This window comes from Acidovorax sacchari, assembly GCF_042847045.1.
GTDB lineage: Bacteria > Pseudomonadota > Gammaproteobacteria > Burkholderiales > Burkholderiaceae_C > Paracidovorax > Paracidovorax sacchari.
In genome coordinates, this window is the sequence record NZ_AP035783.1 from 1,229,427 (window position 1) to 1,286,243 (window position 56,817).

Consider the following 56,817-nt stretch of genomic DNA (forward strand, 5'->3'; position numbering starts at 1 on the left):
CACAGCACGTTGTTGACCTGGTTCGGGTAGTCCGACCGGCCCGTGGCGATGATGCAGTCCGGGCGCACGGCCTTGGCCAGTTCGGGACGGATCTCGGGCTCCGGGTTGGCCAGCGCCAGGATGATGGGCTTGTCCGCCATGGTCTTGACCATGTCCGCCGTGAGCGTGCCGGCGGTGGAGCAGCCCAGGAACACGTCGGCGCCGTTCACCACGTCGGCCAGGGTGCGTGCCTCGGTCTTCTGCGCGTAGCGGGCCTTGGATTCGTCCAGCGGGCCGCGGCCCTCGTAGATCACGCCCTTGGAGTCGCACACGAAGATGTTCTCGCGCTTGACACCCAGGCCGACCATGACGTCCAGGCAGGCGATGGCGGCGGCGCCGGCGCCGGAGACGGCCACCTTCACGGCGCCGATCTCCTTGCCCACCAGCTCCAGACCGTTCAGCAGGGCGGCGCTGGAGATGATGGCCGTGCCGTGCTGGTCGTCATGGAACACCGGGATGTTCATGCGCTTGGAGAGTTCGCGTTCGATGTAGAAGCACTCGGGCGCCTTGATGTCTTCCAGGTTGATGCCGCCCAGCGTGGGCTCCAGCGCCGCGACGATGTCGATGATCTTGTCCGGGTCGCGCTCGGCCAGCTCGATGTCGAACACATCGACGCCCGCGAACTTCTTGAAGAGGCAGCCCTTGCCCTCCATCACCGGCTTGCCGGCCAGCGGGCCGATGTCGCCCAGGCCCAGCACCGCCGTGCCGTTGGTGATCACGCCCACGAGGTTGCCGCGCGAGGTGTATTCGGCGGCGAGCGACGGATCGGCCTGGATGTCCAGGCACGGATAGGCCACGCCGGGCGAGTACGCCAGGGAGAGGTCGCGCTGGTTGGACAGGGGCTTGGTCGGCGTGACGGCGATCTTGCCGCGGCTGGGGTTGCGGTGGTATTCGAGCGCTGCTTCGCGCAGTGCCGCTTCCGCGGCGGACAGTGGCTTGGTCATACGGGGATTTCCGGAAAAAAAGGCGCAGGGGCGATGCCTATCGAGCTTAACCGCCGGGCCCGCGCCAGGGGGGCCGGACCCATGCGATATGTGCATGGGGACCGAATGCCCGCGCCGGGTGCGGAGCGGGGCGGTGCCGGGGCAGGCCGGGCTCAGTGCGCTTCGGCCTGCCGGGCGGCATCCACGGCCGCGGAGGTGTCGCGGCTGGTGCCATTGAAGAAGACATTCAGGAGCACGGCGGTGATCGAGGCCAGCAGGATACCGGATTCGATCAGCGGGTGGATGGCGTGCGGCATCCACTGGCGGAAGTTGGGCGCCACCAGCGGCACCATGCCCACGCCGATGGACACGGCCACGATCATGGCGTTGAAGCGGTTCGTCTTGAAATCCACCGCGCCCAGGATGCGGATGCCGGTGGCCGCCACCATGCCGAACATCACCAGGCCCGCGCCGCCCAGCACCACGGTGGGCAGCGATTCGACCAGCGCCGCCATCTTGGGCACCAGGCCCAGCAGGATCAGGATCAGCCCGCCGGCCACGCAGACGAAGCGGCTCTTGACGCCGGTTACGGCCACCAGGCCCACGTTCTGCGAGAAGCTCGTGTAGGGAAAGGTGTTGAACAGGCCCCCGATCAGCGTGCCCAGGCCGTCGGTGCGCAGGCCGCGCGTCAGCGCCGCCTGGTCCACCTTGCGGCCGGTCATTTCGCCCAGCGCCAGGAACATGCCGGTGGATTCGATCATCACGACCACCATGACCAGCGTCATGGTGAGGATCAGCACCGGGTCGAAGACGGGCGCCGCGATCTCGAAGGGCAGCACCAGGTCGAACCACTGTGCCCTGGCGACCTTGTCGAAGGTCATCAGGCCCAGGGCGGTGGCGACCGCGCCACCGATGCAGATGCCCAGCAGCACCGAGATGTTGGCGACGAATCCGCGCGCGAACCTGGCGATCAGCAGGATGGACAGCAGCACCAGCGCCGAGATGCCCACGCCCGTCAGGTCGCCGTAGCGCGGGTTGGGCACGGTGGGCACCACGGCGAAGCCCTTGGGCACGGGCGGCAGGGACGAGCCCGGCGCGCCGGCCGCGGCCTGGGCCTCGGCCAGCCACTTGACATGGTCGGGATTCACCACGGTGGGCGCCGTGGGCCCCACCGGGTTGCCGAAGATCCAGTTGATGCCCACGCGCATCAGGCTGATGCCGATGACCGCGATGATGGTGCCCGTGACCACGGGCGGGAAGAAGCGCAGCATGCGGCTGATGAGCGGCGCGATCAGGATCGAGACCACGCCCGCGCCGATCACCGAGCCGAAGATCAGCCCCGCGCCCGCCGGGCCGGCGGTGGACTGCGCCATGGACACCATGGGCGCCACGGCCGCGAAGGTCACGCCCATCATCACCGGCAGCTGCACGCCGAACCAGCGCGTGGCGCCCAGCGCCTGGATCAGCGTGACCAGGCCGCAGCAGAACAGGTCGGCTGAAATGAGCTTGGCCACGAGGTCGGGCGTGAGGTTGAGCGCCCGGCCGATGATGAGCGGCACGGCGACCGCCCCGGCATACATGACCAGCACATGCTGCAGGCCCAGCGCGGCGAGCTGGCCGGCGGGCAGGCGCTGGTCCACGGGATGGAGTTCGATGGAGTGGGAAGGCATGGCGGGAATCCTTGGCGACTGGACTGCATACACGGCTGTATGGAAAAAATGTATGCAATTCCGATGCCTGCCGCCACGATGGAAAACCCGCGCGGCCGCGTTCAGGACAGCAGGGCCTTCACCAGGTCCAGCTGCCGGTCGGCCCGCTCGCTGTCCAGTTCCAGGCTGGCCTCGATGCGGTCGAGGTGGTCCACCATGCAGGTGACCGCCGCCTCGGCATCGCCACTGCGGCACACGCGCAGGAACTCCGCATGCTCCCCGGAGGAGCAGTGCGCGTCGTTGGACGAGTGGTAGAGCATGGCGATGAGGGAGCTGCGCGCCACCATCTCCTGGACCAGCTGGGCCAGCGTGTGGTTGCCCGCGGCCTCGGCCAGCGCGACGTGGAAGTCGCCCAGCAGCTTCTCCTGCACGCTGCCGGTGGCCGGGCCGGCCTTGAGCGCCGTGCGCTCGAAGCGGATGTGCTGCTCCAGCAGCTGGTAGTCGGCCCGCTTCGCGCGGGCGACGAACAGCCGCACGACCTCGCTCTCCAGGATGCGGCGCACGGCGAAGACCTCGCGCGCCTCCTGCACGCTGGGCCGGCTCACGAACGAGCCCTTGTCGGGAATGGTCTCGATCAGCCGGTCCTTGGCGAGCATGACCAGCGCGGCGCGCACCTTGGTGCGGCTCACGGAGTAGATGCGCCCCAGCGCTTCCTCACGCAGCCAGGTGCCGGGCGGCAGGCGCTTCTCGACGATGGCGGTCGCCAGGTCGCGCGCGATGCCTTCGATGGAGACCTGCGCGGCCTCCGTGGCGGCGGGTGTGTCCGCGCGCTGCGCCGGCGGCGCGGGCGGCCGGGGGACGCGCGCCTTGCGTGCCGGTGCGGGGGCGGCGGGAGCGGAGGCGGGAGCGGGAGCGGGAGTCTGGGCGGCGCGGGGCATGGCGGGATTGTCGCGGCAAGCGGTTGCCACCCGTGGAAAGACGCCGCCGCGGTCAGGCGCGCCGCAGTGCCGGCACGGGCGGCGGTGCCGCGGCCGCGGGAGCCTCGCCCAGCGCGAAGCCGGCGAGCGCCCCGGCCATGGACTTGGGCAGCGGCCGGGCCAGTTCGCCGTGCTTGCTGGTGGCCAGGCGCAGGGTCACCAGCGATTCGACCAGGGTCGTGGCGGCTGCCACGCCGTCGATCACCGGCACGCCCAGCACGCCGCCGATGTGCCCGCACAGGTCGGCCATGCCGGCGCAGCCCAGCACGATGGCGTCGCAGCCGTCCTCGGCCAGCGCGCGCCGGCACTCTTGCGTGATGCGTTCGCGGGCGTCGGAGCCGGGCACTTCCAGCTCCAGCACCGGCAGTTCGCAGGCGCGCACGTTGGCGCAGAAGCGCTCCATGCCGTAGATCTCGGCCAGGTGCCAGGCCTGGCCCGTGGTGCGGCCCAGCGTGGTCACCACCGAGAAGCGCGATCCCACCATGCTCGCCAGGTGCATGGCGGCCTCGGCGATGCCCACCACCGGGCCGCGTGCCAGTTCGCGAGCGGCCTTCAGGCCGGGGTCGCCGAAGCAGGCGATCACGTAGCCATCGACGCCGTCCTCCTCGCCGCGGGCGATCTCCTGCAGCAGGCCGGGCACGGCCAGCGCCTCGTCGTAATGGCTCTCGATGGACGCCGGGCCCATGGCGGGGCTCACGGCGATGACCTCGGTACCCGGCCGCGCCACGGCGCGCGCGCAGGCCCCGATTTTCTCGGTCATGCTCCAGGTGGTGTTGGGATTGATGATCTTGATACGCATGGGCGCTGCCCGTTCCTTCTTCGGTTTCAGTGTTGCTTGCGGTTCAGTGCCAGGTAGATGACCAGGCCCAGGCCCATGCCGATGAACCAGGCATAGCTGGCGGCGCCGCGCCAGCCCGGCACGACCACGCACAGGATGGGCACCAGCGCGGCCGGCACCATGGTCATCACGGCGCGCGGGTTGTAGCCGCCCTGGTACCAGTAGCGGCCTTGCGTGTCCATGGTGTAGAGGTCATCGACCGCCACCTGCTGGCGGCGCACGAAGTAGTAGTCGGCGATCAGGATGCCGAACAGCGGGCCGATGAACGAACCCAGGATGTCCAGCGTGTAGTGGATGACCTGCGGGTTGTTGTAGAGGTTCCAGGGCGTGATGAAGATCGAGCCGACGGCGGCGATCATGCCGCCCGTGCGCCAGCTGATGTGCTGCGGCGCCACGTTGGAAAAGTCGAACGCGGGCGACACGAAGTTGGCCACGATGTTGATGCCCACGGTGGCGATCATGAAGGTGAGCGCGCCCAGCACCACGGCGGTGGTGGAGTCGATGCGGCCCACGGTGTGGACCGGATCGGTGATGAGTTCGCCGAACACGGGCAGCGTGGCGGCGGTGGTGACCACGGTGAGCAGCGAGAAGAACACGAAGTTGACCGGCAGGCCCCAGAAATTGCCCTTCTTCACCGCGTCGAAGCTCTTGCCATAGCGGGAGAAGTCGCCGAAGTTGAGCATCGGGCCGCTGAAGTAGCTCACCACCAGGGCGATGGCCGAGAGCATGACCGGCACCGCGTCCCAGCCCTGGAAGCGCACGCCGCCCAGGTTCAGGTCGATGTTCTTCCAGCCGGCCTTCCAGACCAGCCAGCCGCAGAGGATGGCCATCACCACATAGACGCCCGGGCCGGCCCAGTCGATGAAGCGGCGTATGGCCTCCATGCCGTGCCAGAACACCAGCGCCTGCAGCACCCACATGACCATGAACGACACCCAGCCCAGCGTGGACAGGCCCGCGAAACCGTGCCGCGTGACATCGGCATAGGCGTCGAGCGAGGGGTGGAAATGCAGCGCCAGGATCATGAAGGCGCTGGAGGCCAGGTAGGTCTGGATGCCGTACCAGGCCACCGCGATCAGCCCGCGGATGATGGCCGGGATGTTGGCGCCCAGCACGCCGAACGAGGCGCGGCAGATCACGGGGTAGGGCACGCCCGTCACCTGGCTGGGCTTGGCCACCAGGTTGCAGAAGAACTGCACGATGACGATGCCGATCAGCAGCGCCGCCAGCACGTGCCAGCTCGAGAGGCCGAGCGCGAACAGGCTGCCGGCAGTGACGTAGCCGCCCACGCTGTGCACGTCCGACATCCAGAACGCGAAGATGTTGTATTGGCCCCAGGTCTGTTTCCTGAGCGGGGCGAGGTCCTCGTTGGTCAGGCGCGGGTCATAGCCGGGCTTGATGAGCGCGTTGCCGGCGTGGGGCGAGGCCGGGGCGGCGGGCGCGGGCATGGACGTGGCGGGCTGGGCGATCGCGGCGGGGCCTGCGGTGCCCGCCGGGCTGGTGGCGGATTGCATGGGGTTGTCTCCTTGTGTTGGCTTCCCAGAATGCATGCGAGTTTGTATACAAAAAATGGATGCATTCAAAGGCCCGGCGCGCACCTGGGGCTCGGTGCTTACCCGATTGCCAGCAGGCGGTGCAGGGTGCAGGAGATGGGGAGGGGCGCTCAGTCCGCCGCGGGCCGGGCCGCGGCGGCCAGGGGGGCGAGCGATTCGCGCAGCCGGTCGCGCACCAGGGGCTGGCCCGGGTCGAGCGCGTCTTCCACGTGGCCGATGTGCGCCAGCATCCGCTCCCGGGCCAGGGCGGTGTCCCCGGCTTCCAGGGCTTCGACGATGGCCGCGTGTTCCTCGCAGGACTGGCTGGCGCCGTGCTGCGACTGGTAGAGCGATGCGGCCAGCGTGGTGCGGGCCGTGAGGTCGCGCAGCAGGTCGCTGAGCGTGCGGTGGCCCAGCGCCTCGGCCAGGCAGACGTGGAAATCCGCCAGCAGGAAGGCGCGCGTCGCGGCATCCGCGCCTTCGATCGCGCGCCGCTCCTCGTCGATGTGGGCGCGCAGGCGCGGCACCACGGTTTGCTGCAGCGGCCGGCCGGCGTCGGCCAGGATGCCGGATTCGATGATGCGGCGCGCGGAAAAGGCGTCGCGTGCGTCCTCCACCGACGGCTCCACCACGTACCAGCCGCGCCGCGCGCGCACCTCGACGAAACCGCGGGCCTGCAGCTGCATCAGCGCTTCCCGCACCATGGTGCGGCTCACGCCGAACAGGTCGGCCAGGTCCTGCTCGCCCAGCCGCTCGCCGGGCGCCAGCTTCTGCGCCAGGATGGACTCGACGACCTGCTGTGCGATCTGGCTCTGGCTGATGCCCATCGGTGCGGCCGCTGCTGTCCTGGCGCGCTCAGCGCGGCAGGGCCAGGGCGTGGGAGCCCTGTTCGGAACGCTCGTCGAGCGTGAAGCCCGCCACGGTGCGCGACAGGTGGTGCGCCTGGTCGTTGAGCACGCCGGAGGCGGCGGTGGATTCCTCCACCAGGGCCGCATTCTGCTGCGTGGCGCGGTCCATCTCGGCCACGGCCTGGTTGATCTGCGCGATGCCAGAGCTCTGCTCGGCCATGGAGCCGTTGATCTCGCCGATGATCTGGGTGACGCGCTGGATGCCGTCCACGATCTCGCCCATGGTCTCGCCGGCCGCGCGCACGCGCTCGGTGCCGGTGAGCACGCTGGCGCCCGAGGCGTCGATCAGCGCCTTGATTTCCTTGGCGGCCTCCGCGCTGCGCTGCGCCAGGCTGCGCACCTCGCCGGCCACGACGGCGAAGCCGCGGCCCTGCTCGCCCGCGCGTGCGGCTTCCACGGCCGCGTTCAGCGCCAGGATGTTGGTCTGGAAGGCGATGGAGTCGATCACGCCGATGATCTCGCCGATCTTGGAGGAGGCCCTGGAGATGTCGTCCATGGTGTTGACGGCACTGGCCACCACCTCGCCGCCCTTGAGGGCGGAGGCGCTCGCCGCATTCGCCAGGCGCGTGGCCTGGGCCGCGGACTCCGCCGACTGCTGCAGGGTGCCGGTGAGCTGCGACAGCGATGCGGAGGTTTCCTGCAGCGCGCTCGCCGAGCCCTCGGTGCGGTTGGAGAGGTCCTGGTTGCCGGCGCGGATCTCGTCGGTGGCCGTCTTCATCGATTCCACGCCGTGGCGCACATCCTTGAGCACCGTGCCGATCTGTTCGACGAAGGCATTGAACGAGGAGGCGATCTGGGCCACCTCGTCGCGGCCGGACACGGGCAGGCGCTGGGTCAGGTCGCCGCCGCCGGAGCCGATGCGGTCCATGGCGTCACGCACCTGCGAGAGGCGGCGGAAGGAGGTGGCAGTGAGCAGGGCGGCGACGCCGGCCGCGGCCAGTGCCAGCAGCACGATCGCGATGGCCAGGGTGTGCAGCACGCTGCGCAGGCCGGCCGTGGCCTCGGTCTTGTCCAGCGCCACGATCAGCGTCCAGTCCGTGCCGTGCACGGTGCGGCCCTTGAGCAGCTTGGCCGCGCCGTCCATCTCGACCTCGAGCGGCTTGTCCGACGTGGCCAGGGACGCCATGGTGGCCGGCGTCAGCACGGGCGAAATCTCGGTGACCGACTTGAGCGCCAGCTTGGCGTCGGCATGCGCGATGACCTGTCCGTCGCTGTTGACCACGAAACCGAAGCTGCCGGGCGTCGGGCGGATGGCCGCGACCACCTCGCGCACGCCGTCGAGCGGCACCGCGCCGCTCAGCACGCCCTCGAGCTTGCCGGCGCGCAGCATCGGCGCCACGAAGGCCACGTAGGGCACGCCGGTGGTCGAGTCGCCGTAGGGCTTGGTGACGGCCAGCTTGCCGGCCTGCACGGCACTCTGGTACCAGGGGCGTGCCGTGGGGTCGTAGCCCGGGGCCGTCTTGGTCGTGGAGAAGAAGGTCTTGTCTTCCCACCCGACGGTGGTGATGGGGAAGCCGTTGGCCTTGCCCATCAGCGGCACGTAGCCCTGCGGGTCGCCGTGCTCGATGGCTGCCGCCGTCGCCTGCACGGCCGTGCCCTTGGCGGCCACCCACTGGTCCACCGCCATGGCGTTGCCGGCGGCGATCGCATTCAGGTCCTGCTCGATGGTCTCGAAGGTGCTCGCGCGGGTGATGGTGTAGGTGGCCGCCCCGGTGACCGCCAGCGCACACACGACCGTGGCGGTGCTGATGAAAAGGATCTTGGAGCGCAGTGTCTGGAGCATGGGGGGAAACCTTCGGGCAGAAAAGCGCTTCGATTACACCGCAGAAGGTTTCTTTTGTTTACGCAAAACGCCTGACTGTTGCAAATGCGCCCCAGCCGCTCAGGCCACCGGAGGCACATCCCGGCCGTCGAGCACGGCCCGGGCGCGCTCCCGGTCGATGTCGCCTTCCCAGGCGGCGATGGCGACCGTCGCCACGCAATTGCCCACCAGGTTGCCCAGCGCCCGGGCGATGCCCATGAACCAGTCCACCGACAGCACCAGCACCAGGCCGATGGCGGGAATGGCCGGGATCGCGTGCAGCGTGGCCGCCAGCACCACGATGGCCGAGCCCGGCACGCCGTGCGCGCCCTTGGAGGTGACGAGCGAGATCGCGAGGATGGTCAGCAGGTCGGTCATGCTGATGGGCGTGTTGGTCGCCTGGGCGATGAACACGGCCGCGAGCGTGATATAGATGGAGAACGCGTCCAGGTTGAACGAGTACCCGGTGGGAATGACCAGCCCCACGGTCGAGTCGCGCACGCCCATGTGCTTGAGCTTGGCCATGATCTGCGGCAGCACGCTGTCCGACGAGGTGGTGGCGAACACCACGGCCAGTTCCTCGCGCAGGTAGCGCAGCAGCTTGAACAGGCTGAATCCCGAGAACCGCATGATGAGCCCGAGCACCACCACCACGAACAGCGCCACGGCGATGTAGAACAGCCCCACCAGCATGCCGAGCTGCTTGAGCGAGCCGACGCCGTACTTGCCCACGGTGAAGGCGATGGCGCCCAGCACGCCCAGGGGCGCGAGCTGGATGATGAGGCCCATGGCGCGGAACAGCACCACCGAGAAATCCTCGATGAGCCCGGCCACGCGGGCACCGCGCTCGCCCACCAGCGCCAGCGCGCATCCGAAGACGATCGAGAACAGCAGCACCTGCAGCACATCTCCCGTGGAGAAGGCGCTCACGGCGGTGGTGGGGATGAGCTTGAGCAGGAAATCGCTGAAGCCGCCGCCCGAGAGCTTGTTCGCCGTGTCGGTGTAGGCACTGAGCGCCGAGGCGTCCAGCGCGCGCGGGTCCACGTTCATGCCCACGCCGGGCTCGAACACGAAGGCCAGCACCAGGCCCAGGGCCAGGGCGACGGTGGTGACCACCTCGAAGTAGATCAGCGACTTGATGCCCACCCGGCCCACGCGCTTGAGGTCCCCCGTGCCGGCGATGCCGTGCACCACCACGCAGAACACCACCAGCGGGATCAGCATCTTGATGAGCTTGATGAACCCGTCGCCCAGCGGCTTGAGCTGCACGGCCCACTGCGGCCAGAGGAGGCCCACGGCGATGCCGGCCACGAGGGCCAGCACGACGCGGCCGAACAGGGTGCGGAAAAGGAAATGCATGGAAAACCCCCGGGGATGGGCGCGATGTCTTGTGCGCCAGTCTTGCATACAAAAAATGTAGACAGTAAATGGCCGAGTCAGATGCGGGTAATCCCTGGTTACGTGTCGCCCAGGCGAAAAAAAGCCGGGCAAGTGCCCGGCCTTGGCGATGGTGGCGCTGAAGGACGCTCAGGCGCTGCTTTCATGCCATGCCAGGAAACCGCCCATCTGCAGGCCGTGTCCCAGCATCTGAAGGTACTCTTCGCGCCGCGGCTCGGCGGCCTCGGCGCCGTGCGGCCATTGGTCCATCAACGCCTGCAGCCGCGGCAGGTCGAGCACCCGGCTTGCGAGCGCAGAGCCTTGCAGGGCATCGAGCTGCCGCTGCAGGGCGGGGCGCTGGGCGCTCAGGCGCGCGAACCAGTCGCCGTGCTGCACGCCCACCTGCCGGTTGGCATGGATCTCCGGCGGGGCGCCGCGCGCGGCCAGCAGGCGCCGTGGCAGGGAGCGGCTGACGCCGTCGCGCAGGAACTGGTCCAGCGGCAGGCTGCCGAAGAATTCGATGACCCGCCGGTCGGCGAGCGGCATGCGGAAATCCACGCCCGTCATGGCGCGGACCGTGCCCCACGCATCCATGGCGGAGGCATGTCCGAGCAGCCATTCACGCAGGGTGCGGACGGAATGATGGTTTCCTCCCAGGCGCAGCCGGTAGCGGTCCTGGTCCATATCGCGGTGCAGGCCGATGTCGCGGGCCCAGTCCATCCGGATCGCTGCGTACTGTGTCCAGACCCGGCGTGGAAGACGGTGCCAGAGCCGCAGCACGGACATCGGCATGAAGGGGCGCACCACATGGCGCTGTACCGCCTTGCGCAAGGACAGTCCTTCGGAGCGTGCCAGGGCCCGCGTCTCCTGCGTCAGGGCGGCCCACTGTCTGCCACGCAGCAGTTCAGGCAGGCGGACCCGTCCGTCGAAACTGAAGAAGGAATTGCCCATTTCTCCTCCCAACAGCACGTTGCCTCCACGCGAGCGCAGGAAGCGGTTGAGCGGGAAGAACCAGGCTATGTTCAATGGCGAGCGCACCGGCTGGCCATGCTCCTGCCACCAGCGCTCGTTGCCGTGTTCGCCCCAGTCGCCGCCGTCATCGCCGACCACGTGCCAGTCGATCCCGGGATGGACGGCGGCCAGCAGCCGCGCCCGGGAGAATTCCTCGTAATAGTGTGTCGCGTTTTCTGCGGCGGTGGCAGCCTGCGGCTTGCGCGTGAGGGCGAGCAACGGTGCGGGAGCCAGTTGCCGTGCAGCCGACAGCACGATGGAACCGCTGTCGAGCCCGCTGGTGAGGCATGCGCCCACGGGCCCGCGGGAACGCAATGCATCGGCCACCGCGCGGTCCAGGACTTCAGCGGCTGCGGCCTCGACTTCGGTGTCGCTGCCCAGCCGCAGGGAGCCCGCTTCCGGCAGCGACCACCAGGGCTCGGCCTGCGTGGTTTCGGCCGTCAGGTGCATGGCCTGTCCTGGCAGCACCCGGTCGATGGCCTGGTAGATGGTGCGCTGCGGCCGGCGGCGGTCCATGATCAGCTGATCGGCCAGCGCCCGTTCGTCCAGGTCCCTGGGGATGCCCGGCAGTGCCAGCAAGGCCCGCAGCCGGGTAGAAAACGCGATCATGCGGGGACTGCGATGGATGAACAGCGAGTGCATGCCGACCGGATCGCGCGCCAGCATCAGGTGCCGGCGGTCCGGGCGGTACCAGGCCAGCGCGAAGGAGCCGTAAAGCCGGGGCAATGCCGCAGCGTTCCAGCGGTGGAGCGCTCCCGCCAGCAGGCGGCCGTCCGGCTGCGAGGCCGAGAACGGCGGGCCCAGCGCGCCTGCAAGCTCTGTCCGGGCCGCGAGCGAGACATTGGCCGCCAGCACGGGGCCTTCGGATCCGGCGTACGGCATCGCTTCGTCCTCGTCTTCCGGCGTGAAGACATGCTGCCGGTGCACGATGGCGATGTCGCCGCCATGCCAGACCCGTGCGGGCCCTATGTCCCGCGCCTGCAGTGCGCAGCCCAGCCGTTCGACCAGGTCCGGCGCCACGGGCCGTCCGTCCAAGTGCCAGACGCCGGCGAAATCACTCATCGACGTCCGAGCCGATCACGGCCGAGCAGAGATCACTCAGGAGGCGCCCGTGGAGCCATTACCGTCGATACCGCCCCCTAGGCCGTTCTCGGTTTGATCCATCGAAAGGAAAGACACGACGGGTGTGGTCCAGGGCTTGCGCGCAGGTTGCTGCGGCAGGTCTCCGGATATCGAGGATGCGTCGTCGTTCATGGGTTGTCCTTCCTTGGCTCTGCGGGTACCCGGCGAGGGTGGTGGCGCGCCGTGCATCATAAATGGCATCGCTTTGCCGGCGGCTCGACAGGACCGCTGGAGTGCCCATGATTTCCGTACCATCGGCCAGATGGAGTGGTCCTGGTTCCGATGGCACGCGAAGACCGGCATGAGGTTGCTGTACCGCGCATTGCGCGACAGGGAAGGCCGGGGCTATGCATGGTTGCGCCTGACCTCGTCCGAGCCGCTCTTCCAGGATTACGGCACCACTTCCATCCACCGGTATCCGCATCTCTTCGCATTTGTCCGGCAGGCCTTGTCCGGCATTGGGGCTCCCCGGCTGCTGTCGTTCGGCTGCTCGACCGGCGAGGAGGTGGCCAGCCTGCGGCACCATTTCCCGCAGGCGCTCATCACCGGACTGGACATCCACCCGGGCCATATCGCCACCTGCCGGCGCAGGCTCCGGGAACGGCCGGACCCCGGCGTGCAATTCCGCGTGGCGGGAAGTACGGCCGCGGAGGCGGAGGGCGCCTTCGACGCCGTCTTCTGCCTGGCGGTGATGCGCCGTGGCGACCTGGCACGGCACCCGGGCGAACGCTGCGACCACCTCATCCGCTTCGAGGATTTCGAGGCGCAGCTGGAGGATTTCGCGCGCTGCCTGCGGCCCGGCGGGCTGCTGGTGCTGCGCCATGCCAACTTCCGCCTGCGCGACGCGCGGGCCGCCCGCTGGTTCGAGCCGGTGCTGAGCCTGCCGGCCGTGGCGCGCGCCGACACGCCGCTGTTCGGGCCGGACCACCGGCGACTCGAGGACCAGGCCGACGGCGAAGCCGTTTTCCGCCGCCTGGCGGTGGTGCGTCGGTAGAATTTCCCGACGGCGCTCACCCCGGGCGATGTCCACCTTTCGAAGGAATGCAGCGGATGAACGTTGAACCGGAGGCGCTGATCGCCCATGCGCCCGACTGCCTTGCCGCGGAGATGGGCGAGGAACTGGTCATCATGATCGCCGAACGCGGGACGTACCTGGCGCTGGACCCGGTCGGCCACGATGTCTGGACGTGCATTGCCCAGCCTTGCACCTTCTCGTCGCTGTGCGACCGCCTGCAAGCCATCTATGCAGGCGACCGGGCGGCCATCGAGGCCGACGTGGCCGTGCTGCTGGGCAAGCTGCAGGAAGCCGGCGCCGTGGAGTTGCGCCGGTGAGCGGCACGGACGCCCGGCGCTTTCCGGGGAGGAGGCGCCGCGCATGAGTGCCCACCATTACCAGGTGTGCGGCTGGCATGTCCGCAGCAGCATGGAGTTGCCCGAGCTTCCCGCGTGGACCGGGTCCGCTGCAGAGCCCGAGGACATCCTCGTCGAGGAAGGGCCGGTTCCCGGCCGGCCCGGCTCCGCGCCGGGATCTCCCTGGCTGGACGTGGGCGAGGACGGCGCGGTTCTCATGCAGATCCCCGACCTGGTGCGCATCCATGTCCACGGCGGGCGCACCATGCGCGTGGAGCGGCTGCGCCCCGACGATGCGGGCTGGCGCCTGTTCCTGCTCGGGTCGGCGCTGTCCTGCCTGTGCCTGCAGCGGGGGCTCTTCCCCCTGCATGCCGCCTGCCTGCGCATCGGGTCGCGCACGCTGGCCATCGCGGGCCACAGCGGTGCCGGCAAGTCCACGCTGGCGGCCGCCCTGCTGCGGCGCGGCCATGGGCTGCTCGGCGACGACCTCACCGTGCTGGACGTCCCCGCCGGCAACGGCCGCATGCAGGTGTTGCCGGCGTTTCCGCGCCTCAAGCTCTGGGGCGAGGCCATGGATGCGCTGGGGATGGACGGTACCGGGGTGCCGAAGGTGCGGGACGGCCTGGACAAATACGACCTTCAGCCGCAGGCGGGCTTCGATCCCCGGCCTGTGTCCCTGGACGCCGTGCTCGTGCTGCGCGAAGGCCCTGCAGCGGAACTGCGGCCACTATCGCCCACCGCCGCGGTACCCGTTCTGCACGGCCTGCTGTCGAGGAGGAGGGCGGCCGTGCAAATGGGGTTGCAGGCCTCCACGTTCGCGCAGGCCGCCTCCATCGGCCGCACGGTGCCCGTCTGGACGCTGCAGCGCCCGCGCCGATTCGATGCGCTGGACGCCACTGCCGACATGATCGAGGCGCGGTTCGGTCCATGACGCGCCACGGCATCTACTGGATCGCCTCGTATCCCAAGTCCGGCAATACCTGGGTGCGGTGCCTGATCGCCAGCCTGCTGTCCGGCGGCGCGCCCGTGCGGCTGGACAGGCTGGCCGATGCCGTGCCCAGCTCGGCCTCCCGGACCTGGATCGAAGCCAGCATCGATATCGGTACCGCCGACATGCTGGGCGACGAACTGAGGGCGATGCGCGTGCAGGCGCACCGGGAAGAGGGTTCCCGGCGCCTTTGCATGCTGAAGGTCCATGACCGGTGCGACGCGGAACTGTTCCCTCCGGAGGTGACCCTGGGGTCGGTCTACATCGTGCGCGACCCCCGCGACGTGGCGTCGTCCTGGGCGGACCACATGGGGGTGGACGTGGATACCGCCATCGCGCGGATGGCGGACGGCGAATGGACGGTCGGCCGCGGCATGTCCTCGCTCCGCCCGCAGGTGCCGCAGCGGTACGGATCGTGGTCCGGGCACGTGGTGTCCTGGCTGGACCATGCGCCGGCATCCCGGCTGCTGCTGCGCTACGAAGCGCTGCTGGCCGATCCCGCGGGTGAAGCCGCGCGGCTCGCACGGTTCCTGGGGTTGCCGGCGGACGCCGATGTCGTGGCGCGCGCAGTGCGTGCGTGCGATTTCGGAACGTTGCGCGACATGGAGGAGCGCGAAGGTTTCGCCGAGCGCCAGAAGGGCCAGCAGCGCTTTTTCCGCCAGGGACGGTCCGGCGCGTGGCGTACGGCGCTGCAGCCGGGGCAGGTGGACCGGATCGTGGACGCACATGGGGACGTGATGCGGAGACTGGGCTACGGTGCCGATGCGCTGTGAAGCCTGGTCCCCCGCGTTCTGCTGCCTCCTGGCGCTTTGGCGGGGAGAAGCGGGCGGAGATGCATGCGCTACGGTCGATGAGGGGGCATTCACGCGTGCCCTGATCCGGCACCGGCTGGCCCTGGCGCTGCCGGACGCAGGCCGGCTCGATGCCCGACTTCCTTCAGCGCTGCGCTCGGTATTGCGCGATCGCCAGCGCCGCATGGCCTTGCGCACGTTGCAGCACGCCGCGGCCGTGCGCGGCGTCGCCGATGCGCTGCGGGGCGCCGGCATCCGGTTCTGCCTGATCAAGGGCCAGGGCTATGCGGCGCTGTTCGGCGACCCCCTGCGCCGCGAGGCGAGCGACATCGATGTGCTGGTCGATCCCGAGAACATGGCGCGGGCCCTGCCGCCGCTGCAGGCCCTCGGCTATCTGCCCGACCCTGCCGCCGTGGCGGACCTGGAGCGCTATGGCGCCGGGCACCACGACCTGCCACTGCGCCATGCCGCCACGGGCGTGGTGGTGGAACTGCACCTGCGGCTCGCCAACCGGCGGAGCCAGTTCAACCTGGAGGCGGCAGCACTGTGGGAGCGGCACGTCACCACGGTACGGCTGGGTGGAACCGACGTTCCCACGCTGGCGCCGCCCGCTGCCGTGGCCTATGCCGCGTTCCACGGAACCAAGCACCACTGGCACCGTGCCTTCTGGCTGGTGGACATGGCACTGGCATTGCGCAGCCCCACGCTGGACTGGGACGCCACGCTGGCGCTGGCCCGGCAACTGGGTGTCGAGCGATCTCTGGCGATGGCCGCGCTGCTCGTGGAGGCGACGCTGGGCCTGGAGGTGCCTGCCGTGCTGCGCCGCCAGCCCGCGTTGCTGCACGCGGCCCGTCCAGCGGCCGAGGCGCTGCTGCCGCACCTGGATGCGCTGGGCTCCGACCGTGGCGCGGAACTGGCGGCGCGGATGGGCGTGGTCCGTTATGTGCGATGGCTTCTGTCGCTGCAGTCGGGCTGGCGCGGGCGCGTGCAGCTCATTCCGGTCCTGCTGGCCCCCACCGACGGCGATCGCGCTGCGCTGGCTCTGCCCCGCCGGCTGGAGTGGGCCTACCCGGCGGTGCGGGTTCTGCGGCTGGCAGCGCGCCACCTCGCCAGGCGCCAGCGCGGCTGACAGGGGAGGCCACCAGGATGCAGTACCTTTCTCCTGCGTTGTGCGGGCACTCCGTATCCGCTGTAATGCGTGGCATTTCCCCCATGGCGGCGTGCCGCCTCCATTCCTCCGAACGGATGTTCCTGCGTGTCTGATGTGCTGCCCCTGCGGCGCCTGCGTGCTTTCCTGCGCCTTCCGCGTTTCGAGCGCGGCCTGTTCTGCCTGGCCTGGCTGCTGCTGGGGCTCGCGCGGGCGGCCGTGCTCTGCCTGGGGTTCCGCCGGATCGCGCCCTGGCTGGGGCGCGCGGTCGCGGAGCCGCCCCCCCTGCCCCCCCTGGACGAGCGCGGACGGCGGCGCGCTCAGCAGATCGGCCGCACGTTGCGCCTTTCCGCCCGGCACACCCCCTGGCAGTCGAATTGCCTGGCCCAGGCGCTGGCGGCGCGCTGTCTGCTTGGACTGTTCGGGATTCCCCATGTGGTGTGCTTCGGGGTGGCGCGTTCGGACGCGTCGCAACTGCAGGCGCATGCCTGGGTCATCGCGGGGCGGGGATTCGTGACCGGTGGAGTCGGCGCGCAGCGCTTCACCCGCACGGGATGCTTCGTCGTCGGCGCGGAGGGCGCGTGACGGGGCCGTGGAGGGCATTGGCGCGGCTTCTGGCCTGGGCGCCTTCGCGCCGGCGCCTGGCGCTTTTCCTGTTGATGCTGATGGCAGGCGCCACGGAAGGCATCGGCGTGCTGTTGCTGGTGCCCCTGCTGGGGGTATTGCAGGGCGGAGCCGTGGAGGGATTGGGCATTGCCGCGCGGGGCGTCGTTCAGGCCACGGAATCGCTGGGCCTGCCGGCAGGAACGCCGCTGCCGCTGCTGGCACTGTTCTGTGCGCTGATCCTGCTGCGCAACGCGATCCAGTATGCGCGGGAATGCGCCGCGGCGCGGCTGCAGCAGCAGGTGGCGGACCGGCTGCGCGAGGCCAGCTTCTCTGCACTGCTCGGCGCGCAGTGGCGCTGGGTGGTCGCGCAGCGTACGGCAGAACAGGCGAACCTCATGCTCAGCGATGTGGCGCGCATCGGTATCGGCCTGGGACATGGCATGGGCATGCTGGCGTCTCTGGCCACCGCCGCGGTGTACCTGCTGGCCGCCTTCGCGCTGCACTGGAAGCTGGCGCTCGCCTGCGCCCTGGGCGGCGCGCTGCTGCTGGCCCTGCTGGCCGGGCACCGGCGCGCCGTGATGGCCCTGGGGCGGCAGCTCACCGTGGCCAGCCAGCGCCTGCATGGCAGCCTGCACGACAGCCTGGCCGGATTGCGGCTGGCCAAGATCCTGGGGGCGGAGGCGCGCTACCGTGCCTGGATTGCCGGCGACGCGGGCAGGCTGCGCGACCAGCAACTGCGCTTCTCCACCGGGCTGAGCCTGTCCAAGGCCCTGCTGCACAGCGCCGGCGCGTTGCTGCTGGCCGCGTATGTGTACCTGGGGTTGCGGGTGTGGGCTGTGCCGGTCGCCGAGTTGCTTACGCTGGTGCTGGTGTTCGCCCGCCTGCTGCCCTTGCTGGCGATGGGCCACCAGCAACAGCAGATGTGGTTGCATGCGGCGCCCGCCTTCGCCGGGGTGGAGCGCCAGCTGGCCGATGCCCGCGACTGGGCCGAACCGGAGGAGGCTGCCCAGGAGGCGGTGCCCGACGTGCGTACGGCGATCGCCCTGCGCAGCGTCGGAGTGCGCTACGAAGGCCGTGCGGTCCGGGCGCTGGACGATGTCTCCCTCACGTTGCCCGTGCGGACGACCACCGCCATCGTCGGCGCCTCCGGCGCCGGCAAGAGCACCCTGGCCGACGTGCTGTGCGGATTGCTGGGCCCGGACGAGGGAGCGCTGGAGATCGACGGCGTGCCCCTGGACGCCCGTGCGCGCCGTGCCTGGCGGCGGGCTGTCGCCTACGTATCGCAGGACACCTTCCTGTTCAACGACAGCGTGCGCAGCAACCTGCTTCTGGCCGCGCCCGATGCCGATGACGATGCCTTGCGCCAGGCCCTGGAGCAGGCTTGCGCGCAGTTCGTGCATGCCCTGCCACAGGGCTGGGACACCGTGGTGGGGGAGCGTGGCGTGCAGCTGTCGGGTGGCGAGCGGCAGCGCCTTGCCCTGGCGCGCGCGCTGTTGCAGCGCCCGGCACTGCTGATCCTCGACGAGGCCACCAGCGCCCTGGACCCCGGCAACGAAGCACGCGTGCGCGAGGCCCTGGAGCGACTGCACGGCGACCTGACCGTGGTCGTCATCGGCCACAGGCTCGCCCTGCTGGAGCGGGCGGACCATGTCGTGCTGATGGAGCAGGGGCGGGTCCGCATGCAGGGGCGTTGGGACGACGTGGCGCCGTACTGGGTGGGCGCGCGGTGAGCCTGCCGGACAGGATGCGCGCATGGGGCCGGCTGCTGCCTGTGCACTGGCGGGCAGGCGCGTGCGCGCTGTCGGTACAGTGGTTGTCCGTTGCCTTCGTCGCGGCCGTGTCCCTGGCGCTGTCGGTATGGCTGGCCCGGTGCATGGAGCCGTCCGGGTTCGGCCGCCATGCCTATCTGCTCAATCTGGCGACGCTGCTGGCGCTGGCGCAGGATGCCGGCCTGCGCACCCTCGTGATGCGCGAACGCGGGCAGCGTGCTGTACTTCGGATTGCGGAACGCCTGGCTTCCCGCGGTTTCCTGAGGCCTTGGCGCGCCCATGGATATGGTACAACCTGCCCCATTCGCCGAGGCCGCGTGGACCGTTCCACGCTATCGCAGACCGGCGCCATGCCGATGCAGTCTCTCCGGCGTTCCGAGATGCCGCCACTGACCCGATACCAGCGATGAACGAAGTGCGTGAGCGAAGCGGCGATGTATCGCTGGGTGACCTGCTGCTGGAGCTGCTGCGCTTCTACCGCGACTTCGGCATGCTGCTGGTTCCGCTCGCGCTGCTGGCTGCGCTGGTGGCCGGCGGGCTGGCCCTGCGGTATCCGCTCTACGGTGCCACCGCGTTGCTCGAGACCCCCCAGATGTCGCTGGACCAGTGGCGCAGGCTGCAGCCCCTGCTGTCGGACCGCCAGCTGGTCGCGGCCACGCTGGCCGACGCCTCCCTGCCCGACGGTTCGGGCGCCAGGCTGCAGAGGCAGTTCCAGCAGCCGCGCTACTGGAGCACGCGGGTGGGCTATCGCAGCACGGTGGGAAGGGACGACATCCGTGAGCAGATCAACATCGATCCCAAGAAAGTCGGGGCACTGGGGCTGGAGGTCTCGCTCCAGGTGCGCGACGAAGCCGCTGCGGCGCAGCAGTTCGCCGTGATCGCATCGCACATCCGCCAGATCATGCTCTGGGGGGACCTGCGCGAATACCTGGACCGGATGCGGCAGGAGGTGCTGGAGCAGCGCTCGCAATTGCAGATCGAGCAGATCCGGCGGCAGTTCGCCATCGAGCAGGGCCGGCAGCAGGTGGAGGACATGCAGAGGCTGCTGCAGCAGTATCCGGAAGTGCGCCGCAGCGAAGTCAACACGGTGGTGTCGGTGGGCGATGGCGGCGGGCGGTACCTGTCGCCGCTGGCCCAGATCGTGGCGCTGGAATCCACCATGTCCGATACCCGGTCGCAACTGCGCAAGGGTGTGCGCGAACTGGAACAACTGGAGTGGAAGCAGCGCTTCCTGGACCGCGTCGATGAACGCCTGGACGGGCTGTCTTCCGGCAAGGCACTGGCCGACTGGATGGGGCAGTGCCTGGCCGGCCTGTTCCCCGCCGATACCGCGGAGAACACGGCGCAGCGGCAGGCCGGCAGCGAGATCCGGATGAACCTGGAGCAGTCCCGCTCCAGGGCCGGTCAACTGCGCTACAAGGCTTCGCCGGCGCTGCCGGTTGCACCGCTGCCCTCGCGGCGGCCCGCGTTCGTCGCGGCGGCGGTTTTCGCCGGCACGCTTCTGGCGCTGTCCCTGGCGTTGGCGTCCTACGTGGCGCTGCGCCGTGCAGGCGGGATGCCGGGTGGCTGGTCCGCCCGCCAGGATCCGCTCTTCGCCTGGCTGCCGGAGCGCCTGCGGCGCAGGCTGCCGGAGGGTGGGGCCCGGGGGGGCAACGCATGAGGCGGGTGCTGGTGACCGGCGCGGCCGGCATGATCGGGCGGCGGCTGGTGGCCGTGCTGCAGCAGCGCGGCGACACCGTCGCGGGCCTGGACGATCTGTCGAGTGGCATGGCGATGCCGCAGGGGCTGGAGGCCGCGGCAGTGGCGGATGTGCGCGATACCGGCGCGGTCACGGCGATGCTGCGCGATTTCCGGGCGGATGCGCTGGTGCACCTGGCCGCCGTGCACCATATTCCGACCTGCGAGATGCGGCGCATGCACTGCCTGCAGGTGAACGTGGTGGGAACCGAGAGCGTGCTGCATGCGGCGGGCGAGGCGGATGTGCGGCAGGTGGTGATCGCTTCCAGCGGCGCGGTGTACGCCTGGGGTTGCGAAGCGCTGGCGGAAGACCGCAGCCCCACGGAGGCGCGCGACAACTATGCGCTGTCCAAGCTGTGCAACGAGGGCCAGCTGCGCCTGTGGTGCGGCCTGGGCGCCGGGCGCCGCGGCCGCGTCGCGCGCTTGTTCAACTGCATCGCGCACGATGATCCGAACGCGCACCTGATCCCCGACGTGCTGGCGCAGATCAATGCCGACCCTTCGGCGGAGCCGCTGCTGCGGCTGGGCAACCTGGAGCCGCGCCGGGACTACATGCATGCCGAGGAAGCCGCGCAGGGGCTGGCAGCATTGCTCGATGACTCTCGCGGCGAGGTGGCATTCGACGTGTTCAATCTGTGCTCGGGCGTGGAGCATTCGGTGGGCGAACTGGTGTCGGAGATCGGCACGCTGCTGGGACGAATGCCCCGCGTGGAGGTGGACCCGGGGCGCAAGCGGCCCCATGATCGTGCCCACCAACTCGGTGATCCAGCGAAGGCGGCTGCGCTGTTGGGCTGGAAGACCCGCTGCACCCTGCGCGAGGCGCTGCAGCGGACGCTGGCGCCTGGTCGCGACGGAGCCCGCTGGCCAAGCATGTGAATAGTCTGGACGTACTGCCTGTTTCGCCAAGGACGGTTTCCTGGAGCCGTAGCGGTGCGCGGAACTGCACTCCCTGCCGTCTCCATGGCGAAACGGGCGAAATGCGGCCTTGCCCGAACCAAGGAGTCCTGCTTTGTCCCTGAGGCCCCTCGAACGCTTCAAGCTTGCCTATCGACGTCTTCGGGCGGGGGCCAACCTGCACCGCAACGACGCTCTGGGCGCGCTCTACCGGGCCTGGGCCTACGTGCATGCCACCCAGCTTGCAGGCGACTATTACGAGTTCGGCGTGTACCGCGGCAACAGCCTGGCCCATGCCTGGCTGTGCTACCGTCACCAGCGCGAGCGCATGGAGCGCAATGCCGGACTGCCGTTCCGCCGTCAGGGGACGGTGCTCGATTTTCTCTCCCGGCCGCCCCGGTTCCATGGCTTCGATACCTTCGCGGGCATGCCGGCCAACGACGAAGGCGAGGACACCCTGGCCACAGGCAGCTTTCTGGCAGCACAGTCCCAGGCCGTGGCGCGGTGTGCGGCGGTAGGCCTGCGTGCTCCGGATCTGGTGCTGGTGCCCGGACTGTTCTCTGACAATGCCGGAGCCATCGGCAGCACTCAGGCGGCGATCGTGCACCTGGACTGCGATCTGTATGCCTCGGCACGGGACGCCCTCGCGCTGATCGAATCGCGGCTGGTTCAGGGTAGCGTACTGCTGTGCGACGACTACGACCTGTTCCGGGCTGACCGGCAGCGCGGCGAGCGCCGGGCGTTGAGGGAATGCGCGGAGCGCTCCGGCATCGAGTTCGAGCCGTGGTTCGCCTATGGTCCGGCATCGCGTGCCTTTCTCTGCCATGTTCCGCAATTCACGCCGCCTCCACGCCCATGAACGCTTCCGCCCGGATGCGCGCGGGATTCCTTTCCGGCGCGGTTTCGTACATGGCAGGGCAGGGCTTCACCTTGCTGTTCCAGTGGATGCTGCTGCGCCACTTCGGAACGCAGGGTTATGCGGACGTCGGGCTGGCGCACCTCGGGCTCCTGACCGTTCTGTTCCTGGCGGACCTCGGCTACGCATCGCTGTTCCTGCGCGAGGATCCCGCCTCGGAGGGCTGGGTGCTGCGCTGGCGGCAGGCGCTGTGCCACCGGCTGGCGGCCACGCTGGTGCTGGACCTGGCGTGGGTGGCGGGCGCCTGGTGGACATCGCGCGGACAGGGCGAGGGCTTCGCCTACCTGCTCTCGGTGCTGCCGGCCACGCTGCTGGGACTGGTCGGCTACTCGGCGCCCCTGCTGGCGCAGGGACGGCGCCTGGCCGGCTTCGGTGTCCAGCAGGTCGCGGTGCCGGCGGCGACCCTCGCATGGCTGGCATTGCGCGGTGCGCCGGGCTGGGAGGGCGGCATGGGCGCGGGCATCGCGGTGACCGTTGGCTACCTGGTGCAGGCCACCGTGAATATCGCCGTGTTCGGGGCGCCGCTTCGCCTGCTTCTGCCGGCGGTAGGGGGAGGGCGCATGCTGGGGGCTGCCCTGCGGCTTTCTGCGCTGGGTATCGCCGGCACGCTGCACGACCGGTTGACGCCGTTCCTGCTGGCCTCGGCGGCACCCGCTTTTGTTCCGGCCTATCTGCTGCTGGGCTACCTGCTCAATGGCGCGGGCGGGGTCTTCAACCAGTTCAACCGCTTGCTGCTGGCCGAGGCGCACACCGATACCGGCGTGCGCTGGGCCTGCGGCCTGATGTCCCTGGTGCTCGGCCTGTCGGCGCCCGCCGCGCTGCTGCTCTGGCCGGCTGCCGCGCGATGGGGCAATGCCGAGCAACAGGAGTGGCTGCCGTGGGTGATGCCGGTGCTGGTGGCGGGCGCGATCGTGCTTTTTTCCAGCGTGCTGTCGGCCCTGCTGATCGGGCGCCGCCGCGAGCAGGCGCTGCTGCGCGTGTTCGTGTGGTGCCTGGCGGTCAGCACACTGCTGCAGGTGGTCGCGGCGGCAGCGTCGGCGCCGGTGCCATTGCTGTGGGGCCGGCTGTTGGGCGTGCTGGGAATCATGGCGGCCAGCCTGTGGCTGTGCGGCCTGCGGCCCAATGCGGGAGGCTGGGCGGCGCTGCTGGCACTTCTCCTGGCGGGGTTGCCGTGGGCCGGGTCTGGCGGTGGGGGGCCGGCCGCTTTGCTGCTGCTTCTGCCAACGGCATGGGCCGCCTGGCGCTGCCACGGCCTGCTGCGGGTCGCGGGAGGTCGTCCTTCATGACCCGTGTCGCCGCAGCCTTTTCCCGGGGCCTCGCGGCCCCGCGTGCCTGGAGCCTGCGATGTGCGGCGTAGTGGCATTGCGCAGCTTCGTGGCCGGAGCGGCGCTGCAGGACCGTGCGGAGCGGGCGCTCGCCGCGCTCGCACGCCGGGGGCCGGATGCGCAGGGCCTGTGGTGCACCGATCAGCCCGCGCCGACCGTGCTCGGCCATCGCCGCCTGTCGATCATCGACCTGAGCAGCGCGGCGACGCAGCCCATGCGCTGTCCGGACACCGGCAACGTGGTGGTGTTCAACGGCGAGATCTACAACTTCCTGGAGCTGCGCGCGGAACTGGAAGGGCTCGGCCACCGGTTCCGTACCGACAGCGACACGGAAGTGATCCTGCACGGCTGGCGCGCCTGGGGGGAGGGATTCTTCCCGCGCTGCAACGGCATGTGGGCGGTGGTGCTGCTGGAGCAGGAGACGGGCGACCTGGTCTATTGCCGAGACCGCCTCGGCGTGAAGCCGCTCTATCTGCACCATGACGGGCGGCACCTGGTGCTGGGCAGCGAGATCCGTGCGATCGCCGCCGCGCTGGGCGGACACCCCGCGCCGAATCCGGGGGCGATCTTCGATTTCCTGGTGGCGGGCCTGTCCGACCATTGCGGCGAGACTTTCTACGAAGGCATCCAGGCGGTGCCTCCCGGGTGGCTCTACCGCGTATCGCCTGCGGGACGCACCACGCGGCGTTCCTACCACCGGTGGCCCGCTCCCGGGGAGGTCCCGCCGCTCGATGCCGGGGCGGTGCGAGCCCTGCTGCAGGACGCCACGCGCCTGCGATTGCGCTCCGACGTGCCGAGCGTGACGCTGCTGTCGGGAGGGCTCGACAGCTCCATACTGACGCACATCGGCCTGCATGCCGGGGCTGCGCCCCGCACCTGCTTCGGGGGGGCCTTCACGTACGGCTACCGCGACGGGGCCCACGCCGGCTTCGACGAAGTCGAAGCGGCGGCCGCCTCGATGGCCGGATGGGGGCACTCGGACCGCCACCACGTGCACCGTGCCCACGCGGTGCCCGGCGCGGACGAGCTGCTGGCACTGGCGCAGGCACAGGAGGAGCCTTTCTGCACCCCATCCATCCTGGCGAGTTTCCGCATGTACCGGACCATCCGCGATGCGGGCTACAAGGTCGTTCTCAACGGCGAGGGCGCGGACGAGCTGTTCGGCGGCTATGTGCGCCTGTACCTGGCCCTGGCCGCGCGTAGCGCGCTGCACGGCCTCAGGCTTCCGACGCTGGCACGGCTGCTGGCAGGCGGGGCGGTGGACCCGCGGCTGCTGCTCAACCGCCTGGCCTGGGATCTCCCGGCCCGGCCGCTCGGCGCGCTGCTGCGGCGGCAGCGGCCGAGCGTGGCCAGCATGTCTGCCGCCCTGTGGCACGCGCAGGCGCCACGCCTGCAGGCACTGCGGGCCGACCGGCGCGGCGATGCGCAGGCCCGCCTGCGCGCCGACGTGCTGGCCACGAACCTGCCCATGGTGCTGCGCATGACGGACCGCAACAGCATGCATGCGGGCGTGGAGGTGCGGGCGCCGTTCCTCGACTACCGCCTGGTGGAGCGCGCGCTCGCCACGCCCGCGCACCGGCGCATGGGCGACTACCATGGCAAGGCGCTGCTGCGGGAGGCCTTTTCCGCCGACCTGCCGGCACGCATCGTCGGCCAGCGCAAAAGCACGGGTTTCGGCCACGCCGAGCAGTTCCTGGTGGACCGCATGCCCCTGCAGGACATCTTGGCGTCGCTTCCGCAGGGCCTGGGCGATTTCCTCGACCTGCCGCGGCTGCGCCGCGAGCTGGCCGGTGGCCGTGCCCACAGCACGCTGTGGTTCGCGGTGTCGGTCGCGCTCTGGTACGGGAGCGTGTATGCGTAGCCGCCAGCCACGGAGAAGACCATGATGGCATCGGAGTGGGCACCGGATGACGGCCGCTGCCGCTGCTGCGGTGCGACGTGCGCACAGCGCTCCGTCTGGCCCGAAGTGTATGCCGGCAGCGGTCAGGAGCTGCGCCGCTGCGGCGGGTGCGCCGCGGCGTATCTGGCTCCGGATTTCACCGGCGAATCGCTGGCACGGTTCTACGCGGGCGACTACCGCAGGCTGTTCCCGGCGGAGGTGCCCTGGCGCAGCGAGGAGCGATTTTTTGCCTGGCGCGGCGACCGCCCCATTGCCCGGCAGCGGCTGGCGCGCATCGCTCCTGCATTGGCCCACGGCGCACGCCTGTTCGAGGTAGGGTCGGGATTCGGGGCGTTCCTTGGCGTGGCGGCGGCGCAGCGGCCGGATCTGCAGCTGTCGGCCAGCGAGCCCGACCTGGCGCACCGGGATCGCCTGCTGGATGGCGCGAAAGTGCGTTTCCTGCCGAGCTGGGAGGCACTGGCCGGCGGCGAAGCCGATGCCGTGGTCGCATTCCATGTGCTGGAGCATCTGCCGGACCCGCGGGCTTTTCTGGAAGACCTGGGGCATATCCTTGCACCGGGCGGGCAGGCCTGGATCGAGGTGCCGGACGTGATGAGCGGCTGGCGTTCGCGCAACTACGTGCATCCTGCGCACCTCAGCTATTTTTCCGCGCCGCTGCTGCGGCGGCTGGCCGTGGCTGCCGGACTGGATGTGGTCCATTGCGGCGCATGGCAGGGTGGCGGGGTGCTGGCGGAAAACCTGTGGGTGCAGTTGCGGCGCCCGCAAACGGGGGGCGCTCCCGTTTCCATGGAGCCTGCGTCCGCGGAGGAAATCCATCATCTGGATGCGCGCCTGGACAGCGTGCGCTGGGGTGCGCAGGACCGCTTGCGGCGCCTGCTCAAGCGTGCGGTCGTGCGCCTGTTCGGCAGTGGGCTGTTTGGCGAACTGCAGCGCTGGCGGATCCATCGGCGCATGGTGCGGGAGGAGGGCAATGCGGTTTCCTGAATTCCGGCAGGCCTTGCTTGCCCAATACGGCGAAGAAGCCGCCGACACGCGCCACGAGGCCTATTTCCTCGCACGCCGGGGGGGGATGGCCGTGCTGCGCGCCCTGCTCGCGGCCGCGCGCGATGCGTGGCTTTGCGGCCGGTTGCCGGAGCGCCCGGCTCCACTGGCCGGCTGGGTGGCGCTCGCCACGCTGCCGGGCGCCAACGGTTGGGGCGCGCTGGCGCCGTGCGTGGCCGACCTGGCCCGGCATGGCATCGCCTGCGCGGTGGTGGTCCATCCGCGCCTGCGCGGACAGGTCGCTGGCCAGGTACCTGCGCGGCCGTCCGCCCAGGCCTGGCGGCACGCGCTCGGCGCATGGCGGCTGAGGCCGGTGCGGGAAGGCGTACTGGTGGCATCGCCCTGGCTGGTGCGTTGCTGCGTGTTCCGGCAGCGCCTCTGGCGTGGCGCCTGGGAGCGGACATTCGATGCTGGCGCTTGCGGAACGCTGCTGCTGCACAACGATTTCGATGTGTATGCCGTGGCTGCGCAGCGTGCCTGCGGGGCCCGCTGGCGCAGCGTGTGCGTCCAGCATGGCCTGCCCACCGATGAGTTCTTTCCGGTGCATGCGCAGTGCCATCTGCTGTGGGGGCCGAGCAGCGCCGAGGTGTACGCCCGGCACGGCGTCGCCACGCAAGCGCTGGGTTATGGCCCGGCGCGCATGCTCTCTCCCGCCGCCGGGGCGCAGGCGCCCACGGCCCTGTATCTGGTTTCGCAGACCCACACGCCGATCTACGGACGGCCGCTCGCGGAGGATTTCCTGGCCCTGGCCCGGCAGCTCGCCCGGGACCGGCCGGGAGGGCTCGCGCTGCAGATCCTGCTGCATCCGGAGGAGGTGCGTCGGGGGCATCCCTACCAGGGCACGGAACTGGCCCCGCTGTGCCGTCCGCCTCCGCACGCGGTGCTGGTGGCGGACGGCCCGCCGGCCGTGGTGGCGGGCTTTTGCTCTTCCGCGCTGATGGACGCGGCGGTCCGCGGCCATTACGTGATCGGCATGGACTGGCCCGCGCCCGGGTCGGCCGATGCCCAGGCGGTGGGGCGCCCCTCTGCGCAGGTGGCGGACCCGGGCGCCTTTGGATATCTTGTCCGCAACCTGTGCCATGAGGCCGGGGCACGCACCGCTTTCCTGGAGCGGCAGCGCCTGTGGCTGCAGCGCAGCTTCGCCGCCGATCCCGCATGGCCGCGGCGCCTGGGAGGCGAGCCATGAAGCGGCTGGGGCTGGTGCTGTTCATCGTGTCGATCCACGCGGGCGACCTGCTGGTGGCCTGGATGTACGGCGGCGGCGCGTGGCCGGAGGCCGCGCTGCTGCGCACCGCCCGCGACGCGGCGGTGGTGGTTCTGGCGGGACTGTGCCTGCTTACCGTGCGCATGCCGAGGGCCCTGCTGGTGCAGGTGCTGGGGTTTTGCGCCCTCGCTGCCGCGCATGCGCCGGCCGGGTTCCTGCACGGCCTGCCTGCCGGCATCGTGCTCGGGTCCCTGGGCATCGTGCTGGTGCCGATGCTGTTCCTGCTGGCCGGGCATGTCTGCATGCCGCATCCACGGGACCTGCGCCTCGCCGTGCGTTGCCTGGTCTGGCTGGGCGTGGCCAGTGCCGCCTTCGGTGCATGGGATGTGGCCCATACGGACTTCTGGGTCCATGGCGTGCGGCTGCCGGAATACCTTTTCAATATCAAGGGCGTGCAGCCCGATGGCACCGAAAGGGAAACCGGCCTGCCCTGGAACTTTTTCGGCGGCGAGGCCAGGGAGCGCCGTGCGGGTGGCCTGCTGGCCGCGCCACTGGCCCAGGGACAGTTCCTGGTGACCGCGGCCCTGTCCGCGTTGGCGCTGTGGCAGCGCCGCTGGCCGTGGCGCGCCCTGCTGGCGTGCGGCGGCCTGCTGGCCGGCGTGTGGATGTCCGGCACCCGTGGCGCGATGCTGGCCGGTATCGTCGCCGTGATGGGCTACCTGCTGACATCGAAGGGGCTGGTCCGGTCCGCGGCCGCGCGGCTCTTCCTGGCGGGAATGGTGCTTGCGGCATTGGCGGCCGCTTCCGTCGGCATCGTGGTGGCCTCCGTGAACTTCCGAGACGGCTCCACGATCGGCCACTGGCTGGCGTTGCAGCGCAACCTGGCCGAACTGCACCAGGTGCTGCTGCTGGGCGGGGGCGTGGGGCGCCAGAGTGCGCTGGCGGCCCGCCAATCGCTGGCCGACCTGGGTGGCGGAGAAGGCTCGCTGTTCAGCATCGCCTACCAGATCGGCATACCCGGCGCGTTGCTGTTCCTGTCCATCGTGGGCTGGTGCCTGCACCGGTTGTGGGGGGCCTACCGGCTGCAGCGCGACCCCGTGGTATTGGCGGCTTTCTGGCTGCTTTGCGGCATCATGACCACTTTCGTTTCCTCGGAAAACGGACTGACCGTTTCGGGAGCCGGCGGATTCTGGCTGCTGCTCGGCGGCGTGCTGCGCCATGCCGCTGCCGCCAGGACCGCGGTGCCCGGGGTGTTCCCCGGGGAGGCTGCGGCCCATGGGGCTCCGGCCGGAGCGCAGGGGCGGCAGCCGGCTGGCGGAGCAGGGGGATGAGCCGGATGCGCATACTGCATGTGTACAAGGATTTCGCGCCGCATGCCGGCGGCGGCGGCGTGGCTCGCCACATCCATGGGCTGGCCGTGCTGGCATCGCGGGGCGGCAACGTGCTGCGGGTGGCCGCGCCGCAGGCACAGGGCGGCAGTGCCCATGGGTACGTGGCCGTGCAGGCCGGGGCCGGCGGATTGTGGCGCCAGGTCGGCTGGGCGGATGTGGTGCATGTGCATGGAGCGCGCGTTCCCGTTGCCGGCCTGGCCGCGGCGATCGCCTGGCTGCGTGGCCGGCGCCTGGTCTACACGCCCCATTGCTACTACGACGACGATTCCGGGCCGGGGAAACGCCTGCGCAAGTGGGCCTGGGACCTGGTAGTCGAGCGTCTGCTCCTGCGTGGCGCGGACCGCGTGGTGCTGCTGTCCGGCCACTGGGTGGATTACCTTCGCAGGCGCGGCATGGCGCCGCGGCGCCCGGTGGTGCTGCCCAATGCCGTACTGGAGGCCGAACTGGTCGCGCCTCCCGACGATGCGCCCCGACTGGAAGGCGCTCCCGCATTGCTGTCCGTGGGGCGGCTGGATGCCGTCAAGCGCCTGCACGATGCCGTCGCCGTGCTGGCGCATCCGGGGATGGAGGCGGCGGTGCTGCATGTGGTGGGGCGTGGCCCGGACCGGGGCCGGCTGGAGGAGGTCGCCCGGTCGCTCGGAGTGGGCGCGCGCGTGCGCTTCCACGGGTTCGTCGCCGATGCCTCCGTCGCGGCGATGGCCGCGGGCGCGGACGTTTTCGTGATGCCGTCGGCCGTGGAGGGCATGCCGACAGTGCTGATCGAGATGCTGCTGCTCGGCTGTCCCGTCGTGGCCAGCGACATTCCGGGTAATCGCTCGATCCTGGAAGAGGCGGGCCTGACCGGCGCGTTGTATCCGCTGGGCGACGTGGCGGCGCTCGCCACCCGCGTCGGACAACAGCGGCAGCACCGGGTGGATCCCGCCATCGTGGAGCGGGTCCGTACCTGCTTCACCTGGGAAGGCCTGAGGCCCCGCGTGCTCGCGCTCTACGGTGCGCTCGTCCAAGGGGCGGTTCCTTGAGCGCCCTGCCGTCCCGCCTGCGCTTTTTCGGCTGCCCCCTGGACATGGTTGCGCCAGAAGAACTGCTGCAGCGCGCACAGGCCGCCGCGGAGGGGGGGGCGCGGATCCGCATCGAAGGGCTGAACGTTGCCAAGCTGGTCGATGCGCGCGCGCAGCCGCTGCTGCACCAGGCGCTGGAGGAGGCAGAGCTGGTCCACATCGACGGGAGCGGCGTCGGCATCGGCCTGCACTGGCTGGGCGCCTCGCCGCCACCGCGCAGAGCGGGCATCGACCTGATGCAGGACCTGTGTGCCCAGGCCGCCCGATCCGGTGACAGTGTCTATCTCCTGGGTGCACGGCCCGCCGTGGTGGAGGCCGCCGCCGCCCGCCTGGGCGCTACCCACCCCGGATTGCGCATTGCCGGTGTGAGGGACGGCTATTTCACCGATCCCGAGGCGCCCGGCATCGTGCAGGAGATCCGCACCTCGGGCGCGCGCTACCTCTTCATCGGCATCAGTTCGCCCCGCAAGGAGCTGTTCCTGCAGCGACACTGGAACGACCTGGGCGTTGCGCTCGCCATGGGCGTGGGCGGATCGTTCGACGTGCTGTCCGGGATGCTGCCGCGGGCGCCGCACTGGATGCAGCGGTTCGGAATGGAGTGGCTGTTCCGGATGATCCAGGAGCCGCGGCGCCTGGCATGGCGTTACCTGCGCACCAATGCCATGTTCCTGATGTTGCTGCTGCGGGCCCGCCTGAGCCGTCGCCATCGTGCGCAGGCGGTCGTGCCTTCCGGACAATGACGGGGCTGGCTGTGCCATCGGGAGGGGCTGGACGCCAGCCATCGCAGGCCCCGCTGGTAGCGGTCTGCCTGGCTGCCTATCTGCTGTTCTGCCTGCAGCAGGTGGTGGTTGCGGGCGGTGCCGGCGGCGGCCTGTCGCTGGGGTCGGTCGCCCTGCTCGGCTGCATGTCGGCAGTCTCTGCCTGGGCGCTCTGGCGGCAAGGCGTGCCCCCGTGCCTCCGCAGGCCGCTGCTGGCAATCCTTGCCTGCATGGCAGCACTGGCTGCGTCGGTGCTGGCGTCCGGAAATGCGTCGCTCGCGTTCCGTTTCGCCGTGCGCTATGCCACCGCCCTGCTGGCGCTGTGGGCGATGCTCAACCTTGCCGTGGCCTGCCCGCGCTGGCCGCGCGCGGCAACGCTCGCGGCGTTGATCGCCCTGTGGCTCAACCTGGCGCTGGGCGTGGCCGTGCTGGTGCAGTGGCCGCCAGCCCTGCGCTTTTCGCTGGCATTCCACGCGGAGGACACGTTCAAATACCTGCCGCGCATTTCGGGCATGTACGAGCATCCGGCGCTGCTGGCCGCTTCCTCGCTGGTGGTGGCGCTGCTCGTGCTCCAGTTGCATCGCCGCCGGGAGCTGGGCCGCGCTGCGCTGGCGCTGGCGCTGCTGGGCGCCGCCGGCGCGCTCGCGCTGGCCCAGGTGCGCAACGCCCTGGTGCCGGCCGGGCTCCTGCTGGCCTGGTGCGCCTGGCCGCGCTCCGGCCTGTCGCGCCAGCATCGCCGCCTGGCCGCAGCGGCGCTGCTCGGTCTGGCAGCCCTCTCCGTGCTGGTGCTCTGGCAGCGCTACGCCGACATGACCAGTGCCTCGCGGGAAAACCTGCTGACCGCCGTGTCGCTCGGACGGACCTATCTCTGGGCCGGTGCGGTCGAGGCGTGGCGCGGCCATCCATGGTTCGGGCTGGGGCCGGGGGTGTTCCAGTTCCTGGTGCCCGACTACACCGGCGGCCGCTTCCTGCGCGGTGAACTGCACGCACACAACCTGGTGCTGGCTGCCCTGTCGGAGACCGGGCTGTGCGGACTGTTGGCCGGCCTCGGCCTGCTGCATGTCCTGTGGGCACCGCTGCTGCGGGCCGGTGGCGGCATGCGCCGCTGGGCGCTGGCGTGGCTCTGCCTGCTGCTCGGGGTGGGAGTGTTCGATTTCTACCTGCCGTTCTATCCGTTTTCGCTGCACGCGGCGCTGGCGGTGGCATTGCTGCATGCGATTGCGCGGAAGATGCCGTGCCGTCCGGATCCCGAACTCCGCGGTGATTCGTCGCCCCGGTTCAGGATGCATCGCGATCGAACAGCACGATCACGCAGGTCTGGGTGATGATGCTCAGGTCCAGCCACAGCGACCAGTGCTGGATGTAATACAGATCGAATTCCACGCGCTTGCGCATCTTCTCCAGCGTGTCGGTTTCGCCGCGCAAACCGTTGACCTGTGCCCAGCCGGTGATGCCCGGCTTGACGCGGTGGCGCTGCAGGTAGTTCGGAATGAGGTCCTGGTACTGCGCGCCGTGGGCGAGTGCGTGGGGACGCGGCCCGACCATCGACATGCGTCCCTGCAGCACGTTGAAGAGCTGCGGCAGTTCGTCGAGGCTGGTGCGGCGCATGAAGGCCCCGAAGCGGGTGACCCGCGCGTCGCCGCGCGCCGTCTGGGGCGGAAATTGCCGCTCGTCGTGCAGGCGCATGCTGCGGAATTTCCAGACCTCGAACGGGCGCCCGTCCCATCCCTGCCGCTGCTGTCGGAAGATCACCGGACCGGGGCTGGACAGCCTGACGCCGGCTGCCAGCACCAGCATCAGCGGGCTGGCCAGCAGGAGCAACGTCGCCGCCACCGACGTGTCGAGGCACGCCTTGAGCAGCCGGGAGCTGCGCGGCAGGGGGCGCACCGACAACTCCAACAGAGGTGTTCCCGCCAGCTCCGCCATGCCGTGGTGGATCATGCGGAAGGCGAAGATGTCGGGTATCCAGCGCACATGCACGCTGGTGGCGCCGAGGCGGCGCACGCTCTCGCGTATCAATGACTCCTCGCGCATGGGCCAGGCCAGCCAGACCTCGGCCACGCCATGGTCGTCCAGCCAGCGCGGCAGCGCGGCGAGGTCGCCGGCATGGATCGCCTCGGGCACCGGCACCATTTCCAGTCCGGACCATGGTCCGCTGCGGATGCGCTCCGCCACCTGCGCCACGCGCTCATGCGGTCCGAGCACGGCGATGCGCCGGGTGCCCATGCCGCGGCGGTGCAGCCAGCGCAGCGCGCGATCGAGCAGCAGGCGCACACCGATCAGCCCGCACGCCCCAAGCCCGGCCCAATACAGGAACCACAACCGGGAAAAGCTGGGCCCGGTCTTGCTCAGGAAGCTCAGCGAGGCCAGCACGCCCAGCACCACGCCCCAGCCCAGCAGCACGCGTCCGGCCATCATCGTGGGCATCGCCAGGCGCCAGCTCCGGTAGAGCGCGAGCTGCACGAAAACCAGCAGGGTCAACAGCACGCTGGCGAGCAGCGCATAGAAGTACTGCGATGCTTCCGGCAGCTCGGGCTGCCCGGTGCGCAGGGCATAAGCCAGCAGTCCGCTGCCCAGCACCACCAGGGCATCGGCGAATTTCAGCGCGGCCGTGGCCAGCGCCATGCCGTCGCCGATCAGGCTCGGGAATCTCGCTCCGGAAGGCGCCCGTTGTCCATCCTTCATGGGCCGCGCTTCCTCTGCCCGTGCGCGCGACCATGGATGCGACGGTCTTCCCCTGGCTGCGAGGCCGAGGCGACCGTGGGCCGGCATCCCACGGGAAAGGGCAGGCCCATGCCATGGCCTGATGGCCAGATCGACTCGATAGCCTGAATGGTGTCCACTGCCCGGTCGCCTCCCGTGGCGCGTAGTGTATCGAGCGCCCGGGCGGGCGGGCCGGCAGGGAATGGAATCAGCCGGCGAGCAGGTCGTGCAGCGCCCGCGCGATCACCTTGGTCGCGCGGCGCAGGTCCTCGAGCTCCACGCGCTCGTCCGCGCGCTTGGCATGCGATTCGAGCACCGTGCGCGGGCCCGCGCCGTAGATCACGCCCGGAATGCCGCGCTCGACGTAGAGCCGCACGTCGGTGTAGAGCGGCGTGCCCACGGCCGGCGGGCGCTCGCCGAACACGGCCTCGGCATGGCGCTGGATCGCATCCACCAGGGGGCGGTTGCCCGCGAGCGGCGTCATCGCGTTGGCCAGCAGCAGGCGGCGCACTTCCACGCGGATGCCCTCGCAGCCCGCGGCGGCCTCGTCGATCACGCGGCGGATGGCGGCTTCCACCTCCACGGGGTTCTCTTCCGGGATCATGCGGCGGTCGAGTTTGAAGACCACCTTGCCGGGCACGACGTTGGTGTTCGTGCCGCCTTCGATGCGGCCCACGTTCAGGTAGGGGTGTTTGATGCCCTCGACCTTCGATGTGACCTGCCGGTAGGCGGTGTTCTGCTGGTAGAGCGCATTGAGGATGTGCACGGCGCCCTGCAGCGCATCGACGCCCGTGTGCGGCACGGCGGCATGGGCCATCTTGCCGTGCACGGTCACTTCCATCTGCAGGCAGCCGTTGTGCGCCGTCACGACTTCGTAGCTGAAGCCCGCGGCGATCATCAGGTCGGGCTTGGTCAGGCCCTGTGCGAGCAGCCAGCCCGGGCCGAGTTCGCCGCCGAATTCCTCGTCGTAGGTGAAGTGCAGTTCCACCGCGCCGCGCGCAGGGCGGGCCACGGCCTCGAGCGCACGCACCGCGAAGGTGAACGAGGCGAAATCGCTCTTGCTCACGGCCGTGGCGCGGCCGTACATCTTTCCATGAACGATCTCGGCGCCGTAGGGGTCGTGCGTCCAGCCCTCGCCGGGCGGCACCACGTCGCCGTGGGCGTTCAGCGCCACCGTCGGGCCGCCCGCGCCGTAGGGGCGGCGCACGATCAGGTTGGTGACCGATTCCATGCCATAGGCGCGCACCTCGCCCTCGGGCACGGCGTGCTTCTCCGCGGCGTAGCCGAAGCCCTGCAGCAGTTCCGCGGTGCGTTCGGCGTGCGGGGCGTTGTTGCCGGGCGGCGTGTCGGTGGGCACGCGCACGAGGGCCTGCAGGAACTGCACCTCCTCGTCGAAGTGCCGGTCGATCCAGGCGTCGATGTCTGCGTAGGTGCTGCTGCTCATGGGTTCTCTTCGTGGGCGAGTTGGTTCAGGAGATGGGAGAAGGCCTCCACGGCGAGTTGCATGTCGTCGCTCGTGGTGCTTTCCAGAGGGTTGTGGCTGATGCCGCCGTTCTGGCCGCGCACGAACAGCATGGCCTGCGGCAGGATCTCGTGCAGCTTCATCGCGTCGTGGCCGGCGCCGCTCGGCATCCGGAAAACCGGCAGCCCGGCGGCCTCGACCGCGGCTTCCCAGCGCCGCTGCCAGTCGGGGGCGCTGGGCGCCGCGCTGGCCTGCATGGAGCGCCGGGCGGTGTAGCGCAGTCCCCGCCGGCCGGCGATCGCGGCCAGCTCGTTCATGACGTCGGTCACGAGCGCGTCGCGCTGCGCGTCGGTGGGCGCGCGCAGGTCCAGGCTGAACGTGCAGCGGCCGGGAACGACGTTGACGGAACCTCCGGGCACCTGCAGCTGGCCGATGGTGCCCACCGAGTCGCCGTCCTGCGCGGCGCGGCGTTCCACGTAGAGCGCCAGTTCCGCCACGGCCGTGGCCGCGTCGCGCCGGCGGTCCATGGGCGTGGTGCCGGCATGGCTCGCCACGCCCAGCATCTCGCACACGTAGCGGGCGCTGCCGTTGATGGAGGTGACCACGCCCAGCGGCAGCCCGAGTTCGTTGAGCACCGGTCCCTGCTCGATGTGCACTTCCACGAAGCCCAGGTAGGCGGCCGGGTCGCGTTGCAGCTTCGGGATGTCGTCGATGCACAGGCCGGCATGCTGCATGGCCTCGCGCAGTGTCACCCCGTCGGCGTCGCGCTGGTCCAGCCATTCGGGGCGGAAGTCGCCGATCAGCGCGCCCGAGCCGAGGAAGGTGGCGGCATAGCGCTGGCCCTCTTCTTCGGCGAAGCCCACCACCTCGATGCCGAACGGCAGGCGGCGTCCCGCGCGGTGCAGTTCGCGCACGCAGGCCATGGGCACGAAGATGCCCAGACGTCCGTCGTACTTGCCGCCGTTGCGCACGGTGTCGTAGTGGCTGCCCGTCATGAGCCACTTCTGCCCGGCGGGGCCGGCCGCGTGGTAGCGCCCGACCACGTTGCCCACGGCGTCCACCTCGACCTCGTCGAAGCCGCAGTCCCGCATCCAGTGGCTGATGCGCTGCGCGCAGGCGCGGTGCGCGTCGGTCAGGTAGGTGACGGTGAGCTGGCCCTTTTCGGCAAAGCCCGGGTCGCTGTGCTGCGCGAGCTTCTCCTGCCAGTCCCAGACGTCGTTGCCCAGCACGGGCTCCATGCCGAACTTGTCGTTCAGGCGGATCTCGGCGATGCGGTGGATGTTGCGCAGCGCCTCGGCGAACTCGGCATCCGGGTGGCTGTCCAGCCGGCGCGCGAAGGTCTCGATGATCTCCTGGCGCGGCAGGCCCGTGCCGCGCGGGCCGCGCACGGCCAGGATGAACGGGAAGCCGAAGCGCGCGTTGTAGTCGGCGTTGAGCTGCTGCAGGCGATCGAATTCCTCCGGCGTGCAGTGCGTGAGGCCCGCGCGTGACTGCTCCCCGGTCGATTCGGCCGTGAGCGAACGCGCCACCATGGCCTTGCCGGCCAGCTCGGGGTGGGCGCGGATGAGGGCGAGCTGCGCCTCGCGCGGGGCCTCGCCCAGCACGCGCACCATGGCATGCTTGAACTGGGCCAGCGTGCGGAAAGGCCGGGCCGACAGCGCGGCCTCGGCGATCCAGGGCGAATGCTCGTACAGGCCGTCCAGCATCCGCGCGGCTTCGTCCGCGGGCGCTGTGTTGAGCTGGTCCAGGGTCAGGGTCATGGCGTCACCTCCGGGCAGGGATGGGTCGCGGCCCAGTGGCGCGCGATGTCGATGCGGCGGCACACCCAGGCGTGCTCGTGGCGCTGGACGTGGTCGAGGAAGCGCTGCAGCGCGGTGATGCGGCCCGGGCGGCCCAGCAGGCGGCAGTGCATGCCGATGCTCATCATCTTCGGGCGGTCGTCGCCGGCGGGATCGCCCTCGGCATAGAGCGCATCGAAGGTGTCCTTCATGTACTGGAAGAACGGGTCGGCGTGCGAGTAGCCCTGGGGCAGCGCGAAGCGCATGTCGTTGCAGTCGAGCGTGTAGGGCACGATGAGCTGCATGGCATCGGTGCCGTCGGTTTTCTTCACCTTCATCCAGAAGGGCAGGTCGTCGCCGTAGTAGTCGCTGTCGTAGGCGAAGCCGCCGTAGTCGGCCACGAGGCGGCGGGTGTTGGGGCTGTCGCGGCCGGTGTACCAGCCCAGCGGGCGCTCGCCCGTGAGCCGGCGGATGATGTCCATCGCCTCGGCCATGTGGGCGCGCTCCACGTCCTCGGGCACGTTCTGGTAGTGGATCCACTTCAGGCCGTGGCAGGCGATGTCGTGGCCGAGTTCGCCGAAGGCGGCGGTCACCTCCGGATGGCGCTGCAGCGCCGTCGCCACGCCGAACACGGTGAGCGGCAGGCCGCGGCGCTCGAACTCGCGCAGCAGGCGCCAGACACCCGCGCGCGAACCGTATTCGTAGATGCCCTCCATGCTGATGTGGCGGTCGGGGTAGCTGGCCGGGTTGAACATTTCCGACAGGAACTGCTCGCTGCCCGCATCGCCGTGCAGGGTTGCGTTCTCGCCGCCTTCCTCGTAGTTCAGCACGAACTGCACGGCGATGCGCGCGCCCCCGGGCCAGAGCGCGTGCGGTGGATTGCGTCCGTAGCCCACGAGGTCGCGGGGATAGGGCAGGGTGGCGTCGTAGAGCGGCGGTGCGGTCATGGCGGTGGCGGCGTAGGGGACAAGGGGCTGGAGGGGGATCAGGAGAGCGCGCGGGACAGTTCGTTGGCGGGGTGTGCCCGGTCGAAGGCCAGGCTGGCCTCCACGTGGCGCAGGTGTTCGTCCATCAGGCGCACGGCCAGGTCGGCATCGCGGTCGGCGAGGGCCTGCACGATGTGGCCGTGCTCCTCGTGCGAATGCGCGGCCTCGTCGGCGCTCTGGTACATGAGGGTGATGAGCGCGCAGCGGGAAATGAGTTCGCCCAGCATCTGCGCGAGCACTTCGTTGCCCATGAGTTCGGCCATGCGCACGTGGAAATCGCCGAGCAGCTCGGTGCGGCCCGGCACGTCGGCCTGGTCCACCGCCTGCTTCTCGCGCGCGACGTGTTCGCGCAGGGCGCGCACCCGGGCGGGCGTCACCTCGCGCACGAAGGCGCGCGTCATCTCGGCTTCCAGCATGCGGCGCACGGCGAACACCTGCCGCGCCTCCTCGGCCGACGGCGCGGCGACGAAGGCCCCGCGCGCCGGCTCCAGCGTGACGAGCCGGTTCTGCGACAGCTGGAAGAGCGCCTGCCGCACCAGGGTGCGGGAGACGCCGAAATGGTCCGCCAGCTTCTGCTCGGCCAGCTTGGCGCCCGGCAGCAGCCGGTGCTCCACGATGGCCCGGGTCAGGCTCGCGACGATGGCGCTGGTGGTGGACGGTTCCATCCGGCCCATGATAGCGGCGGACCGGATTTTTGTATGCACTTTTTGTGCACCAGATTCGGGACCCGTCTCAGGGCATTCCCGCATCGCGGTGGTGCGCGCCGCAGCGCCCCCGCACCGCATGCCTGCGCCAGAATGCCCGCATGACCCATTCCCGCTTTGCGGACGCTCCCGCGCCGGCCGCACCCGATCCCGCTACCGAGCCCGTCCGCTTCCTGCGCCACCTCTACGACGTGGCCGTCCAGGCGGCCCTGCCGTCGCAACGCATGGCGGAGTACCTGCCACCCCCGCCGCGCGGCCGCACGCTGGTGCTGGGCGCCGGCAAGGCCGGCGGTGCCATGGCGCACGCGATGGAGGCGCTGTGGCCGGCGCAGGCACCGCTCTCCGGGCTGGTCGTCACGCGCTACGGCCACGTGCCGCCGTGGCCGAACGGGGTGCCGGCGCGCATCGATATCGTGGAGGCCGCGCATCCGGTGCCCGATGCGGCGGGCGAGGCGGCGGCGCGGCGCATGCTGGAGCTGACGCGGGGACTCACCGCCGACGATCTCGTGGTCTGCCTGATCTCGGGTGGCGGCTCCGCGCTGCTCACGCTGCCTGCCGAGGGCCTGGCGCTGGAGGACAAGCAACGCATCAACCGGGCCTTGCTGGAGAGCGGCGCGGGCATCGCGGACATGAACTGCGTGCGCAAGCACCTCTCGCGCATCAAGGGCGGCCGGCTGGCCGCCGCCTGCGCCCCGGCGCGGGTGGTGACGCTCGCGATCAGCGATGTGCCGGGCGACGATCCGGCCGTGATCGCGAGCGGCCCCACCGTGTCCGACGCGACGACTTGCGCGGATGCGCTGCGTGTCCTGGACCGCCACCGCATCGCCCTGCCGCCGGCCGTGCGCGCGGCGCTGGAAGCCGGCGCACTGGAAACACCCAAGCCCGTGGAGGGACACGCGCCGGAAGTGCATCTGATCGCCACGCCGCGGCAGTCGCTGGAGGCGGCGGCCGCGGCGGCGCGGTCCGCGGGCCTGCCGGTGTACATCCTCTCGGACGAGATGGAAGGCGAATCGCGCGACGTGGGGGCCGTGCACGCCGCAATTGCCCGATCCGTGGCGCGGCGCGGCGAGCCGTTCGCCCGGCCCTGCGCCATCCTCTCGGGCGGGGAGACCACGGTGACGGTGCGCGAGCGGCCGCCCGGCGCTCCCCGGGGCCGGGGCGGCCGGGCTGGCGAGTTCTGCCTGGGGCTGGCCCGTGCGCTGCAGGGCCAGGAGGGGGTATGGGCGCTGGCCGCCGACACGGACGGCATCGACGGGGTGGAGGACAACGCCGGTGCCCTCGTCGGGCCCGACACGCTGGCGCGCGCCGCCCGGGCGGGGCTGCGCGTGGACGACCATCTCGCGCGCAATGATGCCTACGGGTTCTTCGCTGCTCTGGGCGATCTCGTGGTCACCGGGCCGACGCACACCAACGTGAACGACTTCCGCGCGCTGCTGGTACTGTAGGGTTCGCCATCGCGGCCATGCCGCCTGCGGCGGACACATGCGTAGGACGGCGATCACGCCGTGACGGGCGTAATTGCTGCACTGCAGCGCGGGTGTGCCGTCCATAGTGGGCCCGCATGAATGAATTTCCCACCACCGCCGCCGAAGAATCTCCTCGGCGCGCACGCCAGGTCCCGTTGCCGGCTGCCGTACCGGACCGCATGGACGCCGAACAATGGATACGCGGCAAGTTGACGCACCGGGGCCGCACGCTCGCCTACTGGCTGTGCCTTCCTCCGCGCGCCGAGGGCGCGCCCCCCTGCCCGATGGTGGTCATGCTCCACGGCTGCACCCAGGATGCCGGCGATTTCGCGGCCGGCACGCAGATGCATGTGCATGCGCGCGATGCGGGGGTGGCGGTGCTGTACCCGGAGCAGGCGCAATGGGACAACGCGCACCGGTGCTGGAACTGGTTCAAGCCGCAGCACCAGGGGCGGAACGGCGGCGAGCCCGCCGTGCTGGCCGCGCTGGCGCTGTCGGTCGCGCAGGAGCACCGGATCGACCGGTCCCGCGTGTTCGTGGCGGGACTGTCGGCGGGCGGGGCCGTGGCGGACATCCTGGCCTGCAGCTACCCCGACATCTTCGCCGCCGTGGGGGTGCATTCCGGCCTGCGTGCGGGTGCAGCGGGCGATGCTATGTCGGCGCTGTCCGTGATGCGCAGCGGATGCCCGGCGCCCGGCGGTTGTCCGGGCCGCGCCCGGGCGGTGCCGACGATCGTCTTCCATGGCGATGGCGACACGACCGTGCATTCCGGCAATGCCGACGCCCTCATCGATGCGGTGGTGAGGGCCCACGAGAGCGAAACCCTGCAGGCCATGTTTCCCCGGACGACGGCGGGTGTCTCGGCGCGCGGCCGGAGGTTCACCCGGACGGTCTACCAGGACGGCACGGGACACTGCGGCGCCGAGTTGTGGAAACTCCACGGCGCGGGCCACGCCTGGTCCGGCGGCGACGGGCTGGGCAGCTTCACCGATGCGGACGGCGTGGACGCCAGTGCCGAAATGCTGCGGTTCTTCCTCGCCCATCCGATGCGGCCGGTGGCCTGACGGGGCCGGGGGCGCGGCCCGCGGTCAGTACCCCAGCGTGAGCCCGTCCGGATTGCGCGGATCGGAATAGCCGAACAGCACGCCGTCCTTGCGCTGGATGGTCTGCGTGCGGCCCATGGAGGGCTTGAGGGCCAGGTTGTGGCCGCGCGACTTCAGGATGGCCAGCGTGTCCGGCGAGAAGCCGTTCTCGATGCGCAGCTCGTCCGGGGTCCACTGGTGGTGGATGCGCGGGGCGGCCGCGGCCTCGGCCGGGTTCATGCCGAAGTCGATCACGTTGACCACGGTCTGCAGCACCGTGGTGATGATGCGCGCGCCGCCGGGGCTGCCGGTGACGAGCACCGGCTTCCCGTCCTTGAGCACCAGGGTGGGGGTCATGGACGAGAGCGGCCGCTTGCCGCCGGCCACCGCGTTGGCGTCGCCGCCCACGAGGCCATAGGCATTCGCCACGCCGGGCTTGGCCGCGAAGTCGTCCATCTCGTTGTTGAGCAGGATGCCCGTGCCCTTGGCGACGATGCCGCTGCCGAAGTTGGTGTTCAGCGTGTAGGTCACCGCCACCGCGTTGCCGGCCTTGTCCACCACCGAGAAGTGCGTGGTCTGGTCGCTCTCGTAGGGTTGCGGCTGCCCCGGCTTGATGTCCCTGGCGGGACGCGCCTTGTTCGGATCGATGGTTTTCGCGAGCGCGGCGGCGTAGGCCTTGGAGGTCAGGCCCTTGAGCGGGATTTTCACGAAATCCGGGTCTCCCAGGTATTCGGAGCGGTCGGCGTAAGCCAGCTTCATGCTCTCGGCCATCATGTGCAGGGTCTGGGCGCTGCCCGGGCCCCACTGGGCGAGCGGCATCGGCTCGAGCATGTTGAGCATTTGCACCAGGTGGGCGCCGCCCGACGAGGGAGGGGGCATGGTGACCACTTCGTAGCCGCGGTAGGTGCCGCGCACGGGCGTGCGTTCCACCACTTCATAGTCGCGCAGGTCCTGCAGGCTCAGGGCGCCGGGATAGGGCGCCATCTCGGCCGCGATGCGCCGCGCGATCGGCCCCTGGTAGAACGCCTTGGCGCCCTGCTGCGAGATGAGCCGCAGGGATTGGGCGAGATCCTTCTGCACCAGCCGGTCGCCGATCTTGAGGGGGGCATCGCCGCGCCAGAAGATCTGCCGCGTGGCGGGCCAGCGGCCCATGTTGTCGCGCTCCTGCGCCAGCGTCTTGGCCAGCGTGAGGCTCACCGGAAAGCCCTTGTCCGCCAGCGCGATCGAGGGCGCGATCACCTTCGACAGCGGCTGGGTGCCCCAGGTCTTGAGCGCATGCTCCAGGCCCGCCACCGTTCCCGGCACGCCCACGGCGTAGTGCGTGTAGAGCGACTTGCCGTCGATCACGTTGCCTTTCTCGTCCAGGTACATGTCGCGGCTCGCCTTGCGGGGCGCGACCTCGCGGAAGTCGAGCGCCACGCTCTTGCCGGTCCTGGCGTCGTACACCATCATGAAGCCGCCGCCGCCCAGGTTGCCGGCGTTGGGCAGCACCACGGCCAGCGCGAAGCCCACGCCCACGGCGGCATCGACCGCGTTGCCGCCGGCCCGCAGGATGTCCAGGCCCACCTTGGTGGCCAGTTCCTGCTCCGTGGCCACCATGCCGTTGCGCGCCACGACCGGATGGAAGACATCCATGTCCATGTCGTAGGCGCGGCCCGCCGCGCGTGCCGCCGGCGTCTGCTGGGGGGCGTTTTGCGGGGCCTGCGCGGTGTCCGCGGAAGGCGCCGCTGCGCCGGGGAGGTCCGCGCAGCCCGCGATGGCCAGCAGCGCGAGCATGCTGCTTCCAGCAAGCAGCCAGGGGCGTTGGAGGCGGGGGGAAGTCATCGGTCGAAGCCCTTTCCTGTCGTTGTCATGGCTGCCGGCGCGGAATGCCGCCGGCAGGGGCGGACAGTGTAGAGCGGGCGTCCCGCCAGGCACGTCACGGTTCGTTACAGCCCGGCCGGAATGGCGGCGCCGGCACGGAGCCTGCATACACTGGCGCACCCCGGACAAACAGGAGACGCCCCATGGGCCTCAGCACCCACGTTCTCGACACCATGCACGGCTGCCCGGCCGCGGGCATGGCCGTTTCCCTCTACGACACCGCGGGCGGCCAGGCCCGGCTGCTCAAGGAGCTGGTGCTCAACCAGGACGGCCGCACCGATGCGCCGCTCTTCGACAACGCCAGCCTGCGGCCTGGCACCTACCGGCTGTCGTTCGAGGTGGGCGCGTACTTCCGCGCGCGCGGCGTGGTGCTGCCCGAGCCGAACTTCCTCGACCGCGTGAGCCTGGATTTCGGCGTGGCCCATGCCGACCAGCACTACCACGTGCCGCTGCTGGTCAGCCCCTGGAGCTACTCGACCTACCGTGGCTCCTGAACGGCCGGTCCCGCAGGCGTCAGAGCTGGCCCTCGGTCAGCGTGTCGAGCTGGAACCGGCCCGACTTGTGCCAGAGCCAGGTGTCGGTGTAGGTCACGCGGCCCATCCGCTCGGGCACGGGGTAGGGCGCCGCGGCGCGCACGGTGCGTTCGATCTCCGCGATCACCTCCGGCGCGTGGCGCGGCGCGCGCATCCAGGACAGCCGGGTGACCTGCCCTTTGCCGTCGATGTCCACCTGCAGCGTGCCGATGGCGTAGAGCAGGGGCGGGAGCTTGCCCCGGTAGATGCGTGCCTGGTTCAGGCCGTAGAGGTGCGTGGCGGCGTCCTGCCGGTAGGCGCGCGGATTGGCCGCGGCCGAGGTGCGCGCCGAGCCGCGGGTGGCCGGCTCCGGTCCCTTGACGCCGCTGGATGCGGCGGCGGGAGCGCTGGCTTCGTCGGGAGCGGCGGCCGGTTCCGGCCCCGACTTGCAGGCGGCCACGAGGGAGGCGACGGCCGCCACCAGGCCGGCCAGCAGCCAGTGGCGTCCGGCGCCCGCCGGGCCGTGGGAAGAGGGGGTGGAAGGCTTCATCGGTGGTCCGTGGCGGGCTGCTGGAAAAAGTGGCGGGCATGCGCCGGGCCCTGCAGGGCCCAACGCGGGGGCGTGCCATGGCGTTGACGTCCGCCCTGCACACCCTGCTCCAGGGGCTGGCCGGGCGGCCGGCCTGCCTGGTCGAGGTGGAGTCTATCCAGGGATCGGGGCCGCGGGAGCGCGGCGCGTGGATGGCCGTGTTCGCCGACGGGCCGCTGCTGGGCACCATCGGCGGCGGCCGGCTGGAATGGGATGCCGTGCGCGAGGCGCGGGCGCGCCTGGCCGCGCCGGCGCAGGCCGAGCCGCCGGTGGTGCGGTTCGCCCTCGGTCCGAGCCTGGGCCAGTGCTGCGGCGGGGTGGTCCACCTGCGTTTCACCCGTGTGGAGGCACCGGACCGCGAGGCGCTCGCGCGGCGCCTGGCGCCCGCGCGAGCGCCGGTGGCGCTCTTCGGTGCGGGGCACGTGGGCCATGCGCTGGCGCGCGTGCTGGCGCCGCTGCCCTTCGAGCTCACCTGGATCGACAGCCGCGACGGGGTCTTTCCTCCGGACGCGGAGGCCGGCGGGGCGCATTGCGAGCACTCCGAGCCCGTGCATGCGGCCGTGCCGGGGCTGGCGCCGGGCTCGCGCGTACTCATCATGAGCTTCAGCCATGCGGAGGATCTCGACGTGGTCGCCGCGTGCCTCGCCCGGCAGCGCGACCGTGCCGACCTGCCGTTCGTGGGGCTCATCGGCAGCCGCACCAAGTGGGCGACCTTCTCGCACCGGCTGCAGGCGCGGGGCTTCGGAGAGCAGGAACTGGCGCACGTCACCTGTCCCATCGGCCTGCCGGGCATCGCGGGCAAGGAGCCCGAGGTGATCGCGGTGTCGGTGGCGGCTCAATTGCTCTCCACCCTGCCGCCCGCGCCTCGCGGATGACGCCATCCGGGCCGCTCCCGTCGCGCCGGGAACGGAACCTGCATACACTCGGGCCACAGGTCGCAGCGGTGCAAGGCGATGCCGCCGTTCCCATGGGGGAGGGCGCGCATCCGGTGCGCGGCCTTCCCGCTGCTCAGAGCGCCCGCGGTGGTGAGCAGGTTGCCGCGCGGCCGCCCCCGATGCAACGGGCCGCGCACGAAGTTGAGAGCCACCATGGAAAGCTATCTCCTCGACTGGGCCAACCTGCTGCTGCGCTGGGTCCACGTCATCACCGCCATCGCCTGGGTCGGGTCGTCGTTCTATTTCGTCTTCCTCGATTCCAGCCTCACCCCGCCGGTCGATGAGGACCTGAAGCGCCAGGGCGTGAGCGGCGAACTCTGGGCGGTGCACGGCGGCGGCTTCTACCACCCGGTGAAGTTCGCGGGCGCGCCGCCGCAACTGCCGAAGCACCTGCACTGGTTCTTCTGGGAGAGCTACAGCACCTGGATCAGCGGCTTCGCGCTGTTCACCGTGTCCTACCTCTGGAGCGCCAGCACCTACCTCATCGACAAGTCGCGCATGGACTGGGCGCCGGCCACCGCCGTCGTGGTCGCGCTGGCGTTCCTGGCAGTGTTCTGGCTGCTGTACGACGCGATCTGCCGCGTGTTCGGCCAGCGGAAAAACGGCGACGCCATCGTCGGCGCGCTGGTCTTCGTGCTGGTGTGCGCGGCCTCGTGGCTGGCCTGCCACTGGTTCGCGGGCCGCGCGGCCTTCCTGCTGGTGGGCGCGATGATCGCCACCAGCATGAGCGCCAACGTGTTCTTCTGGATCATCCCGGGCCAGCGCAAGGTGATCGCGCAGATGAAGGCCGGCCAGCCGGTGGACCCGGTCCACGGCAAGCGCGGCAAGCAGCGCAGCGTGCACAACACCTACTTCACGCTGCCGGTGCTGTTCTGCATGCTGTCCAACCACTACAGCTTCACCTGGAGCCATCCGCAGAACTGGCTCATCCTCATCCTGATGATGTTCGCGGGCGCATCCATCCGCCAGTTCTTCGTGATGCGCCACGGCTGGAAGCTGGGCCGCAACGCGCACCCGCTCCCTTACGCGCTGGTGGGCTGCGCCGTCATCGTGGGCACCATCGCCGGGCTGCGGCTGGCGCAGGCGCCTGCGGCGCCCGTGTCCCAGGCCTCCCCGGCCGCCGCCGTGCCCGTGGGCTACGCCCAGCTGCAGCCGGTGCTGGCGCAGCGCTGCTACATGTGCCACGGCGAGCAGGTGCAGATGAAGAACCTGCGGCTGGATTCCGCGGAATCCGTGGCGCAGCATGCCCAGGCCATCTACCAGCAGGCGGTGGTGCAGAAGCTCATGCCCATGAACAACGCCACCGGCATGACGGATGCCGAGCGCGATCTCGTGCGGCGCTGGTTCGAGGGCGGCGCGCCGGCCCGCTGACGGCTGGCAGCCTGTGCAGGCCGCTCAGGCGGACGCTGCGGCCGTGGCGTCCGAGCCCTGCCAGGCATGCGGCGGCGCCTGCCCGGCGGCGTGCGCCTGGGCGGCGGGCCGTTCTGCCGTGCGCCAGGCCAGGCCGCTCGCGCAGCCCTTGGCTTCGTGCTTGGCCAGCGCGGCGGCATTGGCCACCTCCTCGGCGTGGCGCATGGTGCCCGGCACCACGCGCGCCGCCCCGATCGCCAGCGTCGTGCAGGGGAAGAAGCGCTTCACCCCATGCCGGTCTTCCGCCCAGATGCCGCCGTCCGCTCGCGCGGCGTCGTCGAACAGCTTGAACGCCTCGCGCGCGAAGTCTTCCACGATGCGCTGGCAGCGCTGCAGCCAGTCGCCGCTCTGGAACAGCAGCATGAAGTCGTCCCCGCCCACGTGCCCGATGAAGTCCCGCTGCGCATCGCAGTGCGCCACGGCCAGCCGCGCCACGAGGCGGATCATCTGGTCGCCGCGCCAGTAGCCGTAGTAGTCGTTGAAGGGCTTGAAGTGGTTCAGGTCGGCATAACAGGCCACGAACTCCGTGCCGCTGTCGATCAGCCGCTGCATGTGCAGGCTGATGGGAATGTTGCCCGGCAGGAAGGTGAGGGGGTTGGCGTGCCGCGCCGCCTCGATGCGGGCCTCGGTCACGCTGCGCACCAGTTGTTCGCCCGTGCCCAGGCCCACATAGCGGCCGTTGTCGGTGACGATGAATCCGTCGCTCAGGTAGCGCTGGTCCTGCGAGGTCAGGATGCCCACGAGCTGGTCCACGTCGCAGTCGAGCTCCACCACGCGCGGGGCCGGGTTCGCGAAGGCCGCGCAGGCCTTGCGCCCGTGCACCTCGCGGAAATAGAGCGTCGCGTAGTGGTTCATGAACTGCTGGCGGTTGATCAGCGCCACGGGCCGGGTGCCGTCGAGCACCGGCAGGGCGTGCAGTTCGGGATGGGCCTTGAAGAAGCCGGCCACCGTGTCGTTGCTGGTCTCCGCCGTGGCCGTGGGCGCATGCACCACCAGCAGGTTGCGCAGGATGCCCGGCCGCGCGTTCTGGCCGCGGTGCGGAAGGATGGCCACGCGGCGGTCGCGCACGGCGTCCAGTGCCTGCGCCTCGATCCGCCCGCGCGGCCCGGACCCCGGCCGGCCCAGCAGGTAGCCCTGGCCGTAAGGGATGTCGAGGTCGCGCAGCGCCCGCAGGTCGTCCTGCGTCTCGATGCCCTCGGCGATCAGGGTCGTGCCGAACACGTCGGCGATGCCCTTGATGGCCTGCAGCATCTGCAGGTTCGCGGGATGGGCGCTGATGTCGCGCACGAAGTACTTGTCGATCTTCACGAAGTCCGGCCGCGTCTCTGACCAGAGCCGCAGGCTGGAGCGGCCGTCCCCGAAATCGTCGAGCGCGATGCGGGCGCCGCAGGCGTGCACCTGCTTGAGCGCCTCGCGCAGCGAGGCCATGTCGCCCACGCGCTCGTGCTCGGTGATCTCCAGCACCACGTTCTCCGCCGACACGCCCGCGGCCCGGGCCGCGCCGGCCAGCGTCATGCCGCGGCACAGCGCCACCCCGCTCACCAGGGCATCCGCGCTGATGTTCACGAACAGGCGGCCCGCGCCACCGGACGCTCCCCACTGCCGCAGGGCGATCGCCACGCACAGCAGCTCGAACTCCTGCAGCACGCCTTCCCCGAGCGCAGCCTCCAGCAGGCGGTCGGGCGTGTGCAGGGGCGTGCCGGCGGGGCCGCGGATCAGGGCCTCGTGGGCATAGACGTTGCCCTCGCGCAGGTCGGCCAGGGGCTGGAAGACGCAGTGCAGCCCGCCGTCCCGCATGAGCCGCACGAGCGGGCCCGTGCCGTCCCGCACCGCGGGCGACAGCGAAGCGAGCACCGCATGCAAGGCGCTGTCATGGACAGTGGCGGGCGTTACAGTCATACACAATTGTCGCGAAGTTACCCACGGGCCATGACATCGGAGTGACATGTTCCGTGCCGTGGCGGGGATTCCGCTACGTGGGCAGGTCCGCGTAGGCCACCGCGTATTTCACCAGCGCCGCCTGTCCGTCGATGCGCAGCTTGCGCCGCAAGTGCAGCCGGTGCGTTTCCACCGTGCGCACCGAGGTGCCCATCTGCTCGGCGATGTCCTTGTTCGAGCGGCCCTCGGCCAGCAGCCGCAGCACCGCCGCCTCGCGCGGGGTGAGCGGCCGCGCCTGCGGCGGCGCCGGCTGGCCGCCGTCCACCAGCGCGCGCACGCCTTCGCTGAAATGCCGTCCGCCCGACCGCACCGTCTCGATGGCCTGCACCAGCTGTGCGGCCGGCGCATCCTTGAGCACATAGCCGCGCACGCCCAGGCCCACGGCGCGCCGCACGTATTCGGCGTCCTGGTGCATCGACAGCACCATCACGCGCACCAGCGGAAAGCGCTCGCGGAAGGCGGCGGCCAGCTGGATGCCGCTGCCGTCGGGCATGCGGATGTCCGTCAGCACGATGTCCGGTGCCACGGCGGCGGCGAGCTCCAGGGCTTCCTGCACGCCGCCCGCCTCGGCGGCCACGCGGATGTGGGGCGTGGCCTCCAGGCGCATGCGCACGCCGTCGCGCACCAGCGGATGGTCGTCCACCAGCAGGACGCGGATCGGATCCTGGCCGGGTCCGGCGTTCATGCGGGCACCTGGAACGGTTCGATGCCGGCGGCCGGCCCGGCGGCGGGTGCGTCCCGGCGGTCGAGCACCGCCAGGATGCGCGTGCCGCCGCGGCCCGATGCGATGGCGAAGCGGCCGCCCAGGCCTTCGATGCGCTCGCGCATGTTGCGCAGGCCGATGCCGCCCTGGCCGTCGCGCTGCACGCGCTGCACGTCGAAGCCGCGCCCATCGTCGCGCACCGAGAGGCTCACCCGCCAGCGCGTGAAGCGCAGCGCCACCTCCACGTGGGTGGCGCCCGCGTGCATGCGGGCATTGGTGAGCGCCTCCTGGGCAATGCGGAACAGCGCCGTGCCGTGGCTGGTGGGCAGGGGCCCGGCCGGCCCGCGCAGCATGAACCGCACGCTGAACGCTCCCTGCTCCTCCACCTCCTGCGCCATCAGCGCGAGCGCGGGCGCGAGCCCCAGGTCGTCGAGCAGCGCGGGGCGCAGGCCGTGGGACACGCGCCGGATCTCCAGCAGGGCATCGTTGAGCCGCTCCAGCCCATGGTCGAGCATGTCGCGCGGTGCGTGGGCGGCGCGCGCTGCCCACTGCACCTGCGCCGTCTCCAGCAGGAATTTCGAGGACACCAGCACCTGCACCACGCCGTCGTGCAGCTCGCGCGCCACCCGCACCCGTTCCTCTTCCTGCGAGCTCACCACCCGCTGCGCGAGCCGGCGCAGCTTGGCGCTGGCCACGCGGTGGTCGCTCAGGTTGAGCGCCAGGCCCGCGAGCCCGATCAGCACGATGCACAGCGCGGCGATGCCGTAGATGCGCTGCCGGGTGCCGTCGATGTTCTCCTGCGCGGCCCGGTCGATGTGGCGCAGCGTTTCCTGCACGTCGTCCAGGTACAGCCCCGTGCCCAGGATCCACTCCCAGCCGGGCAGGGTGGTGACGTAGGCGAGCTTGGGCGCCATCAGTTGCGAGGAGGGCTTCTGCCAGTCGTAGCGCACCATCCCGCCGCCCTGGCGCGCCGTCGCCAGGATCCGGTTCGCCGGGGCTTCGCTGCGCGGATCGCCGGGATCGCACAGGTCCACGCCCGACAGGCCCATCTGCCGCGCGTCCAGCAGCACGTTGCCCTCGCGGTCATAGACGAAGAAATAGCCATCGCGGCCGAACTGCATGCGCGAGAGCAGCGCCAGTGCCTGCCGCTGGCGCTCCACGGGGTCGGACTCTTCGGCCGCGATGCGCGCGAGCGCGCTCTGGGCCAGCTGCACGTAATGGCGCAGTTCGGTCTCCTTGCTGTGCAGGTAGGCCGTCTCCACCAGTTCGCGCTCCTGCTGCGCCAGCCGGAGCGTCTGGTGCCGGGCCGTCGCGGCCACGGAGCCGAGGGCCACCAGGATGGGCAGGGTGGAGAGCAGCAGGAGTTTCAGCCGCAGTTGCATGGTCTGTCTCGCAAAGTGGGAGGAGCTGTTTTGCCTGATACCGGCAAATTCGATCGGCGGCTATGGGGGTAATGCCCGGTATTCCATGCCGCGGTGACAAGCTGTTAATACGGATGAGTATCTGGAAAATGCATGGAACTTTGAATGGTGTGAATCCGGCAGGGGCTCGCATTGCCTGGTTGACCGAAAGAAGATAAATCGCACCGCCATGGTGAGGTGGTTCCCCGCGCCGGTGCGGTTACGTACCCGGATGCGCCGGCGCGCTCGCCGGTGGTGCATCGAAAAAGCGCCTTGCACCGGGAGAATTCCCCTGTGGCGACAGCAGGATGCGTGCCGTGCCCATGTTCCGTGCATTCCCTGCGTAGTACTGCGCAACCCGGTCTGCGTAATCCTGCGTAAGGGAAAAATGTGCTTTCGTTCCGGTCGGCGCCCGCACAGAATTCCTTCGCGTCTCCCCTTTTCATCAATATTCGATCCGTTGCGGTTCGATTATTCCGGTGGGCCGCGTGGCGGTGTGGAAGGGTATTTCCATGCCACGTCTGCGTCATTGAACGGAAGGAATGTCATGGATATTCGGAACCCCCTGTCCCGGGGCCTGGCGCTGTGCGGCACCGCGCTTGCGGCCGTGCTGCTGGCGGGGTGCGCGGCACCCGCCCAGCGGGAGGTGCTCTCCACCACCCAGATCTACCCCGCGATCGGGCCCTACTCGCAGATGGTGGCCCACGGCAACACGCTGTACTTCTCGGGCGTGCTGCCCCTCAACGCCGCCGGCAGCGCGGTGCAGGGCACCACCATCGAGGAGCAGACCCGCGCCGTGCTCGACTTCATCGGGGCCAAGCTGCGCTCCCAGGGGCTGTCGTATGCGGACGTGCTGTCCACCACCGTGTACATGAAGGACCTGGGCGAATTCGCCGCCATGAACAAGGTGTACGGCGAGTACTTCCGCAGCGCGGCGCCTGCGCGCGCCACCGTCGAGGTCGCGCGCCTGCCGCGCGACGTGAAGATCGAGATCGCGGCCATCGTCGGGCGCCGCTGAGCCACCGGACCGATTCGAGGAGATCCCCCATGATCGAAACAACCCCCGTGGCAGTCCGGGCTGCCGATGGCATCGAGCGTGCCGTGGCCGAACCGCGCTGGAGCGCCAAGCGCCGCGACTTCCTGCGCATGATGGGCTATGGCGCCGGCGCGGTCACGCTGGGCCCGCTGGTGGCCGCGTGCGGCAGCAGCGGCGCGCAGACCGCCGCCGAGGCGCTGCGCGAGCAGCTCGTGCGCGACGAGACCTTCTGGACCGGCGTGCAGGACATGTTCGTCCTCAAGCCCGAGAAGACCTACATGAACATCGGCACCGGCGGCTCCATGCCCAAACTGGTGCTCGACGTCTTCGATGGAGAGAACCGCAAGAAGGCCGCCGATTCCGGCAGCGGCTACGGCAACCTGCTCGACCTGCGCAGGCAGGTGGCGCCGGGCTTCGGCGTGGATGCGGACGAACTCGCCTTCTCCGCCAACACGTCCTCGGGCATGTGCCATGCCATCCTCGGCATCGAGTGGCAGCGCGGCGATGTGGTCGTGACCACCAACCACGAGCACGGCGGCGGCGACACGCCGCTCAAGATCGCCACCGACCGCTACGGCATCGAGGTCTCGCGCATCGAGATGCCCGTGGGCAACAACCAGACCGCGGCCACCTACGTGAACCTGTTCGACGAGCGCATCCGCGCGCTCAAGGCCCAGGGCAGGCGCGTGCGCGCGATGATGTGGTCGTCGCCCACGTACAAGACCGGCACCATGCTGCCCATCGCCGACCTGATGGGCGTGGTGAAGGCGCACGGCCTCATCAGCATCGTGGACGGCGCGCACCTGCCGGGCATGATGGCCTACAACTACGCGGAGCTGGGCATGGACTTCATGTCCGGCGCCGGGCACAAGTGGCAGTGCGGCCCGGGATCCACCGGCATCCTGATCGTGCGCAACAAGATGCGCGCTTCCAACCCGCTGCCGCTGCCCAGGTGGTATCCGGTCCACACGAGCTCCTACGCCGCGAAGGACCGCACCACCAACGGCACCGAGACCTACGACATCGCCGCCACCATCACCAGTTGCGGCAGCCTGCACACGCCGATGTTCATGGCGCTCGCCCAGGCCTGCGCCCAGTGGGACGGCATCGGGCGCAAGAAGATCGAGACCTATGACCTCACGCTCTCGTCCTATCTCAAGGAAAAGATCGCCGAGCGCTGGGGCATCGACGCGCTGTACTCGCCCAAGGACGACCCGAAGCTGCTGTCCGCGCTCACGTCCTTCAATCCCTTCCCCAACAAGGCGGACGTGATGAACGCGCAGAAGGCGAATGCCTTCGTCTCGCGCATGCTCGGCGATTACGCGCAAGGCTTCGTGATCCGCAGCGCGGACTTCCCGGTCATCGGTGCGCCGTCCAACCACTACGGCATCCGCGTCTCCACCCATCTCTGGCACGACGCGCGCGATATCGACCTGCTGGTCGATGCGATGTGGGACCTCTCGCGCAAGATCTGACCCTCCCCGCGGCGATCGCCGCATGCCATGAAAAAGAGCGCGGGAATCGCTTCCCGCGCTCTTTGCCCTGGAGGAGGGGGCTCGCGTCAGAACCGGTGGCGGATGCCCAGGCCGATGCTGTTGCCCGTGCTCCGCGCGGTGATGCGGTCGTTCATCAGCATCGCATAGACATCCGTGCGCTTGGACAGGAAGTAGTCGTAGCCGACGGTGAAGGTCTTGCGGTCGATGTCGGTCTGCGTCATCTCGGTCTTCACCCACTCGACCAGCACCTTGCCCGACGGGCCGGTCGGGATCGAGGCGCCGATCTGCATGGTCTTGGCCTTGTTGTCGGTGTTGTCCGCCTTGGACTCGCCATAGCTCAGGAAGGGCTTGACCACCTGGAAGTCGTAGGCGCCCAGCAGCATCCAGTCCTTCTTGGTCGTGCCCAGGTAGGCGCCCTGGCCGGGGTTGGCGATCTGGTCGCGCTCGTAGAAGCCGGTCACCGTGAGCGGGCCGCCGAAGTAGAAGAAGTTCGCGCCCACGTTCTTGCGGCCGTTGTTGCCCGCCTGCTCGCCGAACTGGTACTGGATGTTCGCGGAGAAGCCGCCGATCTTCGGCGTGCTGTAGACGATCTGGTTGCTCCAGCCCGTGTCGGCCGGCGTCGTCGAGGCCCAGCCCGTGCCGTTGAACAGGGGCACGTTCATGTGCAGGATCAGCGGCGAGAAGTTGAACGAATCGCCCAGCGGATTGCCCACCACCGACGGCAGGAAGTTGGGCGCCATCCAGCGGCCCAGCAGCACGGAGCCGAAGTCGCCGGACAGGCTCACGTTGGCATCGCGCGAGAAGAACGTGTCGTTCGCGAAACGGCCCTGCGTGCCGGTGTCGACCTGCAGGAACGATGTCAGCTGGAAGCTGGCCTTCAGGCCGCCGCCCAGGTCTTCCGTGCCCTTGAAGCCGAACCACGAGGTGGTCAGGCCGCCGCTATTGACCACCGAGCGGCGGCTGGCGTCGCCGGCCATCTTCATGGAGCCCACGTAGATGTCCGACAGCCCGGTGAGCTGGACCGAGCTCTGGGCGTGGGCACCGGCGGCGCACAGCAGCGCGGCGCTCAGCGCGATCAGGTTTTTTTTCATAAGACTCCTGTCCACAACGACAAAAAACAAACGGAAAAGGGATCGGATGGATGCACCGGAGCAGGGCGCGCCGGGCGACCATGCACCCGGAGAACGCACTCCGCGGCCGTGGGGAGGCACGTTCCGGTGGTGGCAATTTGTAACCAGCAATTACCGTGCCGGCAATATGGGCTCCTGCCTGCCAGGCCGGTTCTGCACGGCGCTTTTGACCTCGCTCAACACGCCAGGGGCGCGGGCGCGCCACAGTGCGCACCATGTTCCCCATCCCTTCCACCGATCCTTCCGTGCCGTGCGAGGTGGCCGCCGCAGGCCAGGTGCTGCGCCAGCGCCGCCAGCAGTCCGCCTCGGTGCTGCACCTCGACAGCGGCCGCGTCGTTTTCGGGGTGCGCGAGGAAGGGCAGCTCAGGCATCAGCTCGGTGCGGTGGACGGGCCCTTCTGGCTCGATGCCGCGTCGGCCCTGCTCGGCCAGCCCTGCCCCGTGGACATGGTGGCGGATTCGCGCGTGCAACTGCGCCGCGTGCCCCTGGACGCGTTCCGCCACGAAGTGGCACTGCTGCCGGACACGGTGCAGCGCCTGGTGCGCGACATGGCCGCCGGCTACCTGCAGCAGACCGAACTGGCCGTGAGCCGCCTCGCGCAGGATGCGGAAGCCCGCTGCGCCCAATGGCTGCTGCGCCATGCCGAGCCTGCCGACGGCGGGGCGCTGCGTGTCACCCTCAGCCAGCGCAAGCGCCTCATCGCAGCGCAGCTCGGCATCGCGCCCGAGACCTTCTCGCGCGTGCTGCGGCACTTGCGCGAGCACGGCCTCGTTGCCGGCACCGGCAACGTGCTGGTGCTTCCGCAGCCGGGCGAGCTACAGATGGTGGCCGGCGGCTGAGCACCCGGCGGCGCATCTCCTTCGAGGACTCGGTGATCATCGCGGACCGCCCGGGCGCGCGGTAGCCGGAGGCCGGGAGCAGCGGTCCGCGCTCCAGCCTGCCGGGGCCTGAAGCCGCGGCGCCATCGGGGTTCTCCCGGGGCCGCCCCCCGGGGTTCTACCCAAAGCCGCCGGGCGGAGCGCTGCGTATATTCGTTTGCAAGGGCCCGGCCTGTCCCGGGTGCGCATTCCTGCAACGAACCCGGCGCTCCGCATGTTCCGCCTTTTCCATCGTTCCCGGCCGATTCCCGCGCAGAGCGCGGAGCGTGCATGAGCGTGCCGCCCGCTCCGCCCGCGGCGGCAGGGCGCGGCCGCCTGCGCGCGTTCGCCACCGTGCACGACGGGCGCGAGTCGCACTGGCACATGCCCGGCCCGCTGGTGCTGCGCGTGATCGCCGCCGCCGTGGCGGCCGTGCTGCTGGCCGGTGGACTGGCCGCCTGGATCGTGGCGCGCTCCGCCCAGCAGGAGGCGCTGGAGCGGCTCATGGAACGCCAGACCGACGAGGTCGAGACGATCGCGCTGCTGCTGTCCAGCAAGATCGAGCAGAACCAGCGCGTGCTGGCCGCGCTGGCCGAGAGCATTCCCACACCGCTGCCCGATTCGCCGGGCGCGCTCGACGCCCTCCTGGGCCAGGGGCTGCCCGCGGCGCGCTTCTTCGATGCGCTGCAGATCGCGCGGCAGGACGGCAGCCTCGGCCTGTACTGGCAGAACGGGCGGCTGCACCCCGGCGCGCAGCTCGACCCCGCCGAGCGCGACCAGTTGCGGCGCACGCTGCTGGAGGGCAAGCCGCTCGTGTCCGGCGTGATCGGCAATGGTTCCGCAGATGCTCGCATCATGTTCAGCCTGCCGCTGCGCGCGGCCGAGGACGGCGGGGTGCAGGGTGCGCTCGCGGGCACGCTGCGGCTGCAGTCGCAGGGCCTGCTGCCGCCGTCGATGGCGCTGCCGGCACGGGCCGGCTCGACGCTGGTGGTCTTTTCGCGCGACGGCGCCATCCTCGCGCACCCGGACCCGGCCCGCGTCCTCGGGCTGGTGCGCAACGAGACCGGCCTGTCGCAGGTGTACGAGCGGGCGCTGCAGGGCGGCCAGGCTGCGGTGGCGGGGCGCGGATTCTCGGAGTTGGTGGCCGGACAACTCGTGAGCGTGGCGGGCGTGCCGCTGCCCCAGTGGCTGGTGGCGCGCGTGAGCGATGTACGCGCCTCGGATCTGGACCTGCTGGCCGGCGGTGGCCAGCGTGGCCTGGGGCGCGCAGCGGCCGCCACGGCCTGCGCGGCCCTGCTCGCGGCCATCGCCATCGCCGTGCTGGCCCAGCCCCTCACACGGCTGTGCCGGCGCGTGGCGCGCGCCCATCCCACCGGCATCGCCGACGATGCGCCCTGGCCGGCAGGGGGCGGCGAGGTGGACGCCCTCGCGCAGGTCTGCCGCGCGCTGGTGGACGATTGCCGCCTGGCGCAGCACCGGGCGGGCGTGCTGCAGGACCAGTTCCAGGCCGTGCTGGACCATGCGCCCGCCGGCATCGTCATCACCCGAGCCGAGCAGGTGCTGGTGGTCGGGCTGGAGGCCTGCCACCTGCTCGGCTACGAACCGCATGAACTGCAAGGGCAGCCAGCGCGGATGCTCTACGCGAGCGATGCGGCCTATGCCGAAGTGGGCCGGCGCGTGCGCGCCGAGTTCGCCGCGCACGGCGCCTTCGACGG

Annotated in this window: 49 protein-coding genes (2 of these 49 running past the window's edge); 28 read left to right on the plus strand and 21 right to left on the minus strand. The window is 70.4% G+C overall.

Annotated elements, in window-relative coordinates:
• The 10 genes from ACGHC0_RS05530 to ACGHC0_RS05575 all read right to left on the minus strand — a co-directional run.
• Positions 1-983, minus strand: partial view of an NADP-dependent malic enzyme gene (locus ACGHC0_RS05530; protein ID WP_415267643.1) — the 5' portion only. The gene continues 1,318 nt to the left of window position 1, outside the view; the window shows 983 of its 2,301 coding nt (coding positions 1-983); the start codon lies at positions 981-983; the stop codon falls past the left edge of the window.
• A 152-nt stretch (positions 984-1,135) separates the two neighbouring features.
• A complete protein-coding gene (locus tag ACGHC0_RS05535; RefSeq protein ID WP_415267644.1) occupies positions 1,136-2,632 on the minus strand; it encodes a nucleobase:cation symporter-2 family protein in 1,497 nt (498 codons plus the stop codon).
• A 101-nt stretch (positions 2,633-2,733) separates the two neighbouring features.
• On the minus strand, positions 2,734-3,549 hold the full coding sequence (locus ACGHC0_RS05540; RefSeq protein ID WP_368354347.1) for a GntR family transcriptional regulator: 816 nt from the start codon (positions 3,547-3,549) through the stop codon (positions 2,734-2,736).
• Between the two features lie 52 nt (positions 3,550-3,601).
• Positions 3,602-4,387, minus strand: coding sequence for an aspartate/glutamate racemase family protein (locus tag ACGHC0_RS05545; protein WP_415267645.1), 786 nt, complete (start codon positions 4,385-4,387; stop codon positions 3,602-3,604).
• A 26-nt stretch (positions 4,388-4,413) separates the two neighbouring features.
• Positions 4,414-5,940 (minus strand): NCS1 family nucleobase:cation symporter-1, encoded by a 1,527-nt coding sequence (locus ACGHC0_RS05550; RefSeq protein ID WP_405045325.1) that lies wholly within the window; start codon positions 5,938-5,940, stop codon positions 4,414-4,416.
• 149 nt (positions 5,941-6,089) lie between these two features.
• Positions 6,090-6,785, minus strand: coding sequence for a GntR family transcriptional regulator (locus ACGHC0_RS05555; RefSeq protein ID WP_107132310.1), 696 nt, complete (start codon positions 6,783-6,785; stop codon positions 6,090-6,092).
• Between the two features lie 28 nt (positions 6,786-6,813).
• Positions 6,814-8,649 carry a methyl-accepting chemotaxis protein gene (locus ACGHC0_RS05560; protein ID WP_415267646.1) on the minus strand — a complete coding sequence of 612 codons (1,836 nt, stop codon included), beginning with the start codon at positions 8,647-8,649 and terminating at the stop codon, positions 6,814-6,816.
• A 99-nt stretch (positions 8,650-8,748) separates the two neighbouring features.
• Positions 8,749-10,026 (minus strand): C4-dicarboxylate transporter DctA, encoded by a 1,278-nt coding sequence (locus ACGHC0_RS05565; RefSeq protein ID WP_368354350.1) that lies wholly within the window; start codon positions 10,024-10,026, stop codon positions 8,749-8,751.
• 168 nt (positions 10,027-10,194) lie between these two features.
• On the minus strand, positions 10,195-12,117 hold the full coding sequence (locus ACGHC0_RS05570; protein ID WP_415267647.1) for an asparagine synthetase B family protein: 1,923 nt from the start codon (positions 12,115-12,117) through the stop codon (positions 10,195-10,197).
• A gap of 36 nt (positions 12,118-12,153) precedes the next feature.
• Complete coding sequence (locus ACGHC0_RS05575) at positions 12,154-12,309, minus strand: hypothetical protein (RefSeq protein ID WP_415267648.1); 156 nt, start codon at positions 12,307-12,309, stop codon at positions 12,154-12,156.
• Between the two features lie 169 nt (positions 12,310-12,478).
• Between ACGHC0_RS05575 and ACGHC0_RS05580 the strand changes: the two genes are divergently transcribed.
• The 19 genes from ACGHC0_RS05580 to ACGHC0_RS05670 all read left to right on the plus strand — a co-directional run bounded on the left by ACGHC0_RS05580 (position 12,479) and on the right by ACGHC0_RS05670 (position 32,377).
• Positions 12,479-13,171, plus strand: a complete 693-nt coding sequence (locus ACGHC0_RS05580; RefSeq protein ID WP_415267649.1) for a class I SAM-dependent methyltransferase — start codon at positions 12,479-12,481, stop codon at positions 13,169-13,171.
• 56 nt (positions 13,172-13,227) lie between these two features.
• Complete coding sequence (locus ACGHC0_RS05585; protein WP_368354354.1) at positions 13,228-13,509, plus strand: PqqD family protein; 282 nt, start codon at positions 13,228-13,230, stop codon at positions 13,507-13,509.
• Positions 13,510-13,552: 43 nt separating this feature from the next.
• Positions 13,553-14,458, plus strand: a complete 906-nt coding sequence (locus ACGHC0_RS05590; protein ID WP_368354355.1) for a hypothetical protein — start codon at positions 13,553-13,555, stop codon at positions 14,456-14,458.
• Positions 14,455-15,288: a sulfotransferase domain-containing protein gene (locus ACGHC0_RS05595; RefSeq protein WP_415267650.1), complete on the plus strand. Its 834-nt coding sequence runs from the start codon at positions 14,455-14,457 to the stop codon at positions 15,286-15,288. Before ACGHC0_RS05590 ends, ACGHC0_RS05595 begins: the two co-directional genes overlap by 4 nt.
• Positions 15,278-16,435, plus strand: a complete 1,158-nt coding sequence (locus ACGHC0_RS05600; RefSeq protein WP_415268383.1) for a nucleotidyltransferase family protein — start codon at positions 15,278-15,280, stop codon at positions 16,433-16,435. The genes ACGHC0_RS05595 and ACGHC0_RS05600 overlap by 11 nt, the downstream gene beginning before the upstream one ends.
• A gap of 126 nt (positions 16,436-16,561) precedes the next feature.
• Positions 16,562-17,038, plus strand: a complete 477-nt coding sequence (locus tag ACGHC0_RS05605) for a lasso peptide biosynthesis B2 protein (RefSeq protein ID WP_415267651.1) — start codon at positions 16,562-16,564, stop codon at positions 17,036-17,038.
• A gap of 80 nt (positions 17,039-17,118) precedes the next feature.
• A complete protein-coding gene (locus ACGHC0_RS05610; protein WP_415267652.1) occupies positions 17,119-18,789 on the plus strand; it encodes an ABC transporter ATP-binding protein in 1,671 nt (556 codons plus the stop codon).
• Entirely contained in the window at positions 18,786-19,238 is a 453-nt protein-coding gene (locus tag ACGHC0_RS05615) for a hypothetical protein (RefSeq protein ID WP_368354360.1), read from the plus strand. Before ACGHC0_RS05610 ends, ACGHC0_RS05615 begins: the two co-directional genes overlap by 4 nt.
• Positions 19,235-20,488, plus strand: a complete 1,254-nt coding sequence (locus tag ACGHC0_RS05620) for a hypothetical protein (protein WP_415267653.1) — start codon at positions 19,235-19,237, stop codon at positions 20,486-20,488. The genes ACGHC0_RS05615 and ACGHC0_RS05620 overlap by 4 nt, the downstream gene beginning before the upstream one ends.
• Complete coding sequence (locus tag ACGHC0_RS05625) at positions 20,485-21,441, plus strand: NAD-dependent epimerase/dehydratase family protein (protein ID WP_415267654.1); 957 nt, start codon at positions 20,485-20,487, stop codon at positions 21,439-21,441. Before ACGHC0_RS05620 ends, ACGHC0_RS05625 begins: the two co-directional genes overlap by 4 nt.
• 133 nt (positions 21,442-21,574) lie before the next feature.
• Positions 21,575-22,318 (plus strand): TylF/MycF/NovP-related O-methyltransferase, encoded by a 744-nt coding sequence (locus ACGHC0_RS05630; RefSeq protein WP_368354363.1) that lies wholly within the window; start codon positions 21,575-21,577, stop codon positions 22,316-22,318.
• Positions 22,315-23,661, plus strand: a complete 1,347-nt coding sequence (locus ACGHC0_RS05635) for a hypothetical protein (protein WP_368354364.1) — start codon at positions 22,315-22,317, stop codon at positions 23,659-23,661. Before ACGHC0_RS05630 ends, ACGHC0_RS05635 begins: the two co-directional genes overlap by 4 nt.
• A 58-nt stretch (positions 23,662-23,719) precedes the next feature.
• Positions 23,720-25,561 (plus strand): asparagine synthase (glutamine-hydrolyzing), encoded by a 1,842-nt coding sequence (gene asnB / locus ACGHC0_RS05640; protein WP_368354365.1) that lies wholly within the window; start codon positions 23,720-23,722, stop codon positions 25,559-25,561.
• A gap of 21 nt (positions 25,562-25,582) precedes the next feature.
• Positions 25,583-26,584 (plus strand): class I SAM-dependent methyltransferase, encoded by a 1,002-nt coding sequence (locus ACGHC0_RS05645; protein ID WP_368354366.1) that lies wholly within the window; start codon positions 25,583-25,585, stop codon positions 26,582-26,584.
• Entirely contained in the window at positions 26,571-27,827 is a 1,257-nt protein-coding gene (locus ACGHC0_RS05650) for a hypothetical protein (RefSeq protein WP_368354367.1), read from the plus strand. The genes ACGHC0_RS05645 and ACGHC0_RS05650 overlap by 14 nt, the downstream gene beginning before the upstream one ends.
• Positions 27,824-29,176, plus strand: a complete 1,353-nt coding sequence (locus ACGHC0_RS05655; protein ID WP_368354368.1) for an O-antigen ligase family protein — start codon at positions 27,824-27,826, stop codon at positions 29,174-29,176. The genes ACGHC0_RS05650 and ACGHC0_RS05655 overlap by 4 nt, the downstream gene beginning before the upstream one ends.
• A complete protein-coding gene (locus ACGHC0_RS05660) occupies positions 29,173-30,255 on the plus strand; it encodes a glycosyltransferase family 4 protein (RefSeq protein ID WP_415267655.1) in 1,083 nt (360 codons plus the stop codon). The genes ACGHC0_RS05655 and ACGHC0_RS05660 overlap by 4 nt, the downstream gene beginning before the upstream one ends.
• A gap of 44 nt (positions 30,256-30,299) precedes the next feature.
• Positions 30,300-31,034 carry a WecB/TagA/CpsF family glycosyltransferase gene (locus ACGHC0_RS05665; RefSeq protein ID WP_415267656.1) on the plus strand — a complete coding sequence of 245 codons (735 nt, stop codon included), beginning with the start codon at positions 30,300-30,302 and terminating at the stop codon, positions 31,032-31,034.
• Positions 31,031-32,377: an O-antigen ligase family protein gene (locus ACGHC0_RS05670; protein ID WP_368354371.1), complete on the plus strand. Its 1,347-nt coding sequence runs from the start codon at positions 31,031-31,033 to the stop codon at positions 32,375-32,377. Before ACGHC0_RS05665 ends, ACGHC0_RS05670 begins: the two co-directional genes overlap by 4 nt.
• Here the strand turns inward: ACGHC0_RS05670 and ACGHC0_RS05675 are convergent.
• From ACGHC0_RS05675 to ACGHC0_RS05695, 5 genes are all read right to left on the minus strand, one after another.
• The gene (locus ACGHC0_RS05675) at positions 32,331-33,737 is read right to left on the minus strand and encodes an undecaprenyl-phosphate glucose phosphotransferase (protein WP_368354372.1); all 1,407 of its coding nucleotides are present in this window, start codon (positions 33,735-33,737) and stop codon (positions 32,331-32,333) included. The genes ACGHC0_RS05670 and ACGHC0_RS05675 overlap by 47 nt on opposite strands.
• Before the next feature lie 226 nt (positions 33,738-33,963).
• Positions 33,964-35,199, minus strand: coding sequence for a M20 family metallopeptidase (locus ACGHC0_RS05680; RefSeq protein ID WP_368354373.1), 1,236 nt, complete (start codon positions 35,197-35,199; stop codon positions 33,964-33,966).
• Positions 35,196-36,977, minus strand: coding sequence for a 2-oxo-4-hydroxy-4-carboxy-5-ureidoimidazoline decarboxylase (gene uraD / locus ACGHC0_RS05685; protein WP_368354374.1), 1,782 nt, complete (start codon positions 36,975-36,977; stop codon positions 35,196-35,198). The genes ACGHC0_RS05680 and uraD overlap by 4 nt, the downstream gene beginning before the upstream one ends.
• Positions 36,974-37,942, minus strand: coding sequence for an allantoinase PuuE (gene puuE / locus ACGHC0_RS05690; protein WP_368354375.1), 969 nt, complete (start codon positions 37,940-37,942; stop codon positions 36,974-36,976). The genes uraD and puuE overlap by 4 nt, the downstream gene beginning before the upstream one ends.
• Positions 37,943-37,980: 38 nt before the next feature.
• The gene (locus ACGHC0_RS05695; protein ID WP_368354376.1) at positions 37,981-38,646 is read right to left on the minus strand and encodes a GntR family transcriptional regulator; all 666 of its coding nucleotides are present in this window, start codon (positions 38,644-38,646) and stop codon (positions 37,981-37,983) included.
• Positions 38,647-38,786: 140 nt separating this feature from the next.
• Between ACGHC0_RS05695 and ACGHC0_RS05700 the strand changes: the two genes are divergently transcribed.
• Positions 38,787-40,130 (plus strand): glycerate kinase type-2 family protein, encoded by a 1,344-nt coding sequence (locus ACGHC0_RS05700; RefSeq protein ID WP_368354377.1) that lies wholly within the window; start codon positions 38,787-38,789, stop codon positions 40,128-40,130.
• A 200-nt stretch (positions 40,131-40,330) separates the two neighbouring features.
• Positions 40,331-41,215, plus strand: coding sequence for an alpha/beta hydrolase family esterase (locus tag ACGHC0_RS05705; protein ID WP_415267657.1), 885 nt, complete (start codon positions 40,331-40,333; stop codon positions 41,213-41,215).
• A 24-nt stretch (positions 41,216-41,239) separates the two neighbouring features.
• Here ACGHC0_RS05705 and ggt read toward each other — a convergent pair whose 3' ends face one another.
• A complete protein-coding gene (gene ggt / locus ACGHC0_RS05710; protein ID WP_368355584.1) occupies positions 41,240-43,009 on the minus strand; it encodes a gamma-glutamyltransferase in 1,770 nt (589 codons plus the stop codon).
• 230 nt (positions 43,010-43,239) lie between these two features.
• Between ggt and uraH the strand changes: the two genes are divergently transcribed.
• Positions 43,240-43,590, plus strand: a complete 351-nt coding sequence (gene uraH, locus ACGHC0_RS05715) for a hydroxyisourate hydrolase (RefSeq protein WP_368354379.1) — start codon at positions 43,240-43,242, stop codon at positions 43,588-43,590.
• 19 nt (positions 43,591-43,609) lie between these two features.
• On the opposite strand, the gene ACGHC0_RS05720 is transcribed toward uraH, so the two are convergent.
• On the minus strand, positions 43,610-44,089 hold the full coding sequence (locus tag ACGHC0_RS05720; protein WP_368355585.1) for a hypothetical protein: 480 nt from the start codon (positions 44,087-44,089) through the stop codon (positions 43,610-43,612).
• A 146-nt stretch (positions 44,090-44,235) separates the two neighbouring features.
• Here ACGHC0_RS05720 and xdhC point away from each other — a divergent pair, with 146 nt between their 5' ends.
• Entirely contained in the window at positions 44,236-45,072 is an 837-nt protein-coding gene (gene xdhC / locus ACGHC0_RS05725; RefSeq protein WP_415267658.1) for a xanthine dehydrogenase accessory protein XdhC, read from the plus strand.
• A 213-nt stretch (positions 45,073-45,285) separates the two neighbouring features.
• Positions 45,286-46,503, plus strand: coding sequence for a urate hydroxylase PuuD (locus ACGHC0_RS05730; RefSeq protein WP_368354381.1), 1,218 nt, complete (start codon positions 45,286-45,288; stop codon positions 46,501-46,503).
• Between the two features lie 24 nt (positions 46,504-46,527).
• Here ACGHC0_RS05730 and ACGHC0_RS05735 read toward each other — a convergent pair whose 3' ends face one another.
• The 3 genes from ACGHC0_RS05735 to ACGHC0_RS05745 form a co-directional block, all read right to left on the minus strand.
• Positions 46,528-48,441, minus strand: a complete 1,914-nt coding sequence (locus ACGHC0_RS05735) for an EAL domain-containing protein (protein WP_368354382.1) — start codon at positions 48,439-48,441, stop codon at positions 46,528-46,530.
• A 73-nt stretch (positions 48,442-48,514) separates the two neighbouring features.
• On the minus strand, positions 48,515-49,165 hold the full coding sequence (locus ACGHC0_RS05740; RefSeq protein WP_415267659.1) for a response regulator: 651 nt from the start codon (positions 49,163-49,165) through the stop codon (positions 48,515-48,517).
• Positions 49,162-50,565, minus strand: coding sequence for a cache domain-containing protein (locus ACGHC0_RS05745; protein ID WP_368354384.1), 1,404 nt, complete (start codon positions 50,563-50,565; stop codon positions 49,162-49,164). Before ACGHC0_RS05745 ends, ACGHC0_RS05740 begins: the two co-directional genes overlap by 4 nt.
• Positions 50,566-51,130: 565 nt before the next feature.
• Between ACGHC0_RS05745 and ACGHC0_RS05750 the strand changes: the two genes are divergently transcribed.
• Positions 51,131-51,601, plus strand: a complete 471-nt coding sequence (locus ACGHC0_RS05750) for a Rid family detoxifying hydrolase (RefSeq protein WP_415267660.1) — start codon at positions 51,131-51,133, stop codon at positions 51,599-51,601.
• A 29-nt stretch (positions 51,602-51,630) separates the two neighbouring features.
• Positions 51,631-53,094, plus strand: a complete 1,464-nt coding sequence (locus ACGHC0_RS05755; RefSeq protein WP_415267661.1) for an aminotransferase class V-fold PLP-dependent enzyme — start codon at positions 51,631-51,633, stop codon at positions 53,092-53,094.
• Positions 53,095-53,180: 86 nt separating this feature from the next.
• On the opposite strand, the gene ACGHC0_RS05760 is transcribed toward ACGHC0_RS05755, so the two are convergent.
• Positions 53,181-54,206 (minus strand): porin, encoded by a 1,026-nt coding sequence (locus ACGHC0_RS05760; protein WP_415267662.1) that lies wholly within the window; start codon positions 54,204-54,206, stop codon positions 53,181-53,183.
• A 254-nt stretch (positions 54,207-54,460) separates the two neighbouring features.
• Between ACGHC0_RS05760 and ACGHC0_RS05765 the strand changes: the two genes are divergently transcribed.
• Both ACGHC0_RS05765 and ACGHC0_RS05770 read left to right on the plus strand, forming a co-directional pair.
• Positions 54,461-55,084 carry a Crp/Fnr family transcriptional regulator gene (locus ACGHC0_RS05765; protein ID WP_368354388.1) on the plus strand — a complete coding sequence of 208 codons (624 nt, stop codon included), beginning with the start codon at positions 54,461-54,463 and terminating at the stop codon, positions 55,082-55,084.
• A gap of 309 nt (positions 55,085-55,393) precedes the next feature.
• Positions 55,394-56,817 carry the 5' portion of a diguanylate cyclase gene (locus tag ACGHC0_RS05770; RefSeq protein WP_368354389.1) on the plus strand. The gene runs 802 nt beyond the window's last position, so 1,424 of the gene's 2,226 nt are visible here — the first part of the coding sequence; its start codon is at positions 55,394-55,396; its stop codon lies beyond the right edge, outside the window.

Coding starts and splice junctions, on each gene's coding strand:
- ACGHC0_RS05660 (WP_415267655.1), top strand. CDS start 29,173: ATGAGCCGGATGCGCATACTGCATGTGTACAAGGATTTCGCGCCGCAT.
- ACGHC0_RS05675 (WP_368354372.1), bottom strand. CDS start 33,737: ATGAAGGATGGACAACGGGCGCCTTCCGGAGCGAGATTCCCGAGCCTG.
- ACGHC0_RS05760 (WP_415267662.1), bottom strand. CDS start 54,206: ATGAAAAAAAACCTGATCGCGCTGAGCGCCGCGCTGCTGTGCGCCGCC.
- puuE (WP_368354375.1), bottom strand. CDS start 37,942: ATGACCGCACCGCCGCTCTACGACGCCACCCTGCCCTATCCCCGCGAC.
- ACGHC0_RS05700 (WP_368354377.1), top strand. CDS start 38,787: ATGACCCATTCCCGCTTTGCGGACGCTCCCGCGCCGGCCGCACCCGAT.
- ACGHC0_RS05705 (WP_415267657.1), top strand. CDS start 40,331: ATGGACGCCGAACAATGGATACGCGGCAAGTTGACGCACCGGGGCCGC.
- ACGHC0_RS05580 (WP_415267649.1), top strand. CDS start 12,479: ATGAGGTTGCTGTACCGCGCATTGCGCGACAGGGAAGGCCGGGGCTAT.
- uraD (WP_368354374.1), bottom strand. CDS start 36,977: ATGACCCTGACCCTGGACCAGCTCAACACAGCGCCCGCGGACGAAGCC.
- ACGHC0_RS05545 (WP_415267645.1), bottom strand. CDS start 4,387: ATGCGTATCAAGATCATCAATCCCAACACCACCTGGAGCATGACCGAG.
- ACGHC0_RS05635 (WP_368354364.1), top strand. CDS start 22,315: ATGAACGCTTCCGCCCGGATGCGCGCGGGATTCCTTTCCGGCGCGGTT.
- ACGHC0_RS05755 (WP_415267661.1), top strand. CDS start 51,631: ATGATCGAAACAACCCCCGTGGCAGTCCGGGCTGCCGATGGCATCGAG.
- ACGHC0_RS05670 (WP_368354371.1), top strand. CDS start 31,031: ATGACGGGGCTGGCTGTGCCATCGGGAGGGGCTGGACGCCAGCCATCG.
- ACGHC0_RS05565 (WP_368354350.1), bottom strand. CDS start 10,026: ATGCATTTCCTTTTCCGCACCCTGTTCGGCCGCGTCGTGCTGGCCCTC.
- ACGHC0_RS05695 (WP_368354376.1), bottom strand. CDS start 38,646: ATGGAACCGTCCACCACCAGCGCCATCGTCGCGAGCCTGACCCGGGCC.
- ACGHC0_RS05595 (WP_415267650.1), top strand. CDS start 14,455: ATGACGCGCCACGGCATCTACTGGATCGCCTCGTATCCCAAGTCCGGC.
- ACGHC0_RS05665 (WP_415267656.1), top strand. CDS start 30,300: ATGGTTGCGCCAGAAGAACTGCTGCAGCGCGCACAGGCCGCCGCGGAG.
- ACGHC0_RS05575 (WP_415267648.1), bottom strand. CDS start 12,309: ATGAACGACGACGCATCCTCGATATCCGGAGACCTGCCGCAGCAACCT.
- ACGHC0_RS05620 (WP_415267653.1), top strand. CDS start 19,235: ATGAACGAAGTGCGTGAGCGAAGCGGCGATGTATCGCTGGGTGACCTG.
- ACGHC0_RS05650 (WP_368354367.1), top strand. CDS start 26,571: ATGCGGTTTCCTGAATTCCGGCAGGCCTTGCTTGCCCAATACGGCGAA.
- ACGHC0_RS05555 (WP_107132310.1), bottom strand. CDS start 6,785: ATGGGCATCAGCCAGAGCCAGATCGCACAGCAGGTCGTCGAGTCCATC.
- ggt (WP_368355584.1), bottom strand. CDS start 43,009: ATGCTCGCGCTGCTGGCCATCGCGGGCTGCGCGGACCTCCCCGGCGCA.
- ACGHC0_RS05600 (WP_415268383.1), top strand. CDS start 15,278: ATGCGCTGTGAAGCCTGGTCCCCCGCGTTCTGCTGCCTCCTGGCGCTT.
- ACGHC0_RS05550 (WP_405045325.1), bottom strand. CDS start 5,940: ATGCAATCCGCCACCAGCCCGGCGGGCACCGCAGGCCCCGCCGCGATC.
- ACGHC0_RS05570 (WP_415267647.1), bottom strand. CDS start 12,117: ATGAGTGATTTCGCCGGCGTCTGGCACTTGGACGGACGGCCCGTGGCG.
- ACGHC0_RS05745 (WP_368354384.1), bottom strand. CDS start 50,565: ATGCAACTGCGGCTGAAACTCCTGCTGCTCTCCACCCTGCCCATCCTG.
- ACGHC0_RS05735 (WP_368354382.1), bottom strand. CDS start 48,441: ATGACTGTAACGCCCGCCACTGTCCATGACAGCGCCTTGCATGCGGTG.
- ACGHC0_RS05560 (WP_415267646.1), bottom strand. CDS start 8,649: ATGCTCCAGACACTGCGCTCCAAGATCCTTTTCATCAGCACCGCCACG.
- ACGHC0_RS05655 (WP_368354368.1), top strand. CDS start 27,824: ATGAAGCGGCTGGGGCTGGTGCTGTTCATCGTGTCGATCCACGCGGGC.
- xdhC (WP_415267658.1), top strand. CDS start 44,236: ATGGCGTTGACGTCCGCCCTGCACACCCTGCTCCAGGGGCTGGCCGGG.
- ACGHC0_RS05590 (WP_368354355.1), top strand. CDS start 13,553: ATGAGTGCCCACCATTACCAGGTGTGCGGCTGGCATGTCCGCAGCAGC.
- ACGHC0_RS05730 (WP_368354381.1), top strand. CDS start 45,286: ATGGAAAGCTATCTCCTCGACTGGGCCAACCTGCTGCTGCGCTGGGTC.
- ACGHC0_RS05535 (WP_415267644.1), bottom strand. CDS start 2,632: ATGCCTTCCCACTCCATCGAACTCCATCCCGTGGACCAGCGCCTGCCC.
- ACGHC0_RS05740 (WP_415267659.1), bottom strand. CDS start 49,165: ATGAACGCCGGACCCGGCCAGGATCCGATCCGCGTCCTGCTGGTGGAC.
- ACGHC0_RS05680 (WP_368354373.1), bottom strand. CDS start 35,199: ATGAGCAGCAGCACCTACGCAGACATCGACGCCTGGATCGACCGGCAC.
- asnB (WP_368354365.1), top strand. CDS start 23,720: ATGTGCGGCGTAGTGGCATTGCGCAGCTTCGTGGCCGGAGCGGCGCTG.
- ACGHC0_RS05645 (WP_368354366.1), top strand. CDS start 25,583: ATGATGGCATCGGAGTGGGCACCGGATGACGGCCGCTGCCGCTGCTGC.
- ACGHC0_RS05625 (WP_415267654.1), top strand. CDS start 20,485: ATGAGGCGGGTGCTGGTGACCGGCGCGGCCGGCATGATCGGGCGGCGG.
- ACGHC0_RS05540 (WP_368354347.1), bottom strand. CDS start 3,549: ATGCCCCGCGCCGCCCAGACTCCCGCTCCCGCTCCCGCCTCCGCTCCC.
- ACGHC0_RS05765 (WP_368354388.1), top strand. CDS start 54,461: ATGTTCCCCATCCCTTCCACCGATCCTTCCGTGCCGTGCGAGGTGGCC.
- ACGHC0_RS05750 (WP_415267660.1), top strand. CDS start 51,131: ATGGATATTCGGAACCCCCTGTCCCGGGGCCTGGCGCTGTGCGGCACC.
- uraH (WP_368354379.1), top strand. CDS start 43,240: ATGGGCCTCAGCACCCACGTTCTCGACACCATGCACGGCTGCCCGGCC.
- ACGHC0_RS05585 (WP_368354354.1), top strand. CDS start 13,228: ATGAACGTTGAACCGGAGGCGCTGATCGCCCATGCGCCCGACTGCCTT.
- ACGHC0_RS05610 (WP_415267652.1), top strand. CDS start 17,119: ATGGCAGGCGCCACGGAAGGCATCGGCGTGCTGTTGCTGGTGCCCCTG.